This is a genomic window from Nocardia altamirensis NBRC 108246, assembly GCF_001612685.1.
GTDB classification, from domain to species: Bacteria; Actinomycetota; Actinomycetes; order Mycobacteriales; family Mycobacteriaceae; genus Nocardia; species Nocardia altamirensis.
Genome location: NZ_BDAY01000026.1, coordinates 1 through 56,437, shown reverse-complemented (window position 1 = coordinate 56,437; position 56,437 = coordinate 1). Strand labels below are relative to the sequence as shown.

49 protein-coding genes are annotated in these 56,437 nt (G+C 67.1%); 28 read left to right on the top strand and 21 right to left on the bottom strand.

Features of this window, described 5'->3' with window-relative positions; translation table 11 throughout:
• The 3 genes from NA11_RS16465 to NA11_RS16455 form a co-directional block, all read right to left on the bottom strand.
• The coding region (locus tag NA11_RS16465; protein ID WP_218023325.1) for a hypothetical protein at positions 1-3,293 on the bottom strand (3,293 nt) is incomplete at its 3' end.
• A gap of 235 nt (positions 3,294-3,528) precedes the next feature.
• A complete protein-coding gene (locus NA11_RS16460) occupies positions 3,529-5,775 on the bottom strand; it encodes a serine/threonine-protein kinase (protein ID WP_069162773.1) in 2,247 nt (748 codons plus the stop codon).
• 142 nt (positions 5,776-5,917) lie between these two features.
• The gene (locus tag NA11_RS16455) at positions 5,918-6,247 is read right to left on the bottom strand and encodes a hypothetical protein (RefSeq protein ID WP_069162784.1); all 330 of its coding nucleotides are present in this window, start codon (positions 6,245-6,247) and stop codon (positions 5,918-5,920) included.
• Positions 6,248-6,427: 180 nt separating this feature from the next.
• Between NA11_RS16455 and NA11_RS16450 the strand changes: the two genes are divergently transcribed.
• The 3 genes from NA11_RS16450 to NA11_RS16440 all read left to right on the top strand — a co-directional run bounded on the left by NA11_RS16450 (position 6,428) and on the right by NA11_RS16440 (position 8,906).
• On the top strand, positions 6,428-7,138 hold the full coding sequence (locus NA11_RS16450) for a lipase family alpha/beta hydrolase (protein ID WP_069162772.1): 711 nt from the start codon (positions 6,428-6,430) through the stop codon (positions 7,136-7,138).
• Positions 7,139-7,341: 203 nt separating this feature from the next.
• On the top strand, positions 7,342-8,421 hold the full coding sequence (locus NA11_RS16445; protein WP_069162771.1) for an NAD(P)H-dependent amine dehydrogenase family protein: 1,080 nt from the start codon (positions 7,342-7,344) through the stop codon (positions 8,419-8,421).
• Positions 8,418-8,906, top strand: a complete 489-nt coding sequence (locus tag NA11_RS16440; RefSeq protein ID WP_069162770.1) for a carboxymuconolactone decarboxylase family protein — start codon at positions 8,418-8,420, stop codon at positions 8,904-8,906. Before NA11_RS16445 ends, NA11_RS16440 begins: the two co-directional genes overlap by 4 nt.
• A 111-nt stretch (positions 8,907-9,017) precedes the next feature.
• Here the strand turns inward: NA11_RS16440 and NA11_RS16435 are convergent, their stop codons facing one another.
• From NA11_RS16435 to NA11_RS16425, 3 genes are all read right to left on the bottom strand, one after another.
• Positions 9,018-9,389: a hypothetical protein gene (locus tag NA11_RS16435; RefSeq protein ID WP_069162769.1), complete on the bottom strand. Its 372-nt coding sequence runs from the start codon at positions 9,387-9,389 to the stop codon at positions 9,018-9,020.
• Positions 9,390-9,444: 55 nt separating this feature from the next.
• The gene (locus tag NA11_RS16430; RefSeq protein ID WP_069162768.1) at positions 9,445-10,140 is read right to left on the bottom strand and encodes a hypothetical protein; all 696 of its coding nucleotides are present in this window, start codon (positions 10,138-10,140) and stop codon (positions 9,445-9,447) included.
• A 249-nt stretch (positions 10,141-10,389) separates the two neighbouring features.
• Complete coding sequence (locus NA11_RS16425) at positions 10,390-11,937, bottom strand: amino acid permease (protein WP_069162767.1); 1,548 nt, start codon at positions 11,935-11,937, stop codon at positions 10,390-10,392.
• Positions 11,938-12,098: 161 nt separating this feature from the next.
• Here NA11_RS16425 and NA11_RS16420 point away from each other — a divergent pair, with 161 nt between their 5' ends.
• Positions 12,099-13,469 carry an FAD-dependent oxidoreductase gene (locus NA11_RS16420; protein WP_245745906.1) on the top strand — a complete coding sequence of 457 codons (1,371 nt, stop codon included), beginning with the start codon at positions 12,099-12,101 and terminating at the stop codon, positions 13,467-13,469.
• Positions 13,470-13,475: 6 nt separating this feature from the next.
• On the opposite strand, the gene NA11_RS16415 is transcribed toward NA11_RS16420, so the two are convergent.
• Complete coding sequence (locus tag NA11_RS16415) at positions 13,476-13,868, bottom strand: ankyrin repeat domain-containing protein (protein ID WP_069162765.1); 393 nt, start codon at positions 13,866-13,868, stop codon at positions 13,476-13,478.
• Positions 13,869-14,030: 162 nt separating this feature from the next.
• Between NA11_RS16415 and NA11_RS16410 the strand changes: the two genes are divergently transcribed.
• The 3 genes from NA11_RS16410 to NA11_RS16400 all read left to right on the top strand — a co-directional run bounded on the left by NA11_RS16410 (position 14,031) and on the right by NA11_RS16400 (position 17,248).
• Entirely contained in the window at positions 14,031-15,308 is a 1,278-nt protein-coding gene (locus NA11_RS16410) for a glycosyltransferase 87 family protein (protein WP_069162764.1), read from the top strand.
• Positions 15,309-15,406: 98 nt separating this feature from the next.
• Positions 15,407-15,601, top strand: coding sequence for a con-10 family general stress protein (locus tag NA11_RS16405; RefSeq protein ID WP_069162763.1), 195 nt, complete (start codon positions 15,407-15,409; stop codon positions 15,599-15,601).
• Positions 15,602-15,712: 111 nt separating this feature from the next.
• Positions 15,713-17,248: an FAD-dependent monooxygenase gene (locus NA11_RS16400; RefSeq protein ID WP_141717621.1), complete on the top strand. Its 1,536-nt coding sequence runs from the start codon at positions 15,713-15,715 to the stop codon at positions 17,246-17,248.
• Positions 17,249-17,313: 65 nt separating this feature from the next.
• Here NA11_RS16400 and srmL read toward each other — a convergent pair whose 3' ends face one another.
• Positions 17,314-18,426 carry a PheS-related mystery ligase SrmL gene (gene srmL, locus NA11_RS16395; protein ID WP_069162762.1) on the bottom strand — a complete coding sequence of 371 codons (1,113 nt, stop codon included), beginning with the start codon at positions 18,424-18,426 and terminating at the stop codon, positions 17,314-17,316.
• Between the two features lie 151 nt (positions 18,427-18,577).
• A complete protein-coding gene (locus NA11_RS16390; protein ID WP_069162782.1) occupies positions 18,578-20,218 on the bottom strand; it encodes an ABC-F family ATP-binding cassette domain-containing protein in 1,641 nt (546 codons plus the stop codon).
• 277 nt (positions 20,219-20,495) lie between these two features.
• On the opposite strand from NA11_RS16390, the gene NA11_RS16385 reads away from it, so the two are divergent.
• Both NA11_RS16385 and NA11_RS16380 read left to right on the top strand, forming a co-directional pair.
• Complete coding sequence (locus NA11_RS16385; RefSeq protein ID WP_069162761.1) at positions 20,496-21,074, top strand: TetR/AcrR family transcriptional regulator; 579 nt, start codon at positions 20,496-20,498, stop codon at positions 21,072-21,074.
• An 85-nt stretch (positions 21,075-21,159) separates the two neighbouring features.
• Positions 21,160-22,098: an alpha/beta fold hydrolase gene (locus tag NA11_RS16380; protein WP_069162760.1), complete on the top strand. Its 939-nt coding sequence runs from the start codon at positions 21,160-21,162 to the stop codon at positions 22,096-22,098.
• A 2-nt stretch (positions 22,099-22,100) separates the two neighbouring features.
• Here NA11_RS16380 and NA11_RS16375 read toward each other — a convergent pair whose 3' ends face one another.
• The 3 genes from NA11_RS16375 to NA11_RS16365 form a co-directional block, all read right to left on the bottom strand.
• On the bottom strand, positions 22,101-22,850 hold the full coding sequence (locus tag NA11_RS16375; protein ID WP_069162759.1) for an SDR family NAD(P)-dependent oxidoreductase: 750 nt from the start codon (positions 22,848-22,850) through the stop codon (positions 22,101-22,103).
• Positions 22,851-22,977: 127 nt separating this feature from the next.
• Positions 22,978-25,704 carry a helix-turn-helix transcriptional regulator gene (locus NA11_RS47055; protein ID WP_069162758.1) on the bottom strand — a complete coding sequence of 909 codons (2,727 nt, stop codon included), beginning with the start codon at positions 25,702-25,704 and terminating at the stop codon, positions 22,978-22,980.
• 5 nt (positions 25,705-25,709) lie between these two features.
• Positions 25,710-26,357: a TetR/AcrR family transcriptional regulator gene (locus NA11_RS16365; protein ID WP_069162757.1), complete on the bottom strand. Its 648-nt coding sequence runs from the start codon at positions 26,355-26,357 to the stop codon at positions 25,710-25,712.
• Between the two features lie 101 nt (positions 26,358-26,458).
• Here NA11_RS16365 and NA11_RS16360 point away from each other — a divergent pair, with 101 nt between their 5' ends.
• The 5 genes from NA11_RS16360 to NA11_RS16340 all read left to right on the top strand — a co-directional run bounded on the left by NA11_RS16360 (position 26,459) and on the right by NA11_RS16340 (position 30,458).
• Positions 26,459-27,925, top strand: a complete 1,467-nt coding sequence (locus tag NA11_RS16360) for a cytochrome P450 (RefSeq protein ID WP_141717620.1) — start codon at positions 26,459-26,461, stop codon at positions 27,923-27,925.
• Complete coding sequence (locus NA11_RS16355; protein WP_084654668.1) at positions 27,925-28,113, top strand: ferredoxin; 189 nt, start codon at positions 27,925-27,927, stop codon at positions 28,111-28,113. Before NA11_RS16360 ends, NA11_RS16355 begins: the two co-directional genes overlap by 1 nt.
• 95 nt (positions 28,114-28,208) lie before the next feature.
• Positions 28,209-28,805, top strand: a complete 597-nt coding sequence (locus tag NA11_RS16350; protein WP_245745904.1) for a hypothetical protein — start codon at positions 28,209-28,211, stop codon at positions 28,803-28,805.
• Positions 28,802-29,557: a hypothetical protein gene (locus tag NA11_RS16345; protein ID WP_069162755.1), complete on the top strand. Its 756-nt coding sequence runs from the start codon at positions 28,802-28,804 to the stop codon at positions 29,555-29,557. The genes NA11_RS16350 and NA11_RS16345 overlap by 4 nt, the downstream gene beginning before the upstream one ends.
• Positions 29,558-29,582: 25 nt before the next feature.
• The gene (locus NA11_RS16340) at positions 29,583-30,458 is read left to right on the top strand and encodes a lysophospholipid acyltransferase family protein (RefSeq protein WP_069162754.1); all 876 of its coding nucleotides are present in this window, start codon (positions 29,583-29,585) and stop codon (positions 30,456-30,458) included.
• 1 nt (position 30,459) lies between these two features.
• Here NA11_RS16340 and NA11_RS16335 read toward each other — a convergent pair whose 3' ends face one another.
• Positions 30,460-30,906: a nuclear transport factor 2 family protein gene (locus tag NA11_RS16335; RefSeq protein WP_069162753.1), complete on the bottom strand. Its 447-nt coding sequence runs from the start codon at positions 30,904-30,906 to the stop codon at positions 30,460-30,462.
• 75 nt (positions 30,907-30,981) lie between these two features.
• Positions 30,982-31,179: a hypothetical protein gene (locus NA11_RS43875; protein ID WP_084654672.1), complete on the bottom strand. Its 198-nt coding sequence runs from the start codon at positions 31,177-31,179 to the stop codon at positions 30,982-30,984.
• A 170-nt stretch (positions 31,180-31,349) separates the two neighbouring features.
• Here NA11_RS43875 and NA11_RS16330 point away from each other — a divergent pair, with 170 nt between their 5' ends.
• The 4 genes from NA11_RS16330 (at position 31,350) to NA11_RS16315 (ending at position 35,365) form a co-directional block, all read left to right on the top strand.
• Complete coding sequence (locus NA11_RS16330) at positions 31,350-32,363, top strand: FecCD family ABC transporter permease (protein ID WP_069162752.1); 1,014 nt, start codon at positions 31,350-31,352, stop codon at positions 32,361-32,363.
• Complete coding sequence (locus NA11_RS16325; RefSeq protein ID WP_084654667.1) at positions 32,360-33,448, top strand: FecCD family ABC transporter permease; 1,089 nt, start codon at positions 32,360-32,362, stop codon at positions 33,446-33,448. Before NA11_RS16330 ends, NA11_RS16325 begins: the two co-directional genes overlap by 4 nt.
• Positions 33,445-34,293 (top strand): ABC transporter ATP-binding protein, encoded by an 849-nt coding sequence (locus NA11_RS16320; RefSeq protein WP_069162751.1) that lies wholly within the window; start codon positions 33,445-33,447, stop codon positions 34,291-34,293. The genes NA11_RS16325 and NA11_RS16320 overlap by 4 nt, the downstream gene beginning before the upstream one ends.
• A 67-nt stretch (positions 34,294-34,360) precedes the next feature.
• Positions 34,361-35,365 (top strand): ABC transporter substrate-binding protein, encoded by a 1,005-nt coding sequence (locus NA11_RS16315; protein WP_069162750.1) that lies wholly within the window; start codon positions 34,361-34,363, stop codon positions 35,363-35,365.
• A gap of 56 nt (positions 35,366-35,421) precedes the next feature.
• Here the strand turns inward: NA11_RS16315 and NA11_RS16310 are convergent, their stop codons facing one another.
• From NA11_RS16310 to NA11_RS16300, 3 genes are all read right to left on the bottom strand, one after another.
• A complete protein-coding gene (locus NA11_RS16310) occupies positions 35,422-36,789 on the bottom strand; it encodes a M14 family zinc carboxypeptidase (protein ID WP_069162749.1) in 1,368 nt (455 codons plus the stop codon).
• A 117-nt stretch (positions 36,790-36,906) separates the two neighbouring features.
• Positions 36,907-39,246 (bottom strand): GH92 family glycosyl hydrolase, encoded by a 2,340-nt coding sequence (locus tag NA11_RS16305; RefSeq protein WP_069162748.1) that lies wholly within the window; start codon positions 39,244-39,246, stop codon positions 36,907-36,909.
• A 126-nt stretch (positions 39,247-39,372) separates the two neighbouring features.
• The gene (locus NA11_RS16300; RefSeq protein WP_069162747.1) at positions 39,373-39,882 is read right to left on the bottom strand and encodes a hypothetical protein; all 510 of its coding nucleotides are present in this window, start codon (positions 39,880-39,882) and stop codon (positions 39,373-39,375) included.
• A gap of 232 nt (positions 39,883-40,114) precedes the next feature.
• Between NA11_RS16300 and NA11_RS16295 the strand changes: the two genes are divergently transcribed.
• On the top strand, positions 40,115-41,833 hold the full coding sequence (locus tag NA11_RS16295; protein ID WP_245745903.1) for a hypothetical protein: 1,719 nt from the start codon (positions 40,115-40,117) through the stop codon (positions 41,831-41,833).
• A gap of 4 nt (positions 41,834-41,837) precedes the next feature.
• On the opposite strand, the gene NA11_RS45650 is transcribed toward NA11_RS16295, so the two are convergent.
• From NA11_RS45650 to NA11_RS16280, 4 genes are all read right to left on the bottom strand, one after another.
• Entirely contained in the window at positions 41,838-42,005 is a 168-nt protein-coding gene (locus NA11_RS45650) for a hypothetical protein (protein WP_167837651.1), read from the bottom strand.
• 133 nt (positions 42,006-42,138) lie between these two features.
• The gene (locus NA11_RS16290) at positions 42,139-43,074 is read right to left on the bottom strand and encodes an NAD-dependent epimerase/dehydratase family protein (RefSeq protein ID WP_069162777.1); all 936 of its coding nucleotides are present in this window, start codon (positions 43,072-43,074) and stop codon (positions 42,139-42,141) included.
• Between the two features lie 186 nt (positions 43,075-43,260).
• Positions 43,261-43,593 carry a hypothetical protein gene (locus NA11_RS16285; protein ID WP_069162746.1) on the bottom strand — a complete coding sequence of 111 codons (333 nt, stop codon included), beginning with the start codon at positions 43,591-43,593 and terminating at the stop codon, positions 43,261-43,263.
• Complete coding sequence (locus NA11_RS16280) at positions 43,593-43,871, bottom strand: hypothetical protein (protein WP_069162776.1); 279 nt, start codon at positions 43,869-43,871, stop codon at positions 43,593-43,595. Before NA11_RS16280 ends, NA11_RS16285 begins: the two co-directional genes overlap by 1 nt.
• A 264-nt stretch (positions 43,872-44,135) precedes the next feature.
• Between NA11_RS16280 and NA11_RS16275 the strand changes: the two genes are divergently transcribed.
• From NA11_RS16275 to NA11_RS16235, 9 genes are all read left to right on the top strand, one after another.
• Positions 44,136-51,047, top strand: a complete 6,912-nt coding sequence (locus NA11_RS16275) for a non-ribosomal peptide synthetase/MFS transporter (protein WP_069162745.1) — start codon at positions 44,136-44,138, stop codon at positions 51,045-51,047.
• Between the two features lie 10 nt (positions 51,048-51,057).
• Positions 51,058-51,969 carry a pyridoxal-phosphate dependent enzyme gene (locus NA11_RS16270; RefSeq protein ID WP_218023324.1) on the top strand — a complete coding sequence of 304 codons (912 nt, stop codon included), beginning with the start codon at positions 51,058-51,060 and terminating at the stop codon, positions 51,967-51,969.
• Positions 51,970-51,988: 19 nt separating this feature from the next.
• Complete coding sequence (locus NA11_RS16265) at positions 51,989-52,912, top strand: fatty acid desaturase family protein (RefSeq protein WP_069162744.1); 924 nt, start codon at positions 51,989-51,991, stop codon at positions 52,910-52,912.
• A 161-nt stretch (positions 52,913-53,073) separates the two neighbouring features.
• Positions 53,074-53,319 carry a DUF2283 domain-containing protein gene (locus NA11_RS16260; RefSeq protein ID WP_141717619.1) on the top strand — a complete coding sequence of 82 codons (246 nt, stop codon included), beginning with the start codon at positions 53,074-53,076 and terminating at the stop codon, positions 53,317-53,319.
• A 173-nt stretch (positions 53,320-53,492) separates the two neighbouring features.
• A complete protein-coding gene (locus tag NA11_RS16255) occupies positions 53,493-53,858 on the top strand; it encodes a DUF4258 domain-containing protein (protein ID WP_141717618.1) in 366 nt (121 codons plus the stop codon).
• Positions 53,859-53,896: 38 nt separating this feature from the next.
• The gene (locus tag NA11_RS16250) at positions 53,897-54,352 is read left to right on the top strand and encodes a toxin C-terminal domain-containing protein (RefSeq protein WP_141717617.1); all 456 of its coding nucleotides are present in this window, start codon (positions 53,897-53,899) and stop codon (positions 54,350-54,352) included.
• Positions 54,353-54,386: 34 nt separating this feature from the next.
• Positions 54,387-54,764 (top strand): hypothetical protein, encoded by a 378-nt coding sequence (locus tag NA11_RS16245; protein WP_141717616.1) that lies wholly within the window; start codon positions 54,387-54,389, stop codon positions 54,762-54,764.
• Positions 54,757-55,053: a hypothetical protein gene (locus tag NA11_RS16240; RefSeq protein ID WP_069162739.1), complete on the top strand. Its 297-nt coding sequence runs from the start codon at positions 54,757-54,759 to the stop codon at positions 55,051-55,053. Before NA11_RS16245 ends, NA11_RS16240 begins: the two co-directional genes overlap by 8 nt.
• Before the next feature lie 18 nt (positions 55,054-55,071).
• Entirely contained in the window at positions 55,072-56,415 is a 1,344-nt protein-coding gene (locus tag NA11_RS16235; protein WP_084654665.1) for a hypothetical protein, read from the top strand.
• Positions 56,416-56,437: the final 22 nt, after the last annotated feature.

The window sequence follows — 56,437 nt, the reverse complement described above, 5'->3', positions numbered from 1 at the left end:
CGATTGGGCTCGGCATGGGAGTTCGGTCCTCGGCCGGGTTGGTCGGCGCGGTTGGAATCGAACTGCGATCCCGAGCTGGGTTCGGTATCGAAGTGTGGCACTCGACCGGTCTGGGCGGCGCGGTCCGAGCCGAACTGTGTTTCCGGAATGGGCTCGGTGCTGCGATCGGTATCGCGGTGCGGTCCTCGGCCGGGCTGGGCACCGTGGTTGGCATCGAACTGCGATTCCGGGCCGGGCCGGGTGGTGCGATCGGGTTCGAAGTGTGGTGTTCGACCGGGTTGAGCCGCGCGGTTGGAGCCGGGGTGCGGTGCCGGATCGAACTGAGCGTGTTCGGTACCCGGATGCGGCGCTCGATCGAACTGCCCGTTGCCATTGGTATCCAAATGCGGTGCCCGACTGGACTGTGTGGTGCGGTCGGGGTCGAACTGCGCTTCCGGATTGGGCGCGATGCTGCGATCAGCATCGAAGTGTGGTGCTCGACCGGGTTGGCCGGCGTGGTTGGCGCCGAACTGCGATTCCGGGCCGGGCTCGGTATCGAAGTGTGGTGCTCGACCCGGTTGGGCGGTGTGGTTGGAATCGAACTGCGCTTCCGGATTGGGCGCGAAGGTGCGATCGGCATCGAAGTGTGGCGCTCGACCGGGTTGAGCCGCGCGGTTGGAGCCGGGGTGCGGTGCCGGATCGAACTGTGCGCTGCGGTCGGTGTCCGGATGCGGTGCTCGACTGGACTGGGCACCGTGGTTGGCGTCGAACTGCGATTCCGGGCTGGGCGCGATGCTGAGATCGGGTTCGAGGTGTGGTGCTCGACCGGGCTGGGTGGAGCCGGGGTGCGGTGCCGGATCGAGCTGAGCAGCGTGCTCAGAACCGGGATACATCGCTGGATCGAACTCGGCGCTGCGATCGGTGCCTGGATTCGTCCCTCGACCGGGCCGGGTGGCGTGGTCGGAACCGGAGTGTGGTGCCGGATCGAATTGTGCGCTGCGGTCGGTGTCCGGATGCGGTGCCCGACCGAACGGCGTGGCGTGGTCGGGACCAGAGGGTGGTGCCGAATTAGGTTGGATGGCGCGGTCCGACGCGATGTGTGGTGCCGAATTGGGTTGGGCGGCGCGGTCCGACGCGATGTGCGGTGCCGAGTTGGCGTTGGCGGTGTCGTCGGAGCCGGGTTGTGGTGTGGCGCTTGGCTGGACGGTGCGGTCGGCACCAGGCCGGGCGGCGGCATTGCGCGCGGTGCGACCGGAACCGAGGTACGAGGCCAAGCCGCCCCTGGTAGGCCGATCAGAACCGGGGCGTGCTGCCGGACCGGATTGGGCAGGGCGATCGGCGTCCGGCGTCGCGGTCGGATCGGCCTGGGAGTCGAGTTCGGAACCCGGGTACGGAGCCAGACGGGGTTGCACGGTCCGATCAGCAGCGAGTTGCGGTGGCGCACTTGGGCTTGCCGGTTGATCGGCACCAGGGTGCGTCGCCGGACCGAACTCGGGAACACGATCGGATCCGGAGTTCGCCCTCGAATCGAACTGGCCGACACCATCGGCACCGTAGTGTGCTGCCGGATCGAACGGGGCTGCGTCACCGGAATCGTGTTGTGCTGCCCGATCGAACGGGGCTGCGCCGCCGGAACTGTGCTGTGCTGTCGGCTCGAACGGAGCAGCGTACTCAGTCCCGGGATGCATCCCCGGATCGAACTGCGCGCCGCGGTCGAAACCAGCATGCGTCGCCGGACCGAACCCGGAGACACGATCGGATCCGGAGTGCGTTCCCGAATCGAACTGGCCGAAACCACCGACACCGAAGGGCGGCGCCGGATCGAACTGGCCGGCACCATCGGCACCGAAGTGCGCTGCCGGATCGAACGGGGTTGTGCCACCGGTGCCGTGTTGTGTTGTCGGATCGAACGGGGTTGTGCCACCGGTGCCGTGTTGTGTTGTCGGATCGAACGGGGCTGTGCCACCAGAACCGTGCTGTGCTGTCGGCTCGAACGGAGCAGCGTGCTCAGTCCCGGGATGTATCGCCGGATCGAACTGCGCGCCGCGATCGGCATCCGGATGCGGTGCTCGACTCGACTTGGTGGCGCGGTCGGAATCGATGTGCGATGCCGAATTGGCGTTGGCGGCGCGGTCGAACCCAGAATCCGTCGCAGCTCCGAACCCGGGAAAGCGATCGGGTCCGGAGTGCGCTGCCGGATCGAATTGGCCAGCGCGGTCGGATCCGGGGTATGCCATCGGTTCGAACTCGGTGAGGCGGTCGGATCCAGGGGGTGCTGTCGGATCGAATTGGCCGGCGCGGTCGGATCCGGGGTCTGCCATCGGCTCAAACTCAGCGACGCGATCGGATCCGGGGTGCGTTGGCGGACTGAACTGGCCAGCGCGATCGGATCCTGTCGGTTGGAACTCGGTGAGGCGGTCGGATCCAGAGTGTGTTGTCGGATCGAACTGGCCAGCGCGATCGGATCCTGTCGGTTCGAGCTCGGAGATGCGATCAGAACCGGGATGCGTCGCCGGATCGAAGTGGGCGGGATCGTCGGAGCTGGGTGCTCGGGTGGGATCGAACTGGGCTCGGCGGTCGGGGCCGGGGTGGGTGCGATTCGAGCGCAGGCCCGGATGCGGTTGTGCGTCAGGGGAGTACGCACCGGGTCCGGCGCCGGGGTGCGGGGGCTGGCCGGGTGGGTGCTGCTGGATCGCAGGGTGTCCGCCGGTCACGCTGGCAGGCAGGCTCGGTGTGGAACGGAGGGGCTGGGTGTGGGCGGCGTCGAGGGCGGGGTGTTGGCCGCTGGCCGGGTCCGTGTCGTTGGCGGTCGGTGCGGTGCGCACGTCGACGACGAGGTTCGCGAAGTTGGCGGGACCTTCGCCGATGCTGCACCACAAGACGATTCGCCCGTCCGGGGTGTTCTCGATGACGATGCCGTAGTTGCCGACCCACGACTTCTGCTCGCCGTAGCCGTCGACCCAGACCGGCGTCAGTGTGACCAGCGTGCCGGGCGCGCTGCTGACGATGTCGAAGCGGATGCCGCCGACCAGTGCGTCGGACCAGACGTCGACCCCGGCCAGGCGCCTGCCGTTGAGCTCGACGTATCCGTTCACCACCGACAGCCCCATGCCGAGCCCGCGCAGACCAGCAGGCGGGGCGGCCGAGAGCAGGGTCACCGTGACGGTCGTCGGCACGGGCCCGACCTGCTCGGTGTACATCGGATAGATCTTGCTGCCACGCAGAACGATCGGTTCGGCACTCTGATAGCGGGCTGCGAGCGGTAGCTCTTCCTGCGAATTCCGCGCACCCCATGACGAATACCGCTCGTTCATGTAGTGCCCGCCTTTCCGGCCGAAAGTGTCTCGCCGTCCCTGCGCTGTGCGGCGGGATATACCGTACTCGCCGAAGCTAGAAATGGCCCAGCAATACGGCGGGCCACCACTGGGAGCTCCGAGTACCGGATACCGATCAGTTCATCGGTTTTACGGCTGCCGGAGCCGAACGTTCGGCCGGGCCGCCACCGCGTCCACCGGACGTCGAGAGCGCGGTTTCGCAGGCCGATCGAGCTCATCGCGTGACGACACGTTCCAGCGCGGCCAGGTCCTGCTCCAACATCCGGAACAGCCAATACACCCCGATGAAGGCGAGCGCGCTGCCGACGCACAGCACCCGGAGCGCCACGATGACCTGCGGAATGTCTTCGGCTGGGATGAACGTCGCGCCCGCGACACCGAGCAGCGGGACCGCGGCGGCGATGGCCAGGAAATAGGTGCTGCGCCGGTCGAGCTCGGCGAGCCGAAGCGCGTCTTTCCCGCCGAGTCCACCGTGCGGAAGGAACATCGGGTACAGCGAGCGCACCGCATAGAAATTGACCATGAAGTACGGATACGCCATCGCGATCGCGCCGCACACGATCTGCGTGATGAAGAAATGCACGTAGGACTCGGCGCTGAGGTGGTTGCCCGAGGCCCGCACGGACAACGGCACGATGATGCCCGCGATGACCCAGAGTGCGAAGCAGGTCAGCACATTTCGTTTACCGAGCAGTAAGGTGTCCGACCGTGCCCGCGCGAGCGTGTCGGTGTCGTAGGACTTGCCCTTGCGCAATCCGCTCGACACCGACCACAGATTGGCGAGCAGCACATTCGTCGCAATGAAGCCGATGAGGAAACACAACCCGTAGGTGAGGGTCGCGATCTGGTCGAATCGGTGCTGCGCCTGCGCATCCAGCTTGCCGATGATCAGCGTCCGGTTGTGGTTGTAGCTGTACCAGATGGCCAGCGCGTTCGGCACCGCGATGGCGAGCGCCATGACCGGGTGCATGAGCCGCCGGGCCCGCAGCCGCCAGCTGCTCGGCGGCGGGTCGACCAGGTCGCGGGCCCTGGCGTCCAGGCACACCTCCAACTGCTGTGCCATGTCCGCGCCGCAGCGCCATCGTTTGTCCGGGTCGGGGTCGAGCGCCCGGACCAGCGCGCGTTGCAGCGCGGCGGGGCAGTCGGCGGGAAGGTCTTGGTATGGCAGCGCTTTCGGGCTGCCTGACCGGCGCTCCAGCATGCCGTCGAGTGCCGTGCGATCGCCACCGGTCACCGAGTCGTCGTCGAAAGGCTTTCGCCCGGTGAGCAATTCCCACAGCACCACGGCGAGCCCGTAGAGATCGCTTCGGGTGTCGAGGTCTTCAGCCGTGCCTGGCCGGTCCGGGTGCACTGCGGCCAGTTGTTCGGGCGACATGTAGGCGAGCGAGCCGCCGAAGTAGGCGACCGGACTGTCGCCGGAGACGTTGCCGCTGAAGCTGATGTTGAAGTCCGCGAGTTTGGGCACGCCGTCTGCGGTGAGCAGCACGTTCGCCGGCTTGATATCCCGGTGCAGCACACCGGCATTGCCCGCGTAGTCGAGTGCCTCGGCCAGCCTGCGGCCGAGCCAGGCGATGGTTTCCGGCCAGGACAGCGCCGCGAGTTGGGCGCGCAACGACGATTCACTCGGCCGGATCTCGCCCTTGCCGGTCAGCACGGAGTCGATGACGTCGAGCAGCAGTAGGCCGGATCGCTGCTCCGGTGGCGTCGTCCTGACTCGTTCCAGCACGGTGAACAGCGTCCCGCCCGGCACGTACTGCATGTAGAGCAGCCGGAGCTTGCGGCTCGCCAGCACCCGCTGGTCGAAGACCCGCACGATGTAGTCGTGGTCCAACTGCGCCAGCGTCTGCGGTTCAGTGCCCTTGTCCCTGGAGATCTTCACCGCGACGAGCCGCTGCATCGACCGCTGCCTGGCCAGGAACACCCTGGCGAACGCGCCGCGTCCGAGCCCGGTCATCAGGTCGAAGTCGTCGATCTTCTGCCCGACCTCGATCTCGTCGAGGTTGACCGGTTCGGCGGCCGACATCATCGTGCTGTGATAGTCGTCGGTGGCCAGCATTTCCGAAAGCTGTTCGGCTTGTTCGGGATAGGCCGCGGTGTATTCGGCGACCTGCACCGAGCTGTCGGCCCGCCGCCGTAGATGGAACTCTTCGTAGATCAGGTCGGGCGGCAGCGGCCAGGTGCGCAACTCCGGCAGGTCCGCCACGTATTCCGCGAGCCGCTTGGGCTCGGTGTTGCGTCCCCACCGGTTGGCCAGATCGACCTTGATCAATTCGATCAGCGAGACCCGGCGGATCGCGGGCGAGTCGGGCAGATAGGCCCGCAGATCGGGTGGGGTGTGCGCGGTGCGCCACGCGTCGGCGAAGCGCTCGACCACGTCGGCGACGCTGTTGCCGCGGGAGTCGACGGGCGAACGGTCGGATGCGACCGTCGCTCCCGAAACCGGCGGGGCGGGGTGCGCCATCTGCGCATCGTATCTCCGCGGTCGCCGCGAAACCGAACGTTTGCCCGGAAATATCCGGACTACCAATCCGCACGGCATGATCGAAGGCCTATGGCGGACGGTGAGAGTGTTTCCTCAGCAGCGCCGGATTCGGCGGCGAGAGTTACTTGTCCATCCCTGCGTGGGGTGTGAAAGCCCAGCGAGCGTAAGTGTTTTCGGGGCGAACCGTGATCACATCGCAGGTCGAGACGACCGCATCCGCGGTGCCGTCGAGGTGTTCGAGGTTCGGTGTGATCACCGCTTCGGCATCGAAGTGATGGACCGCGCCCAATAGCTCGATGAGGCGGTCCTCGGTGGCATCGACTACGACAGTTTTGGTGAGATCGTAGCCGAGTCTCCTTGCGAGACTACGCATCTGCCGCTCATCCCAAACCTGCTGCGCGCCCGACACGTCGCGCCGCACATAGCCGAGTGCGGTTGGTTTCACTGCCATCACCACCTCCTCGTCACCCAAGTCAACTCTGACATCGGCGTTTACGCCACCCCGGCGTGCAGGACATCGCGGTATGCCGCGCGCCTGTCGTGTCGACAGTAGCTGAGTCGCGTACCCCTCAGGCTATAGGCAGTAGGGTTTCTACGGAAACGAACCGTTTCCGAAAGTAGGTCGACATTCATGCGCGTGCGAATCATTCGCTCGACCGTTGTGCTGTGTTGCGTGATTTTCGGGTTCGCGCTCTTGCCTGCCGCCGCGCATGCCGTCGGCCCGAATCCGGTTCTGGTAATTGGCGGATTCGACGCGAATCAGACCAAATTGGACACTTTGCGCGCTTGGCTGGGGTCGCGCGGTTACCCGGCCTATTCGATGCAGTTGCTCGGGACCCCCACTGGCACTGCGGCGATTCCCGAGTCGGCGAAGGCGGTTGCCGACCGGGTCGCCGCGATCCGGCACGAGACCGGTGCGGCGCGGGTCGACCTGGTCGGTCATTCGATGGGCGGTTTGGCGCAGCGGCACTTCGTGAAGTTCCTTGGCGGGCTTGGTCAGGTCGGCACCTACGTCGACTTCGGGACGCCGGAGGAGGGGGAGCCGCTCGCGGTGGCGTGTGCGCTGTTCGCGCAGGGCTGTCGTGATCTGCTGCCCGGTTCTGCGTTCCTCGCCGAGCTCAATGCGCCGCCTGCGGTTCCGGCCGGGCTGTCCGCGTTTCACCTTTTCTCCGACACCGAGGGTGGCGAAACGAAGCTGCTGCCCGGTGCCGTCAATGCCAGCGTTCAATCGTTCTGCCCTGGGCGCAAGGTCGGCCACGCCGACGAGCCGACCGATCGGGCGGTGCAGCAGTTGATCGACTCCGCGTTGCGCGGTGGACCGCTGGCCACGGCCTGCCCGTAGCGGCAAAGTATGTGTAACCGACGGTAACTGTTACCGCCGGTTACACATACTTTGAAGGGATTTCGAAGATGTGGGCGCGGATCGCAGCTCGCAGATCTTCAGACGAGGGACAGCGTACCTTGTGCGGCCCGTTGTTGTCACAGGACCCCCAAGGTTCGCGAATACCCCAAATAACCGACCAAGCGCTTGCTACGCTCGGCCGCATGATCTCCACGGCGGTGTGGGGCACCGGCAATGTCGGCCGGGCGGCCATTCGGGCCGTCGAGGCGCATCCGGCGCTCGAACTCACGGGTGTGCTCGTGCACAATCCCGGCAAAGTCGGCCGCGACGCGGGGGAGTTGAGCGGTCTCGACTATCGCGTCGGCGTCGCCGCGAGCGATGACATCGAGGCGATGCTGGCCGCGGCACCGCAGGCGATCGTGTATGCGGCGTCCGGCGATATCCGGCCCGACGACGCGCTCGCCGATATCGTGCGGGCGATCCGGGCTGGCGCGGTGGTCGTCACGCCCGCGCTCTATGCGCTGTACGACCCGCGCAATGCGCCTGCGGAGGTACGTGATCCGGTGCTGGCCGCGATCGGGGAAGGCGGCGGTTCGCTGTTCGTCTCCGGCGTGGATCCCGGGTGGGGCAACGATGTGCTGCCACTGCTGGTGAGCGGCCTCGGCGGCACCGTGGATGTCGTGCGCTGCCAAGAGATCTTCGACTACGCCACCTACGACCAACCGGACTCGGTCCGCTATCTGGTCGGCATGGGCCAGCCGATGGACTATCAGCCGCCGATGCTGGCGGCGTCCGTGCCGACCATGGTGTGGGGCGGGCAGATTCGGCTGATGGCGCGGGCACTCGGCGTCGAACTCGACGAGATTCGCGAGACGCTGGACCGGCGGGCGCTCGACACGACCATCACCACCGCGTCGATGGGGGACTTCGAGGCGGGCACGCAGGGCGCGGTGCGATTCGAGGTGCAAGGCATCGTCGCGGGCGTGCCGCGCATCGTCATCGAACACGTGACCCGCATTCATGCGTCCTGCGCGCCGGACTGGCCCGCGCCCGCCGACGGCGACGGCGCGCACCGGGTGATCATCGAGGGCCGCCCGCGCATCGAGGTCACCATCGAGGCGACCGACGAGGGCGGCAACCGGGCCGCGGGCGGAAACGCCACTGCCGTAGGGCGTTTGGTGAGCGCCATCGATTGGCTCGTCGACGCCGAGCCCGGGCTCTACGACGCCCTCGACATCCCACTGCGTCCGGCGGTCGGCAAACTCGGAAGGAAGCACCCATGATCATCGACATTCCCGCGGGCAAGGATCCGATCGGCTACGTCTGGGGCGAAATGGTGCCGGGCATCGGCCTGGCCGCGTCGCAGTTCTCGCTGTCGGTGTACTCGCACAGCACGTTGGGTCTGCGCGAATTCGAGGCCGCCCGGCTGCGCATCGCACAGATCAACGGGTGCCTCTTCTGTCAGGACTGGCGCACCGAGCGCGACGGGAAGAAGGTGGAACCCGAGTTCGCCGACGCCGTCACCGAATGGCGCACCACCGACGCATTCGACGAACGCACCAGGCTCGCTGCCGAATACGCCGAACTGTACGCACTCGACCACCACAGCATCGACGACGATTTCTGGACTCGCATGCTGGCCCACTACACCCAGACCGAGGTCGTCGAACTCAGCATGAGCATCGGCTCCTGGCTGGCCTTCGGCCGCCTCAACCGCGTCCTCGGCCTCGACACCGCCTGCGTCCTCCCCGGCCACTCCGCGGCCTGACCCGGTCGAAATCCGCACTCCTTCTTGGGATCCGCACCCCTCAGGGCCCCCGCAGTGGGTGCGGATCCCTAGAACGGGTGCGGATTTCGAGGAGCGCTCAATGCGCGGCGATCATTCGGAACGTTTCGGCGGCCACAAACTGTCGTCGGCCGCGTCGTAGAGCTGGTACTCCAATCCCAGGATGAGGCCTTCGATCAAGCGGCGGATCGCTGTTGCCGCGCTGTCGACGGCAGAACTGCGATGTCGGCGGCGGTCGGCGCGATCGGCGGCGGTCACGCGCACGGAATGGCCTGCGGCTTCCACATTGAGCAAGGCGTGGCGGTAGGCGGCGGGGACGCGGGTATTCCAGCCATGCAGCGCGACAACGACGAATCGGTGCAGCTGCTCATCGACAGGTTGTCCGTACTGGGTCCGGACATAGTCGCGAACCTGTGCGGGCGAGTCGACGGCCCCCATCGGCAGCACAACGAACTCGTAATTCATCTGTCCAACGGTAGCGCGATTCACCGAAAACAGGCTGGGACAACAACTCTGCGAATTACCGTTTAGGCACCCATGCTGGTTGTCCGTCCACGAGGCCCGTCTCGAACAATTCCGGCGCGTCCAGCACCGCCCTGAGCAGGTCGTGCGCCTCGACCGGTGACAGCGTGGCCGGGTAGCGGATGTATTCGAGCGCGGCGGTATTGCGGACCAGGAATCGGTGCCGGAATTCGGTGTCGTCGACGTAGGTGAGGGCGATGCGGCCGGACCAGTCGATGTCGTGCGTGCCGTCTGGGCGCCTGGTGAAAACCACCTCCTGGTCGGCGACCGAATCATGGCCGAGCAGGTAGATGTTGAAGGCGAGAAATTCGAGTTGATCGGCATCGACGAGCGGTAGCGGGTCCGCGGTTAAACGTTGTGGTGTCAACGATTTCAATTGAAACATTTTCCCCGGGGTGGCGGCGAGGAATCCGGTGCCGTCGTCCTCACCCCAGTATGTCGAGGACAACGTGCAGCGCCCGTAGTTCTGCCACACCACCGGCGATGCCCAATCCTCCTCGTCCCCTGTGCCTTTCGGTGCACCGTCGGCGCAGTAGTCGGCCGACCGGAGATGCAGGTCGAACCAGAGATTGCCGTTCTCGTCGATCCGCCCGGTCCACGCGAACTCCTCGATCGCGTGCCCGGCAGGCCATGGGTTTCCCGGGAAGGCAATCCGCCCCACCGTCGGTCTGCCTTCCAGGTCGATCCTTTCCATCCCTCGAACCTAGCGACCACCACCGACATACCGCGCGGCACCCGTCATTCTCGGCAGATAGCGGCTATCGCCTTGTCCAACTCGGCACTGATCAACGGCCACGAGGTGCGGCCGAAATGAGCGTGACTGCCGTCAACTGCCAGGAAATCGAAATGTCGGGTTTCGCCTGATCCGAGTTAACGACCAGGGAGCACGCGGCGACCGTGCGTGACATCAGGGAAACCCGACGATTCGACAATCCCGCGACGATCAGGCCTTCACCGCCGTCTCGTCGCCTGCCTCGTCCACGGTGCGCTTCGGCCCGGTGAACCAGGTGCGGGCCGAGACCACCCACCAGATGCCGATCGCGCCGACGACGCCGATCAGCGCGATCGGCGCGTAATTGACTGTCGTCCACGTGAACTCGCTGTTCCATGGATAGCCGCGATCATCCATCGGCAGGATGAACAGGAGGCTGATCAGCACGATCCAGATCAGCGCGACCACGCCGATCGGGCGATACCAGCGGCCGAGTTGCCAAGGGCCGGTCTGGAATCGGGCACCGTGCCACTGCCGAAGCAGGATCGGAATGCCGTAGGCGATGTACAGCCCGATGGTGGCCACCGAGGTGGCGGCCGCGTAGGCGGTCGGCGCGTTCGCCGCGGGCACCAGCATGGACGGAATCAGCAGCAGGAATGCAAAGAACGAGATGAACAGCACCGCGTTGACCGGCACCTTGCGCGCCGAAAGTTTCGACCAGAGCGGCGATCCCGGCACCGCGCCGTCGCGGGCGAACGCGAAAAGCATGCGCGAGGCCGAGGTGACCGAGGCGTAGCCGCAGAACAATTGCGCACTCGCGGCAATGACGAGCAGCAGCCCCGACCAGAACGAGTTCAGCGAATTCTCCAGGATGTAGATCACCGGGTAGCCGCTGTTCTTCGTCGGATCAAGGGCGTCATCGAGATTCGGGATCGCGAAGGTGACCGCCATGATGAGCAGATAGCCCGCGATCGCCGAGACCACAATGGTGTTGATGATGCCCTTCGCCGCCATCCGCGAGGCGTCGTGCGTTTCCTCGGACATGTGCGCGGACGCGTCGTACCCGGTGAACGTGTACTGGGCGTGCAGCAGGCCGAGCAGGAAGCTGAACGCCACCCCACCGAACCCGACCGCGCTGTTGTCCACGGTTTCGGTGAACACGAACTCGATGCTCTGATGCTGTTTCGCGCCGAACGCGAGGACGAGCACGAAGATCGCCACGCCACCGACGTGCCACCACGCGGAAATGTTGTTGATCACCGCGGACAGGTGCGGTCCGATCGCGTTGAGCACGGCGTGCAGCACCAGGATCGCGATGAAGACCAGGAAAATCGCGGTGCGGTCGGTGCCGATATCGATGCCGATCACGTTCAGCACGACCGTCGTGAAGATCGCCGCCCCGTAGTCGATGGCCGCGGTCACCGCGATCTGGCCGATCAGGTTGAACCATCCGGTGAACCAGCCCCAGACCGGCCCGCCGAGCTGCGAAGCCCACCAATACAACCCGCCCGAGGTCGGATAGGCCGACGCCAATTCCGCCATCGCCAGGCCGACGAACAACACCATGATCGAGACGAGCGGCCAGCCCCATGCCATGGTGATCGGCCCACCATTGGCCAAACCTATTCCGTAACTGGCCAATCCGCCCGTCAGGATGGAGACGATGGTGAAACTGATGGCGAAATTGGAGAAGCCGGACCACGATCTGGCCAGTTCTTGTTTGTAGCCGAGTTCGGCGAGTCGACGTTCGTCGTCGGAGGGGGATGTGGTGTCGGTCATTACTGCTCCCGGGGGTAAACACTGCCCTCACACAGTGTTTGCGAAAGATCAGTGTGGAGTAAGCGCGGGTCAAACCGCATGGCAACCAGAAATCCCGGCCGAAATCGCCGTGACCTGGCCCGTGCGCAGCGCTATCGATGCTGGGTCGTAGCGTGAGGAGTATGGAACGACTGGTGGTCATCGGCGGGGACGCGGCGGGCATGTCGGCGGCCTCGCAGGCGCGCAGGCTCAAGGACGCGAGCGAGCTGGCGATCGTCGTCTTCGAGCGCGGCCGGTTCACCTCGTTCTCCGCCTGCGGCATCCCGTACTGGGTTGGCGGGGATGTGACCGACCGGGACGCGTTGATCGCCCGCACCCCCGAGGAGCACCGCGCCCGCGGCATCGATCTGCGGCTGCGCACCGAGGTGACCGAGATCGACGTCGCCGGTCGCCGAGTACGCGCAGGCGACCTCGAGTCCGGCGCCGAAACCTGGACGGAGTACGACAAACTCGTCATCGCCACCGGCGCGCGCCCGATCCGGCCGCCGCTGCCTGGCATCGACGCGGCAGGCGTGCACGGCGTGCAGACCCTCGACGACGGGCAGGCGCTGATCGACACCCTCGAGCGCACCGAGGGCAAGCGTGCCGTCGTGGTCGGCGCGGGCTATATCGGGGTCGAGATGGCCGAGGCGTTCATCAATCGCGGCTATGAGGTCACCATGGTCAACCGCGGCTCCGAGCCGATGGCGACCCTGGATCCGGACATGGGCGCACTGGTTCGCGCCGCCATGCAGGGCATGGGCATCACCGTTGTCGACGATGCCGAGGTGACCGAGCTGCGCACCGACGCGCAGGGACGGGTCAGCGCCGTGGTCACCGCCGGCGCCGAATACCCCGCGGACGTGGTGGTGCTCGGCATCGGCGTGCGCCCGGACACGGACCTGGCCCGCGCCGCAGGGCTGCCGCTGGGGGAGCACGGCGGGCTGCTCACCGACCTCGCGATGCGGGTGCGTGGCCACGAAAACATCTGGGCGGGCGGCGATTGCGTGGAGGTGCTGGATCTGGTCTCGGGCCGGGACCGCCATATCGCGCTCGGCACTCACGCCAACAAGCACGGTCAGATCATCGGCGCCAACGTCGGCGGCGACTACGCCACGTTTCCCGGCGTGGTCGGCACCGCGGTCAGCAAGGTGTGTGACCTCGAGGTCGCGCGAACGGGCCTGCGGGAGAAGGACGCTCGGGCGGCGGGCCTGCAGTACGTCACCGTCACCATCGAATCGACCAGTCGCGCGGGCTATTACCCGGACGCGGCGGGGATGACGGTGAAGATGCTGGCCGAACGCCGCACCGGGCGGCTGCTCGGCGTGCAGATCGTCGGCAGAGAGGGCGCGGGCAAACGGGTCGATATCGCGGCTGTCGCGCTCACCGCGCGCATGACGGTCGAGCAGATGACCGCGCTCGATCTCGGGTACGCGCCGCCGTTTTCGCCGGTGTGGGACCCCGTGCTGGTGGCGGCGCGCAAGGCGGTGGCCGCGGTCCGCAAGCGCGGGTAGCCGGGATCAGTAGTCGCTGAACAACTTCAGCAGATCCTCTTTGCCGAACATGAGCGCGGCATCGCGGGCCGACGGAGTGCCCTGGTCGGGGTCGGCGCCCGATTCGAGCAGCAGCCGCACGATCTCGGTTTCGCCCTTGAAGACCGCACCCGCCAACGGAGTTTGGCCCTTGTCGTTCGCGATCGTCGGATCGGCGTCGCGGTCGAGCAGCGCGGCGACCGCATCGCGATGGCCGTGATAGGTGGCGAGCATGAGCAAGGTGTCGCCCGCCTCGTTCCGCAGGTCCGCCGAGACGCCGGCGTCCAGGTAGGTGGCGAGCGAGGCGGCGTCGCCCTGCCTGGCGAAACCGAAGATCTTGGTGGCCAGCTCGAGCAGTTCCGGATCCATGTCAGCGCCCATTCGCTCATTCCTACCAGGTGCGCGACCCGGCCGACCCTCGGTGGCCCGTGAGCCGTCCTGTGCTGGGGAAATGCCCGCAATGTCCGGGGAGCGGCGTGGTGGGCGGCCGCGGTAACGCCCACGTGGTGTATCAGCCGCGGTGAGTCGGTATAGTCGCCGCGGATGAGTAGTGTCACCACCGCCGATGAGCCGGAGACCCAGCACCGTCGACTCGGGGTCGTGGTGTGGCTGGCACCGGTGCTCTCCGTCGCGTTCTCCGCGTTCTGTCTGCTGCTGCCGGTCTGGCCCTTCCAGAAGATCACCGGTGGGTTCATCGACCTGCAGGTGTATCGCCTCGGTGTCGATGCTTTACGCCACGGCGCGGACATGTACGGACAGCTGCCGCAGACCACCATCGGCGCCGGGCTGCCGTTCATCTACCCGCCGTTCGCCGCGCTCGCGCTGAGCCCGTTCGCGCTGCTGCCATGGGGGGTGGCCGCGTTCAGCTTCTTCGTCTCCTCGGTGGCCGCGCTCGCCCTCACGCTGTACCTGGTCGCGCGCCGGATCTGGCCCGCCGAGCAGCAGCGCACGCTCGCGCTGTTCGCGACCGCGTGCGCGACCCCGCTCGGCCTGCTGTTGGAACCGGTCCATTCGACGCTTGGCTTCGGGCAGGTGAACCTGCTGCTGATGGCGTTGGTCGCCGCCGACTGCCTCACGCACAAGCCACGCTGGAAGCGCGGCATGCTGATCGGCATCGCCGCCGCGATCAAGCTGACCCCGGCCGCGTTCGTGCTGTATTTCCTGGTGCGCAAGGACTACAAGTCGGCGGCGACGGCCGCGGCCACCGGCGTGGGCGCCACGCTGCTCGGCTTCGCCATCCTGCCGCACGATTCCGCGAAGTACTGGTTCGGCGGGCTCGGCAACGTGTCCGGTTTGAGCGGTTCCGCGTTCCATACCAATCAGTCGATTCAAGCGGTCATGGCTCGGCTGCGGGTGCCGGAGCCGCTGTTCACCGGCCTGTGGGTGGTGCTCGGCCTCGCGCTGCTCGTGCTGGTGGTCGCGGCCATGCGGCGCGCGGTCGACTTCCCGCCGCTCGCGCTCGGCATCAACGCGGTCTTCACGCTGCTGCTCTCGCCGATCTCCTGGTCGCACCACTGGGTGTGGATCGCCCCCGCGCTGCTCGGCGCCGTCGGGTACGCCACGCTGCTGCCGCGCAAGCAGGCCATCGGGTGGTCGGTGACCATCGTGGTCATCACCGCGGTGTTCGTCTACGGCCCGCAGAACTGGCTGCCCGCCGCGGAGAATCGCGAAACCGCGTGGACGCCTTGGCAACACGTCATCGGCAACACCTATGTCTGGTTCAGCGTGCTGCTCGTCGCGCTGTATCTGGTCTCGGGCAGGCGCAAGCGCACGCCTGCGCCGGAACCGGTGCCTGCGCTGGTGCCGCAACACCAGTCCTGACCTCCGCAGTGTTTGCCGCCGCAATCCTCGGGTAGCGCGTCAGGGACGGGCCGAACGGCCGTCGCCGACAGCAGTACTCGAGGCAAGGAGGGATGCACATGGCCGCCCCACGTGGCTTCGCCGCCATGGATGCAGAACGGCAACGCGAGATCGCCAGCCAAGGTGGCAAGGCGAGCAGCGGCAGCTTCGACAACGACCCCAAGCGCGCCAGCGAGGCGGGCAAGAAGGGAGCGGCGGCACAGCCGGTCGAGGCCAAGCGCCTCGGCGGCGCGCGCAGCCACCGGAACCGCTGACACTAAGACGGATTCGAGGGGCGAGGTCGTTCGGCCTCGCCCCTCGTGCTGTCGCGGGGGTGCAAGGGCGATGCAAGAGTCCCGCAATCGGTGCTGGGCACAGTCGAAGTCATGGACGAGACATTCGATGTGGTGGTGGCGGGCGCAGGACCCGTCGGTTTGATGCTGGCGTGCGAATTGCGGCTTGCCGGGGTGGACGTGCTGGTGGTCGAGCGGCTGACCGAGCCGGATCTGACGATCAAGGCCGGTGCGATCAATGTGCCTACCGCGCAAGCGTTTTATCACCGTGGGCTGTTGCCGGAGCTGATCGAGGAGCAGCGGAAGGCGATCAGCGCCATGCGGGCGGGATGGGGAATGGTCGACGAGGGGGCCGAGCCGGGCGCGCCGCAGCGGCCGCCCTTCGCCGGTCACTTCGGTGGCCTCATGCTCGATCTCGACGATATCGACTTCGAGGATCCGGCCTTCGCCGAGCTCGGCCCGGCGGCGACGGTATTCATGGTGACCCAGCAGCGGATCGAGGCGGTCCTCGGTGCCAGGGCCGCCGAGTTGGGTGTGCCGGTTCGGCGCGGCGTCGCGCTGACCGACTTTTCCGACGACGGCAGCGGTGTCACCGTGCGCGTCGGCGACGACGTGGTTCGCGCGGACTGGCTGGTCGGTTGCGACGGCGGTCGCAGCACGGTGCGCAAACTGGCCGCGTTCGACTTTCCCGGACTCGGTCCGGAGATCACCGGGCATCAGGCGATCGTCGACATGACCGGTGCCGAAGGGCTGCAACCGGGTTGGGTGACGACCGAGCACGGCATCTACGTCATCAACGGGATGACGACAGGCCGCGTCCTCACCGTCGAGCTCGACGGCCCGCCCGCCGACCGGAACGCGCCGATCACCGTGGCCGAACTGGAGAACAGCCTGCGCGCGGTATCCGGCGCGGAGATCACCATCAGCGCGGTGCATTCGGCCACCCGATTCACCGACAACACCAGGCAGGCCACCGACTATCGCATGGGCCGGGTGCTGCTGGCAGGCGATGCGGCCCATGTGCATTCGCCGTTCGGCGGTCAGGGTCTCAATCTCGGCGTCGGCGACGCCGTCAACCTCGGCTGGAAACTCGCCGCTGTCGTACAGGGCTGGGCGCCCGCGAATCTGCTGGATACCTATACCGCCGAACGGCATCCGATCGGTGCGTGGGTGCTGGATTGGACCAGGGCGCAGGTCGCGCTGATGCGACTGGACCAGCGCAGCAAGCAGCTTCGCGCGGTGATGGCCGAACTGCTGGCCACCCGCGAGGGCGCGACCATGGTCTTCAAGAAGATCTCCGGCGTGCTGCATCGATACGACCTCGGTGGGGGACATGAACGGGTCGGTGCGGCGCCGCCCGATCTCGAATTGTCCGACGGAACCAGGCTCGGCGAGCATTTCAGCGCGGGCGGGGCGGTGCTGTTCGACTTCGCCGACTCGGCCGAAGTGCGTGCGGCGGCGGCGAATTGGGCGTCCCGCGTGCGCGTGGTCACGGCCAAGCCCGCCGAACCCGCCGAGCTGACCGGCCTGCTTGTCCGCCCCGACGGCATCGTGGCCTGGGCCGCCGACGCAGGCAGCCGGGACGGGCTGACCGAGGCGTTGGCCCGCTGGTTCGGCGAGCCCGCCTGAGTCGGACTGTTGCCAGCGCGGGCCGCAATACGGTTGTTCCTGAACGGCATTGCGGCCCGCGTCGATCAGGCGAGTTCCCAGGTCGGACCGAGATGGATGGCGCGATAGACCTCGTTGCGGATGGCGTTGGCCTGATCGTCGGTCAGGGTGCTGGCCAGCGGGCGCAGGGTCAGGCGGACAAGGGCATTCGTCTGGCCCGGCACGAGCTGGAGTCGTTCCCTTGCCTTTTCGGGGAGATCGGCCCACGGGGTGCGCGCGATGACGAGGACCGATTCGATGTCGTCGAGGCGGTCGTGCAGGACCGCGCGGACGGTGTCGCCGAGGGTTTCGTCGTCGGTGTCGTCGGTGATCACCACCGAGAGGTCGCGGCGGATCGGCGGCAGCATGGAGACCGGACGCCACGGCGCCAAGTCGCGCATCTGCTCGGCGATGCGCGGGTGATCGGACCGCAAGTAGCGGATGTCGGGAATTCCCTTGCGCAGCATGAGGGCTCGGTCCAGGCCCATGCCTAGCGCGAGGCCCGACCAGTGGGCGGGATCGAGGCCTGCGCAGGCAAGGACGTGGTCGGCGATGAGGCCGCACTCGGCCAGCTCGAGCCAGGTGTCGCCGAGCCGGACATCCACCTGTCTGCCGAGGGCGGTGTACGGATGTTCGGCCGGGGTCGTGCGCCAGGCGGCGCCGGGCAGCACCGCGTCGACGAGGTGGGCGATCATGGTCTGCATGTCCGCGTCGCCGGTATCGGGTCGTGAGCGCAGCCGCCACAGATCGACCTGATGTGGTTCACCGACATGGATCCGATCGACGACGTCTCTGCGGTAGGTCAGGCCTGGCACGACGATCAGTTCATCGATGGCGCTCTTGCCGACGTATTCCGTTAGCGCCGTGGGGATGTCGGCGGTGGTGTGGCTGCGCAGCATCGCGGTCGGGCTGAGGTAGCGGGTGTAGCGAGCGTCGCGGGTGACGTCGGCCGGGTCGTAGCCGAGCTTGTCGTAGTTGTCGGCGACGGCCACGATCGGCGAGTTGCGGACAACCCGCACCGTGGCCGTCCACGCCCGAGCCAGCGCGTTGACCGTTCCGTTCAGCAGCGTCTGCATGGCGTGCGCCCCCTGAGCGGTGTCGCTCAGGTCGCGCACGGCCAGTGCGGCGGACAGATCTAGGGGAGTGAGATAGGTAGGCATCGGTAATTCCTTGGTAGCCGGTCGGATTCGGTGAAACCCCCGAACCGGCGCCGGCCACAGGAACTACGTGAGCGTGCGCACGCAGCAACCCCCGCGGCCGACCATCGGCCCGGGGCACAGAAATCGCGTGCACGTGTACATGTCACAAATCCTAAGCGGGAACCGACCGTAAGGCCAGCTCGAGCGTCGGCCACGCCGCGACATCGCGCCGTAGCTGCCGGTCGTGCGTGGCGACGACGATGGCTGCCTCGGTGGCCTGCAAAGCCTCGGTCAGCTCGTCGACGAGCGCGATCGAGAGGTGGTTGGTCGGCTCGTCCAGCAGCAGCACGTGCGGACGAGCGGCCAGGGCGCAGGCGAGATCGAGTCGTCGCTGCTGGCCCATCGACAGTTCGCCGATCCGCTTGTTCGCATCACGCGAAGACAACAGGCCGAGCGACGCCAACCCGGCGGCCTCGCCGTCGGCAAGGCGCCCCGCCGTCACCAGATTCGCGAGGTACTCGGTGAACACGTCGCGGGCGCGACGGTGCAGCGAACGTGCCGATTCCTGCTGTAGCAGATGCACCCGCGCTTTGCGGGCGTGGTGCACGGTCCCGTCCGTCGGCTCGAGCAACCCCGCCAGCACGGCGAGCAGCGTGGACTTACCGGCGCCGTTGGCTCCGGTGACGACCAGTCGATCACCGGATTCCAGCGTCATGTCGACCGGCTGCGGCAAGCGCTGCGCCACCGTGACGTTCTCCGCCCTGACGAGCGAAACCCCTTGCCTCGCAGGCAGTTCAGGCATGCTGAAGCGTTGCGGTGGCACCGGCGCGGTGATCCGGTGTTTCTCGAGCTCGTCCTGGCGACGGTGCACCGCGCGAGTCCGCGCTCCGGCTCGCGTCGCGCGCCCGTGCTTCGGCGAGCCCTTCTCCGGACGCCAGCTCGTGACGAGTCGGTTCTGTGCCTCCGACAGGTCGCGCGCCAGCCGGGTGTGTTCGGACTGCTGCTGGTCGTATTCGGCTTCCCAGCGCGCCAATTCGGCCTCGCGCCCCTCGCGGTACCCGCCGTAACCGTTGCCGTATGTGCGGGGCAGGCCGTCGTGCGTCGGGTCGAGGTCGAGGATGGTGTCCGCGACATCGGCGAGCAGGGCACGGTCGTGGCTCACCACGACCACACCGCCGGGGAAGGCCCGCAATCGCTCGGTCAGGAATTCCAGTGCGGCCAGGTCCAAATGGTTCGTCGGCTCGTCCAGCAGCAGGAAATCGTCTCCGGCGGCGAGCAATACGGCCAACCGCACCCGATACCGTTGCCCCACCGACAGTGTCGACAACCGGTGATCCCGATCGGTGTCGGCACCGAGTCCCGCCAGCGCGACATCGACGCGGCGGTCGGCGTCCCACGCATCGAGCAACTGCACCAATTCCAGTGCCGCACTATATTCCTCGTCGGAGCCGGGGGATTCCTCGACCAGTGCCGCGGTGGCCTCGTCGAGCCGGTGTATCGCCGCACGAGTGGCGGCGAGCTGTTCGTCGATCACATCGCCGACGGTGCGGTCGTCGTGATCGGGCAGCTCCTGTGTGGCCAATGCCAGCGTGCCGGTGCACTGCGTACTGCCCTCGTCCGGGGTGAGTGTGCCGGCGAGCACGTGGAGCAGGGTGGATTTGCCGCGGCCGTTCTCGCCGACGATCCCCCACCGCGATCGTGGCGACACCGTCATGCTGACCCCTGCCAGCACCGTGCGATCGCCGAACTCCACACGAATGTTCGAGCACGTCAATTGAGCCCGCTCGCGAGCAGGCTGAGTCCAGATAGCCATGAATTCTTCCTCCGGGCACGTCTCATCCACGGTCGCGTGCAGGAGATGTGCCTCTAGTCGATGGGCGCGCGACAACGCGCGGGTCACCGATGTGGGGTCATGAGGCGCGCTCGAAGCGCAGCCGACCCTGACCTATCAGAGGAAGTAGAGGTATTGCATGGGTGACACGGTAGCAAGATCGGTTGGCGGAGGTAAAGCCGATTAATTCTCGTGACAGGAGGCAGCAGGGGGCCGCTTTTGTTGAACGATCGGTCCACATAAGGTAGGTTTCTCGATCGTGGGCAGAACGAAGGAATTCGATCCGGATGTGGCGCTGCGGACGGCGATGGAGCTGTTCTGGCGGCAGGGGTACGAAGCCACCTCGATGCAAGATCTGGTCGACCATCTTCGGCTCGGCCGCGGCAGCATCTACGGCGCGTTCGGCGGCAAGCGGGAGCTGTATCTCAAGGCGGTCGAGCGCTACAACGAAGACGCAAGGGCAGGCTTGCTCGGTCAGCTCTCCGTGCCGGGGTCCGCGCTCGACGCGGTGCGCGCCGTGGTGCGCTGGTACGCCGAGACCGCGTTGGCCGACGACACGCGAAAAGGCTGTCTGATGACCAACACTGCAGTCGAGCTGCCCGGCGACGAGGGCGCGGGGCGGCTGGTGACCTCGGGGCTCGAAACCATGGAGACGGTGCTCACGAGCGCACTCATGCGGGCCCGTGCCGAGGGCGAGCTCGCGGCGGATCGCGATCCCGTCGCGCTGGCCAGATTCCTGGTGACCCTGCTCCAGGGCATCCGGGTGGTCGGCAAGACACCGCTGCGGCAACGGTTCCTCGACGACGCCGTCGATCAAGCGCTCGCCATGCTCGGCTGACCCTTCGGCCCACAAACTCTCGCATGACTCGTTTCGCAGTGTCATGTCCATTTTCTGGACTGATCGTTAAAGAAAAGGATGTTCTGTGGTTTCCACTGTTCCGACCGACGCCGAGCTCGCCGCCTCCCTGGCCAGCGATTTCACCAGTGCCTACGCGGAGGTCAACGGCATTCGCCTGCACCATGTCACCGGCGGGACCGGCGAGCCGGTGATCCTGCTCGGCGGGTGGCCGCAAACCTGGTGGCAGTTCCGAAAGATCATGCCGGAGTTGGCCCTTCGTCATGAGGTGACCGCCGTTGACCTGCGCGGCATGGGCGGCTCGGCCAAGCCGGAATCCGGCTACGACAAGAAGACGATGGCCCGCGATATCCACGAGCTGATCCGGCACCTCGGCCACGAGTCCGCGTTCGTCGTCGGGCACGACATCGGCGCCTCGCTCGGCTATCACCTCGCCGCGAACTTCCCGCAGTCGGTGCGGCGGCTGATCACCGTGGACATGGGGGTGCCGGACGCGGCGTGGCAGGCGATTTCGATGTTGCCCGGCAGTGACGAACAAGTCGAGGCGCTCGCGCACGGGCTCGGCGGCTACCCGTGGTGGTTCGCCTTCAATCAGCTGCGCGGGCTGCCGGAAGCGCTGCTCGCCGACCGCTTTCGGCTGGTGATCGACTGGCTCTACCGGCACATGCTGCTCGAGCAGGACGCCGTCGACGAGCAGGCGCGGCGCATCTACGCGCACGCCTACGATTCCCCCGACGCCATCCGAGCCGGAAACGGTTGGTACCAGACGATGCGCCAGGACATCGCCGACCTCGACACCTACCCACCGGTGACCCTGCCGATCCTGACCCTGTCGGGGGAGCAGTCGTATCCGCAACTGCGCGAACAGATGTCGGCGGACAAGGGTACCGACATCCGCGTCGTCGAGATCAAGGGCAGCGGGCACTACCTCCCCGAAGAACAGCCGGAACAACTCCTGCGCGAGCTGTTCTCGTTCTTCGCGCCGAGCGCGACGGCGAGCTCGTAGGGTCAGTCGCAGAAGGTGCCGCAGGAGATGTTGAGTTGAGTGTCGGTGATGGCGGCCGCGTGATCCGAGGCGGCGAATGCCGCGACGTGGCCGACATCGGCGCGCGTGGCAGCTCGTTTGAGCAGTGACGTGTCGATGATCGCCTGTTTGGCGGCGTCCATTTCCGGGATGTTCGGGAAGGTTTCGGCGATGCCGCCGGAAAGCAGGGTGATCAATCGGATGTTGTGCGGGCCGAGTTCGCAGGCCCATTGCCTGCGCAAGCCCTCGATGGCGTCGAACTGGATCTGGACGTTGCCGAGGCCGGGCATCTTGTTCGAGTAGTCGGAGCCGCCGAAGAACAGGATCACGCCGGACTCCTGCTCCACCATGTGCCGTGCGGCGGCCTTGGTGGTGATCAGCTGGGAGGTGAGGGTTTTGGCGACGGCTTGGGCGAAGTCGGTGACCGCGATATCGGCGAGCGGTGCGAAGTGAGTTTCCTGGCTGGTGACGTTCACCGAAATGTCCAGGCTGCCGCCCTTCTCGACGACGGTGGCCGCGTGATCGTCCACCGCGGCCGCATCGTAGACATCGACGACGGCGGTCTCGGCCCGGCCGCCCGCGGCACGGATCTTGCCTGCGACCGTGTCGAGGGTGGCGGCGGTGCGGCCGACGAGGAAGCAGTTCGCGCCTTCGGCGGCAAAGGCTTCGGCGATGGCAGAGCCGATCTCACCTGCGGCGCCGTAGATCACTGCGGTCCTGTTCTCGAGGAGCATGGTGTTCTCTTTCCGATGGGGTGTATCCCGATGGGGAAGACGCTAATTCGGCGGTATGCCCGGCCGAATCGGCCGAATTACCGGTGTCGGGCGGCGACGATGACGCTCGGATCAGTCATCCGGTGGTTCACAGCCGGAACTGCGCCAGTTCGGTCCGCCGGGTCACGCCGAGCTTGGGATAGGCCCGGTACAGGTGGTGGCCGATGGTGCGTGGGCTGAGGAACAGCTTGGCGCCGATCTCCTTGTTGCTGAATCCGGCCGCGGCCAGGCGGACAACCTGACTCTCCTGCGGCGTCAGCTGCGCCAGCGGATCGGTGCGGGCCTGCACCACCGATTGCTCACCCAGCGCGGCCAATTCGGTGCGGACGCGCGCGCCCCATGCGCCTGCGCCGAGGCGGTCGAAGGTGGCCATGGCCTCGACCAGCTGAGTGCGGGCGTCGGAACGGCGCCGCCGCCTGCGCAACCACTCGCCGAAGACGAGCTGGGTCCGCGCGCGATCGTAGGGGTTTGGCTGCTGCTCGTGCAGCGCGAGCGCGGCGCGATAGTGCGTCTCCGCGTCGTCGCCCTCGTCGAGCAGTGCGCGGCAGCGGCGGAAAAGCGCGGTCGCTGACGGGTTTTCGACGTGCTCGGACCAGTTCTCGAAGGCGGGAAGATGATTGGCCGCCCGGTCGCGGACGCCGCCGCGGATCGCGGCTTCGACATGGTCCGGCACCGCGCGGATCAGGAAGTCGCGTGCGGCGGGGCCGGTGCAGATCTCGTCGAGCCGGTCGATGGCGATGTCGTAGCGGCCAGCGGCCAGGTCGGCGATGGCGAGTCCCCAGGAGGCCAGCGCAGTGTTGGTCCGGTGCCTGGTCGACAGTTCCGGAAGGACCTCGGCGGCCAAGCTGGTGGCTTGCGCTTCGTCGCCGCCGACCGCCGTCAGCCAGATCTCGATCGCTCGCAGCGTGTCGACCTGGATACCCATGCCGAGTTCCGTGCTGAGCGAAATCCCTTCGGCCACTGTGCTTCGCGCGTGCTGGAGCCTGCCGCTGAGCGCCTCGGCCAGTGCGCGGAGCTCGAGCGCGTAGGGAATCCATTGCAGCGCACCGATGGCGCGAGTGCCATCGATCAGCTCGTCCATCATGTCGATGGTGCCCGCGTCGTCCGCCAGCATCACTCCGCTGAACGCCGCGACCATCTTGTGCAGGTACTCGATCGAATCCCCAGTGGCGGACCGGATCTGGGCTGCCATCGCCGCCACCGCGCGCTCCGGATGCCCGGTCAGCATGTCGCCCCACGCGATCTGCGCCGTGAGATGGATCTGCAAGCCGGAATCCGCAGGCAGCCGAACGGCATTCATGAGTTCGACACCCTGCCGGAGCAGCTCGGGAACACCGGCGTCGCGCGCGGCGCACACCGCCTCGGCGAGCATGGACACCGCGCGTTCCGGATCGCTGTCGAGGACCAGCGTCGCGGCCTGCATAGCGAGTTCGGCGTCGGCGGCCGGTCCGGTGCGCTCGTACTCAACCTGCGCTCTGATATGGGTCGCCTCGGCGACGATGCTGCGGTTCCCGGTGAGCGCAGCGGCTTCGACGGCGAGGCGGATCGCCCGGTCCGGTTTACCCGCGTCGTAGGCGGCGCGCGCGGCCATCAGGAAGCGGTGGGCCTTGCGTTCGACGTCAACGCTGAGCCGGCCCGCGCGGTCGTACGCCGACGACACGGCCATGGCGCCACCGCGACGTTGCGCGCGCACCGCGGTCTGTTCGAGCACCGCCGCGACCTGCTCGTCGGGTTCGGTGGTCGCCGCCGCGAGATGCCAGGCGCGGCGGTCGGCATCCTTGGCAGCGGTCAGCACCAGCGCAAAGGACCGGTGCACGGTGATGCGCTGGTGATGTGGCGCGTTGCGGTAGACCGCCGCTCGGATGAGCGGGTGCCGGAACCCGAGTCGATCAGTGGAGACCGTGACCAGATCGACCTGCTCGGCCGGGGCGAGGTCGGCATCGGAAAGGCCGAGTACGGCGGCGACGGCACGGATGGCGTCGAGTTCGGCGCCGGTATCCGCGGCCGCGACCAGCAGCATCGTCCTGGTGCGCTCCGGCAGCGCGGCGATCTGTGCGCGAAAACGCTCCTGTACCAGGCGGGTAACCGGGAGCGGGCCGACTTCGTGCACGGGGTCGGTGTGCCCGGTGGTCTCGGCGGTGCGGCGCGCGGCACCGAGTTCGATCAAGGCAAGAGGGTTTCCGGCCGACTCGGCGAGCACCCGCGCCCGGCCGGGAACCGTCAGTCCAGGCGCGCGCCGATCGAGCAGATCGGCGGCGGCCGTCTGCGGCAGACCCGCAAGCTGCATGGTCTCGAGGCCGGGCGTCGGGAACGGTTGGGCGCCGTCGCGCACCGCGAAGATCACCGCGATGGCATCGCTGCCGAACCTGCGGGCTGCGAAAAGTAATGCGTCCGAGGAACTTTGATCGATCCACTGCGCGTCGTCGATCAGCAGCAGCATCGGTGTTTCCGCGGCGAGTTCGGCGAGCAGCGTCAATGCTCCTGCGCCGACCAGGAATCGGCTCGCCTCCGCTGCCGCCGACTCGCCGAAGGCGGCCCGCAACGCCGCCGCCTGTGGACCTGGCAACCCATCGATGCGATCCAGGTACGGATAGCACAGCATGTGCAGCACGCCGAAAGCCAGCTCGGCCTCGGATTCGATGCCGATACCGCGCAGCACCCGCATGCCTGTCGACGCGGCAGCGGCATGCTCGACCAACGCCGACTTACCGATCCCGGCAGGCCCCCGGATGGCCAGGGCGCCACCGTGTCCCGCGACCGCGGCGGCAAGCAGCCGATCGATCTCGGCTAGCTCAGCAGCCCGTCCAACCAGCATGTCGGTCAGCGTAGGCGTTGGGCGACCTCGGGGAGGCGAGCAACCATGGCGATGGCGAAATCGGCGAGCAGGTCGATGAGGCCGTCGCGGTCGACGTCCAGTCCGCCGTCCAGCCACACCAGGACGAGTTCCGCGGCGCCGCCGGTGATCAGCTGTGACGTCGTGGTGACGGCGGTGTCGTGGCCCTCGGGGAGGTCGAGGACGAGGCGGGTCTGTTCGATGATGACGTCGGCGACCCGGCGCATGCCGGTGAAACGGCTGCGCATCATCGATTCGTTGCCGTAGGCCTGGGCGAAGACGACCTTGGCGCGGCGCGGGTCGTCGGTGAGTTCGACGATGAGCGCGGCGACCCCGGCGCGGATCTTGTCGGCGGGATCGCCGACCGTGTCGGCGACGGCCGTGCGTGCGCGTTCGAGCGCCGACTCCTGGATTTCCAGCAGCAATGCCGCGGCGAGGGCATCGAGGTCGGGGAACGCTTCGTAGAAGAAGCGCGGGCCGACGCGGGCCTGTTCGCAGAGGCCGCGCACGGTCAGCGCGGACAATCCCTGGGTGCCGACGATGTCGAGGGCCGCGTCCAGCAGCCGCCTGCGCCGGTCTTCCCTGCGCTCGGCGGTCGACGTACCTCGGTAGGTGCCGCTGAATGCTCGGGTCACCCGAGCAGCCTTGCACACCAGAAGTCGGGAAACAACTGTTTACGGAAACGTGCGTTTCCGGTATGGTCGAGAGGTCGCAGTGTCGCGAAGGGACGGCCGTTATGAGTCTTCTTGTGCCCCAGAGGATCACCGATGTTTCCGGTGATGTCCGACAGCTGCGCGCGCGCATCGCCATCCGTGCCCAACAGTTCGGCGCTCGTGTCGTCGATCATTACCCGTCCGCCGAGCGCCCATTGGCGGAGCCGCCGCCCGGCAGCGGCTTGCGGCCGGTCCTCGGCAACTTCGGTGCGCCAGGCATCGGCTACACCCTGCATGCGTTGAGCGATCCGGTCGAGCTGGCGCGCAAGCGGTTCCAGCGCTACGGGCCGGTGAACTGGATGGGTGTGCTCGGGCGCCCGGTGGTCGGTGTCTACAGCCCGGCCGCCATCGAGGCGGTGCTGATGGACCGGGACAAGGTGTTCTCGGCGCAGCGTGGCTGGGAATTCATGATCGGCCCGTTCTTTCACGGCGGTTTGCTCCTCCGCGATTTCGACGAGCATCTGTTCCATCGCCGGATCATGCAGCAGGCCTTCACCAGGCCGAGGCTCGTCGGCTACCTCGACCTGACCACGCCGCGCATCACCCGCGGGGTCGGCGGCTGGCAGCCCGCCCGAGACTTCCTGCTCTACGACGCGATCAAGGAGATTCTGCTCGAACAAGCCACCGAGGTTTTCGCAGGCGCCGAGCTCGGGCCCGAAAGCAGAGTGCTGGCGCGGGCTTTCGAGGACGCGGTGCACGGTGGGGCCGCACTGATCCGCACCAACGTGCCGGGGGGCGTATGGTCGCGCGGTCTGCGTGGCAGGCGGATCCTCGCCGAGTACTTCCGGAAGGAGCTGGCCGCCAAGCGGGCAGGCGAGGGGAGCGACCTGTTCAGCGTGCTGTGTCGCGCCGAAACCGAGGAGGGCCATACCTTCTCGGATCAGGAGGTGATCGAGCACATGATCTTCGTGATGATGGCCGCGCACGACACCAGCACGATCGCCGCGTCGATGCTGGCCTACGAACTGGCCAGGCATCCCGACTGGCAGGACCGGCTGCGCGCGGAGGCCCGTGCCCTCGGTAAACCTGCCATCGAGTACGCGGATCTGGACCGACTACCCGGCCTCGACCTGGCGTTCAAAGAGACGCTTCGCCTGTACTCACCGGTGGCGCAACAGGTTCGCGAAACCATCAGGGACACCGAGATCCTCGGCGGCTACGTGCCGAAGGGGACCCTCGTCATGGTCGGCCCCTATCCGATGATGCGCATCGACGAGTACTGGCGCGACCCCGACGCGTTCGACCCGGAACGCTTCGCCGACGACCGCCGCGAAGACAAATCCCACCGGTTGGCCTGGGCCCCGTTCGGCGGCGGCGCGCACAAGTGCATCGGCCTGTACTTCGGCGGGATGACCGTGAAAGCCGTTCTGCACCAGATGCTCCTGCGCTACCGGTGGTCGGTGCGGCCCGGGTACCAGGTGCCGCTGGTCGCGGGGACCGGTCCCATGCCCGCCGATGGTCTGCCCATCCACCTGGAACGACTGCCGTGATGAGAATCATCGCCGATCGTTCTCGCTGTGAAGGACACGCGATGTGCGAAGCCATCGCGCCCAACCTCTTCCGCGTCGGCGACGACGCCCTCGCCAGCCCTCTTGTCGACATGATCGCCGAATCCGACCGGGAACTGGCCGAACTGGCCATCGACAGCTGCCCGGTGGCGGCACTGCGACTCGCCTGATCCCACTGGCTGACACCGGGGCTTGATCAACAGTTTGGATCTGCTCGAACGAGGCATTACCTGGTCGATACGACAGGCTCGGCGAGGAGGTTCAGGTGTCGACTGGAGTGTTGATCATAGTGATCGTTCTGGTGGTCGTCGTGGCGGCGGCGGTGATCGCCCTACTGGTGTGGCCGATGGTGCGCAGGCAGCGATTGCGCAGCCGGTTCGGTCCGGAATATGACAGGACCGTGCAGGAGCACGACGACCGGCGCACGGCCGAACGTGAACTCGCCCAACGGGAACGGCGCCACGCCGAACTGGAACTTCGTCCGCTGACCTCGGAGCAGAAGCAGCTCTACACCGCGCGGTGGGTGGAAGTGCAGGAGCAGTTCATCGACGATCCGCAGAAGGCGCTGCAGGCCGCGGACCGGCTGCTGACCACGGTAATGGGCCAACGCGGCTATCCCACCGAGAATTTCGATCAGCAGGTCGCCGACTTGTCGGTGGAACACGCGGAACCCCTCGGGCATTACCGCGCCGCACACGAGATCGCGACCAGGGCCGGCGGCAGCGAGGTGTCCACCGAGGACCGGCGCACCGCCATCGTGCACTACCGAGACCTGTTCCAGGACTTGCTGAACGGTGCGAACGGCGGACCGCAGACCGAACCATCCAAGCATGAGAAGCACGATAAGAAGGCACTGTCATGAGTACGGAATACGAACGCAGCGTGCATCCCGACAATTCTGCCGAGGAGCAGTCGTCGAGCTGGCGGGACCGCGAGCATGCCGAGAGCGGGTGGGTGGCAACAGAGTCGGAGCCCACCTCGCGCGCGGATGTCACCGAATCCGACGAGCCGACCGCCGCGGATGTCACCGGGCCTGCCAAGTCGGAGGTGGTCGAACACGACGGGGAGTCCCGCACGCCCGACCATGACGCGGGTCGAGCGGAAGAGAGGGATGGGACACCGCTGGGTTCGACGACCGACGACAGCTCGAGGACCGACGGCACACCCACCGACGACGGCATGCCGGACCAGATGTCCGCCGAGTCACACGACATCGAGGCGGACACCGCGACCACCCCGACCGATGAGCCCGACCCGTCCGCGGCAGTACTCGTCGCAGGCGAACCGGCTGGTGCAACGGACAGCGCTGCGCCGCAACGGGTGTCACTCGACGATGTCGGCAACCCACTGTTCACAGCGGCCGACGTTGACCAGCTTCGCATCCAGTGGCGCGAGGTACAAGGTGCCTTCGTCGACAACCCGCGCGACGCGGTCACCCAAGCCGACAAGATCGTCTCCGACATCATCTACCAGCTGACCACCACGTTGGCCGAACGCAAGCGGACACTCGAGGAACACTGCTCAGGCGTCGGCGATGCCGATACCGAGGAGCTGCGCCAGGCGATTCGCGGCTATCGCGGCTTCTTCCATCGACTGCTCGTGGTCGAGTCGTAAGCTGCGTCGGCGGGAGACATTGCCCATGAGCCTGTTTCGATTGCCGACCGATCGGATCGACGAGGTCACCGGCTGGATTTCCGAGCAGTTGACGGCCAGGGTGCCCGCGGCCGATCCGGCCGATCGGGATCCCGAATTCATCATCGACACAGTGGGTCCGGCCTGGTGGTTCGCCAGGGCGTACTTCCGAGCCGAGGTCCGCGGCATCGAACACATTCCTGCGGACGGCCCGGTGCTGTTGGTCGGCAATCACTCCGGCGGCAATGTCTCTCCCGAAGTCTTGGTGACCTCGCTCGCGTTCGTGCGTCGCTTCGGCCCGCATCGGCCGTTCTATCAACTCGCCCACGACATGGTGATGGCCTACCCGCTGATCGGCACGCTGTTGCGCCGGTTCGGCACGGTCGGTGCGAACCAGGACAGCGCGCGGCAGGTGTTGCGCGAGGGCGCGGTGGTGCTCGTCTATCCCGGCGGCGACTGGGAGGTGCATCGCCCGACGTGGGAGGAGGATAAGATCGACTTCGCCGGCCGCACCGGGTTCCTCCAATTGGCTTGGGACGAAAAGGTTCCCATCGTGCCGTTCGTCAATGCCGGTGCGCAGCAGACCGCGTTGATGCTGACCAGAGGCGATCGGCTCGCCCGGCTGCTTCGGTTGGATCGGATGATGCGCCTGAAGGTGTTTCCGATTTCGATCGCGCTGCCGTGGGGCCTGAACATCGGTGACCTCGCCGGGCACATCCCGCTGCCGAGCAAGGTGACCGTCGAATTCCTCCCGCCGATCGATCTGCACGCGGCACTCGGCCCCGAGCTGGATCGAGAAGCGGCCTACGAATACGTCACCGGCATCATGCAAGACAAGCTGACAGAGCTCTGTGAGGAACGGGGATTACCGGTCATCGGCTGAGTCAGCTGGTGCCGGGGAGTGGCTGCGCGACGAACATGTAGCTCTTCTCTTCGATCCGCTGGGCGATCCGCCACTGGCCGTCGATGCGGGCGAAGGTGTCGTGGTACCAGAGCCCGCACAGCATCAGGCTGCGCGGACCGTCGCCGCCGGACAGCAGCATCGGGTTGTGGCACATGGTGCGTGCGGTGGCGGTGTCGCCGTCGACGACGATCGAAGAGTTGCTGATCAGGTGTTGGAACGCGGGGAAGTGGGGCAGCATGGCGGCGAGGAATTGTTTCGTCGCCGCCACGTCGCCCTCGGCTCCGCCCATCGCCGTGTAATCGATGTGCGCGTCCTCGGTGAAGATGTCGTCGAGCAGGTCCCACTGCCTGGTGTCGACCGCGTGGGAATAGCGGACCATGAGGTCCTGGATTTCCAGGCGGTCCGATATTTCTTGTAGGGACAGCATGTTTGCCTCCGATTGCGCAGAACCCGTGGCGCAATGGCACCAGGGCCGCGCCGGGGAATCAAGAGGCGGCAGGCGTTATGCCTTGTGCGGGAGGATGTTCAGTACGAGGGCGAGTCCGGCCGCGATGCTCAGGCACGCGAGGACCGTGGTGACAGCAGACTGCGTCAGGAAGCCGATGCCGATCGAAAAGGCAAGGCACGTAGCGAATGCCAAAACCGCGGTCCCCGACTCCACGCCCGCGATCCGGGTTGGTCGGTGATCCGTCGATGTCATGTTCTTGTGATACCCATTAGCTGTCGTTACGAAACCGTGACGGACGAATCGATCGGTTGCGGAGGTGTTGCCGGTGGTCACGGCGTTGGTCGGGGCTCGAACGAGGTGGGCGTCACACTGCAGCCCTCGCTTTGACAAACTTAGGTCCCGCTAACTTAAGCTTTCGTCCCATGGTCACTGTCGACACGACCCGCACAGCTGTGCCTGCGCGCCGAATCCCGATGCTGCTGCTCGGGGTTGCCGCGCTGCTGCTGTGCATCGTGTTGAGCCTGGCTCTCGGCGCGCGTTCGGTCCCGATCGGCACCGTCGTGCAGGCGCTGTTCGGCGCTGACGACAGCCGCGATGCGCTCGTGGTCACCGGCATGCGCCTGCCGCGCACGGTGGTCGGGCTCGCGGTCGGTGCTGCGCTCGGTCTTGCGGGCGCGGTGGTGCAGGGCATCACCCGCAACCCGCTGGCCTCGCCGACCACGTTGGGCATCAATCACGGCGCTGGCCTCGCGGTGGTGGTTGCCATCTACGCGCTGCAGCTGAGTCGTCCGATCGAGTACGTGTGGTTCGCCTTCGCCGGTGCGGCCTGTGCCGCGCTGTTCACGCTGACGCTCGGTCGCCGAGCCGGCGATCTGGATCCGGTCCGGCTCGTCCTCGGCGGCACGGTACTGCAACTGGTGCTGGTGTCGTGGACCTCGGCGGTGCTGCTGTTCAGCGAACGCACGCTGGACGAGGCCCGCTTCTGGCTGGCCGGTTCGATCGCCGAACGCGACCTCGGCACGCTGCTGCCCATGCTGCCGACGCTGCTGATCGGTGCGGTGCTCGGTCTCGTGCTCGCGCCTGCGCTCAACACCCTCGCGCTCGGCGACGAAGCCGCGACCGCACTCGGCATGCCGGTCGGCCGGATTCGCATGGCCGGGATGGCGGCGGTGGTGTTGCTGGCAGGCTCCGCGGTGGCGGTGGCCGGGCCGATCGCGTTCATCGGGTTGGCCGCGCCGCATCTGGTTCGACTGGTGCTCGGCAACGACCACCGGGTCATGGTGCCCGGCTGCTTGATCGCGGGACCGCTGCTGTTGCTGGCTGCCGACATTCTCGGCCGGATCGTCGCGCGGCCTTCCGAGCTCGAGGTCGGCATCGTCACCGCGTTCCTCGGCGCGCCCCTGCTTGCCGTGCTGGCCAGGCGGTCGGCGCGATGATCGACGACACCGCGCTGCGGAACGGGTCGGCGCGTCCCAAACGACTCGCCAAGCGCCCTGCCTCGGGTAGCAATGTTCTTGCGCGCCAACGCAGGCGCGCGCTCCTGATCGGCGCGGTGTGCGCCGCCGCGATTGCTGTGCTGGCCGCCGTCGCCCTCACCGTCGGTGAGGTGGAGATGTCGGTGAGTACGGCCTTGCGTGCCGCGGTCGGCCTCGGCGACCAGGGCGAGGTGTACATCGTCCAGGAGTTCCGTGCGCCGCGGCTGGTGGCCGCGCTGCTCGCGGGCGCGGGCCTCGCGGTGGCGGGCGCGGTGTTGCAGCGGCTGTTCCGCAACCCGCTGGCCTCGCCCGATGTCATGGGCGTGACCGGCGGCGCCTCGTTCGGTTCGGTGCTCGTGCTCGCCCTCGGCGCCAGCCAGTCGATCATTCCGCTCGGCGCGCTCGGCGGCGGCATGCTCGCCGCGGTGCTGCTCGGCGCGCTCGGCTGGCGCTCGGGACTGCCGGTCACCCGGCTGGTGCTGGTCGGCCTCGCGGTGCAGGCCGGGTTGGCGGCCGCGGTGAATCTGATGGTGGTGCGTTTCCCGAGGGAACTCGCCGGTTCGGCCGTGCAGTGGACCACCGGATCCCTCTACGGACGCACCTGGCCGGAAATCGAGGGCGCCGCGGTCGCCTGCCTGCTGGTGCTCGTGGCGCTGGCCGTGCAGTACCGGACGCTCTCGGTGCTCGACCTCGGCGACGATTCGGCAGGCACACTCGGCGTGCGCGTTTCGCACGCCCGCCTCGCCCTGCTGGGCACCACGATCGCGCTCGCCTCGCTGGCCGCCGCGCTGACCGGGCCGATTTCCTTTGTGGCACTGGCTGTTCCGCATCTGGTGCGGCGACTCGCCGGTCCGCCCACCGCGATCACCCTCGCCGTCACCGGACTTGCCGGTGCGACACTGCTGCTCGGCTGCGACCTGATCGTGCAGCACGCACTGCCGATCGAAGGCCTGCCGGTCGGCGTCGTCACCGCCACCGTCGGCGCCCCTTGGCTGTTGATCCTGATGCTCCGCGAGAGCGCACCCGTTTCCCGGAGGACCGCATGAGTGAGCACAGCGAAACGCGCGCCGAGCAGGACCGGGCAGGCAACGAATTGGCCACCCGCGCAGTCGATCTGCGCTACGGCGACCGGGTGGTGATCGACGGGCTCGACCTGGTGCTGCCCGGTAGTTCGGTCACCGCCATCGTCGGCCCCAACGCCTGCGGCAAGTCGACGCTGCTGCGCGGGCTCACCCGGCTGCTTCGCCCGTCGGGCGGCACGGTCACCCTGGACGGCGCCGATATCCATCGAATGTCGGCCAGGGCGTTGGCCTTACGGATGGGCCTGCTGCCGCAGCAGCCGATCACCCCGGAGGCGATCACCGTCGAGGCGCTGGTCCGGCTCGGGCGCTATCCGCATCAGCGATTGCTGCGTCCGTGGTCGGCCACCGACCAGGCGGCTGTCGAGGATGCGTTGCGCCGCACCGGCACCGCCGAGCTGCGCGACCAGCAGGTCGACCAACTCTCCGGCGGGCAACGCCAGCGGGCCTGGATCGCGCTGGCGCTGGCGCAGGACACCGACCTGCTGCTGCTCGACGAGCCGACGACCTTCCTCGACCTGCGCCATCAACTCGACGTGCTCGACCTGGTCGCCGACCTGCACGAGGAGGCGGGCCGCACCGTCGTGATGGTGCTGCACGATCTCGGCCAGGCGGCCCGCTACGCCGATCACCTGGTGGTGCTGCACGATGGTCGCCTCGCGGCCGCGGGCCCGCCTGCCGAGGTGCTGGAAGCCGACCTGATCCGCACCGTTTTCGGTGTGGACTGCCTGGTGCTGCCGGATCCGGAAACCGGTACGCCACTGGTGGTTCCGCGCAGCAGAGCCACCAGATCCGCCGCCGCTCGCGTGTGAGCGGCCGACCCCATGGCATCGCCTCGTTCGAGATGATGCGTCACCACTGCAGAGATGAGAACTGATCATGTCGACACGGCGATTCCGCATGCGCGGACTCGGTCGCATCGGGATCGCGGCGCTGGTCGCGACGGTGAGCCTGTCCGGCCTCGCGGCCTGCGGAAAAGACTCCGCGACAACGGATGCCACGGTATCGGCCGCGGACGCGACGAGCTTTCCGCGCACCCTCGACACCGTGATGGGGCAGGTGACGATCCCGAAGGTGCCCAAGCGGGTGGTCGTGCTCGACACCGGTGAGCTGGATTCGGTCACCTTGGTCGGCATCAAGCCGGTCGGCGCGGTCATTCCGCACACCAAGACCAGGGGCGGGTTCCCTGCGTACCTGGCGGACAAGGTCGGCGGCGTCACCGATGTCGGTCCGCTGCTCGAGCCGAACCTCGAGCGGATCGCCTCGCTCAAGCCCGACCTGATCCTGTCCTCGAAGGTCCGCCACGACAAGATCTACGACAAGCTGAGCGGCATCGCGCCGACCGTGTTCACCGAAAACACCGGCGGCACTTGGAAAGCGAACCTCGCCGTGCACGGCAAGGCGCTCGGGCTGGAGAAGCAGGTCGCGGACGCGCTGAAGGCGTACGAGGATCGGGCCCGCGCGCTCGGCGACACGATCAAGGCCAAGAACAACGGGGTTTTGCCCACCGCCTCGGTGGTGCGCTTCCTCGCCGGACCGACCCGGCTGTACCAGACCAACTCCTTCAGCGGTGTCGTGCTCGCCGACATCGGCCTGCCGCGCCCGGCCTCCCAGGTCTCCACGGATCCGAAGAAGACCATGAAGGACGTCAGCCCCGAGCAGATCGATCAGGCCGACGCCGACCTCATCTTCGTCGCCACCATCGACGACCCGGGCAAGACGGAGAAGGGTGCGGTCACCACCAGCCCCGTCTGGCGTGATCTGCCCGCGGTGAAGAACGGCAAGGCCATCGATGTGCTCGACGAAACCTGGATGTCCGGCATCGGCGTCCAGGCCGCCGACACCATGCTCGCCGACGTGGCGAAGGCGACCGGCACGGCATAACGACTTGCCGAGCGGGGCATGGGCTGCGGCGAAGAGGGCCGCAGCCCATGCCCCGTTCAGACGGGGAGGCCGGCGTGCAGGCGGGCGGCGGCGGTGATGATGGCCGCGGCTTGGATGGTGACCAGCCGGTGGATCGGGACAGGGTTGCCCGGTGCGTTGGTTTCGATATCGGCGCACCACTTTTCGAAGATGGCGGCGAAGGCGGCGCGCTCGGCGTCGATCGCGGCGGTGCGCTGCAGGCGTGCCTGCTCGTCCAGCAGCCGGGTCAGCATGCCGCCCGCGCGGAGTCGTGCGACGCCCACCCAGACGTACTCTTCGATGAAGATATCGCCGAGGGCGGCCGAATGCTCCTTGGCCGCAGCGCGTTTGGACATGGCGCCGCCACGAAGGGCGCGCACCGTGTCGGTCAGCGCCCGCTCGAAGGGACTGCGGCCGTGCAGTGAGCCGGACAGCCGGTCGAGGATGCCGCTCACGATATCGGCGATCTCCTCGTAAGCGGTTGCGGTGGCGAACGATACGGTCGCCATTGACCGTGTGCTCGGTGTTTCGTCGGCGACCCTCGGATCGGTCCACAGCGGCAGCTCGCACACCAGCACCGCGGTGCCGTGGCTTGCGGCATAGTCGCGGATCCCGGCGCCGTACATCATCGCCAGCGGATCGATGCCGTTGCCCTCCAACGTTTTCGCGATCCGGTGGAACGACGGCAGCTCGAAAACACCGGGCGCGAAGGTTCGTGCGCCGGGCACGTCGGGCTCGCCCTCGTAGATCGGCACGCCCGCCGCGACGAGCTGGCTCGTCAGTCCGGACCAGTAGCTGGGATCGCCTCCGGTGGTATAGAAGAATCCGCCGCCGAAATCGGCATTGTGCAGCGAAACGATCAACGCGGGCCTGGTCCGATCGATCAACGTCATCAGCGCGTGGGTCTCCGGCATCGGCTGCCCGACCGCGGTGCCGCGCCACCTGGTCGGAAAGCACCATTCGGGCTGCTCGACGGCGGGCGGCCGATAGAAGCCACGCGCGACGACGGTCCGTGCTCGCGGTCCGGCGAACCAGCCCTCGTTGAGCCGGGTGCCGTCGGGATCGAGACACAGCAGGAAGTGCCAGGTGGCGTCGAAGTCCTGCATGCCCTCCATGGCCAGCCTGCCGAGCAGGTGCCGGATCGTCGCCATCCCGATCGGTTCGTTCGGATGCGGATTGCCGACCACCACGATGTGTCTGGTCCCCGCGCCGATCTGGACTTCCCTGATCGGGTCGCCGCCGCGTGATCGGCCGATCTCGGTGACGGTCACCCGATCCGGCGCCGCCTCGGCGAGTGCGTCGACAAAGGTGTTGAGCTCATCGACAGTCGGGAACGCGTCGATGTCCTCGACAACGCCGACTGTCGCGTTTACCGCATCTATAGCCGCCAACTCATCTATGCCCATAGTCAATAGTGAGCTCGTCAGAGTGCGTTTCGGGCCCAATTCGACCGCAGCGGAAGGGATCCCGGCCGGTCGGTCGTCATGACATCCGATGATGGCATGAATTGCGGGCGGGTGACCTCACGGCCCGGGTACGCCGAACGAGGGCGGTGTGTCGGAAGGCGCCGCGCCGAAACTCTTTTCGGGATCGGGGCCCATCACGAAGTCGAGGCGTCCGCCGTCGCGGGCGAACGACTCGGGCAACCACGCCTTCGTGGTCGCGCTGCCGTCGACCTGCAATGCCTGCACATACGGTGCCGCATCGCCCGCGTCGGGAGCGCTGATGGTGAACTGCTCGCCCGACGAGCGGCGGATCTCGGCGTGCGCGAAAGCCGGTCCGTGCACGAAGAGTTCGGCGCGGCCGGGGATCACCGGGAAGAGGCCGAGCGACGCCCAGACGTACCAGGACGACATGGTGCCGAGGTCGTCGTTGCCTGACAGGCCGTCCGCTGTCGGGCCGAACAGTTCGAAGCGGGCGCGGTCGATCACCTCCTGGGTGCGCCACGGCTGCCCCGCCCAGGCGTAGAGCCACGGTGTTTGCAGCGACGGCTCGTTGCCGAGATAGGCGTAGGGGGCGTGCGGACCGGCGTTCAGCTGTGCGAAGAACTCGTTGAGCCGCCTGATCACCGTGTCGTCGCGGGTGGTCCCGGTATTGGTGGCCATCCTGTTGGTGCCCGCCATCTTGTCGAAGAGGCCGCGCACATCCTGGAAGACCATCCAATGGTATTGCGCGCCATTGCCTTCCACGTATCCGTCGGTGGCGGCCGGATCGAACGGGTACCCGAAGACGCCTTCGGCGGAACGCGGCTGCAGCCAGCCCGTATCGGGGTTGTACAGGTGCTGCCAGCCGTGCGAGCGGCGCAGGAATTTCTCGTGCTGCTCCTGGTTGCCGAGGCGGTCCGCCAGCTGCGCGATGCCGAAATCGGCGAGGCAGTATTCGAGGGTGTCGGAGACCTGACCGGGCACCCAGCCGAGCCGCTGATACTGATCGTTGCCGGGGCGCTCGGTGTAGCCGGCCTTCTCGCCGACCCGCTCTGCACCCGCGACCATCGAATCCAGTGCGGCATCGGCGTCGAAGTCGTCGGCTCCGAATGCGTACGTACTAGCGATGATCGAGTGATACGGGTCGCCGTTCATCACGCCGGTGATGGTGTTCTGATGCGACCACCGATCCCACACGTCACCGAGGACGTGCGCGTTCTCGTACATCGACTGGGCGATATCGGCGGCGACGTCGGGCACCAGCCACGCGAGCAATTGCGTTTGGCTGCGGTAGATATCCCAGCCGGAGAAGGTGGCGTAATGGTGGTGGCCGCGGCGCACCTGGTGGGTCTTGCCGTCGAATCCGGTGTAGTTGCCGTCGACGTCGTCGAAGACGTACGGCTGCAGGAACACGTGGTAGAGCGCGGAATAGAAGGTGCGCAACCGATCTGGATCGCCGCCGGACACCTCGATCTGGTCGAGCCGCTGCCGCCAGGCCTCCCGCGCGTCGACCCGGACGGTGTCGAAGTCCTTCATCCCGATCTCGGCCTCGAGATTGCGTTGCGCGCCTTCGCCGCTGACGTAGGAGAGCCCGGTCCGCATCTGCACCGGCCGGTCGGAGTCGAACTGCAGGTAGATGCCGCTGCCACGGCCATTGCTCGCGATATCGCCCGAGTTCGTGCGCCTGCTCGGCGATGCACCGGAGACCACGGTGATGCCCGGCTGGACGACACCGTCCTTCCAGCTGCCCGCCGCGGTGATCGGGCGGTCGAAGGTGGCGTGGAAGTACACGCGGTATCGGCTTGCCGCGCCGCAGAATCCGCCGGTGTGCGCCCAGCCGGACACGGTGTTGCCGTCGATCGAGACCTCGGCATCGTCGACACCGTTGACCGAGCCGGTCACATCGAGCAGCACGGTGCCCGGCGTGCCCGCCGGAAAGGTGAAGCGGGCCACGCCTGCTCGCGTCGACGCGGTCAGTTCGGTCCGCACGCCGGAGTCGGTGGTGACGCGGTAATAGCCGGGGCTCGCCTGCTCATTCGCATGATCGAAGGTCTGGACATACCCCGGGCCGTCGACCGCGGGCGACCGGCCGATCACCCCGGATATCGGCAGCACCGGAAAGTCTTGCGCGCCAGTGCAACCGGGGCCGGAGATGTGCGTCATCGAGAACCCGTACAGCCGGTCGTCCTCGTACTTGTAGCCGCCGCCCGCGGTGCGCACCGTGTCCGGGCTCCACTGCATCATGCCGAACGGAGTCACCGCGCCGGGGAAGGTCATGCCTGCGCCGCCGCCGTGCCCGAAATCCGGGCCGCCGTCCGCCGTACCGACAAAGGGATTCACGTACTTGCTGGCATCGACCACAGTCTCAGCGTGCGCCGTGACGGGGATGAAGGGAAGCAGCAGGGGCACAACGATGCCGACAAGATGGCGACGCGACATACCTGCTCCTCGACGAGCGTCCGACAACGTTGCCCTGCTGTCAGCCATCCTGACATCGCCGGACCGTGCCTCCGCCGCCGACACGCCGCTGAACTGCGCATTTGTCGAAAAGCAGCCCCGCCTTCGCTACCTGGTCAGCATCGGGATCCGGCTCGGCTCGGAGACGTTCACCAGCACGACGACATCGCCGTACGGTGCCGTGCGGCGAGTCAGCCGATGCGCGAACCGCGCCATGGGAATTCGCCACCGGTATTTGGCCGAGATCTCCGACTGCACGTACGGAAGCAGCGTGCCCGCCGTCACCAACTGGGACTGCCCCTGCCGCTGATGGGAACCGAGCACGGGGGTGCCACGCCAGTCGGCGGGCTGGACCAGCACGCGGCCGTCGCGCACCAACTGCTGCGCTTCCGCGGATCGCGACGACACCCGGAAGGCGAGTTGGGTGTCACCGATCGGGATGACCAGCCGCGGCACCGCCGTCAGTTGTCGCGGTCCGGTGACCCTGGTCACCAAAACCGTAGTGGCATCCCGCCAGATGGTGGCCGTGTCGGGCTGCGTATGCGGTCCCTGCTCCGGTCGCGCGACGTGCTCATTGTCAACGGTGATATCGGTGATGTCGACGACGGTATCGGTCATCGTTCGCAGTTCCTTTCCCCTGCAGTGTCCACTGCTGGATGCGTGACGAGCTCCGGTGAAACGGGGCCCATCTCTCCGCGGTACCCCGGCAACTCCCACCCAACCACCGTTGATCACGTGTTCGGGGCCCGTGTAGCTGTTGTTAAGATCAGTCAAGTCCGATGGCAGAATTCGCGACGGTGCGAACGTTGTTGTGCCTCTGGCAATGTCGTTCGAACGCGGGATCTGGTGAATGGTTGAGGTAGAGACGGCGCGGTTGTCCGCTCCGGTCGAGGTACCCGAGGGTGCACGGCGACATCGTGATCGGTCGTGGTTGGCCCCGTTGGCAGCCGTGGTCGGCGGATTGGTGCTGATCGGCTGGCGGGCGAGCCGGTACGGCAGTTGGATGGTCGACGACGCAGGCATCACGTTCGCGTACGCGCGCAGCGTCGCGGAGGGCGCGGGCCCGGTGCTGCAGCCCGGTGTACCTGCGGTGGAAGGGTTCTCCAACCCCACCTGGCTTGCTGTGCTGGTACTCGGCGAATGGTTCGGACTCTTCGACCGCGGCACCGTCTTCGGTGTTCCCGACTATGTCCTCTATCCCAAGGCGATCGCGCTGCTGTGCTGTGCGGGCATCCTCGCTGCGTGTTATGTCGCCGCGCGCCGGGTCTCGCGGTGGCCTGCGCTGATCACCTTCGCGACCGGTGCGGCGCTTGCCGCGATTCCCTCGTTCGTGATCTGGTGCTTCTCCGGTCTGGAGAATCCGTTGTTCGCGTTGGCGGCGTGCGTGTTGGCCGTCTATCTCTTGCTCGCGGTGCTCGACGGGCGGTTGTGGACGCCGACCGTGGCGGTCACCGCCGGCGCTATCGCGGCATTCGCGGCGTTGACCAGGCCCGACGGTCTGATCTATCTGGTCGCGTATCCGCTGGTTTCGGTGATCCTGGTCCGGCGCGCGACGTTGCTCGTTGCCGTCCGATCCGCGCTGTACTCGGGGCTCGCGTTCGCTGTTCCGTACGGTGCCTATCTGGTGTGGCGGATCAGCGAGTTCGGCAGGCTCGTGCCGAACACCGCGGTCGCCAAGGACCAAGCGCTGCCGACGGTGCAGGACCTGACCAGGGCCGGGGATCTGGTGCAGTACGCGGGCGCGCCCGCGGTGATCGCCGCCGTCGGCGTGGTCGGGCTCGCGCTGGCCGTGCCGAGTCGGTGGCGCGACGGTGTTGTCGCGGTGGTGGTGCCGTTGGCGCTCGCCCTGGTCGCCTATTGCGTTTTGGAGCCGGACTGGATGGGGCAGTTCCGGTTCGCCACCCCCGTGTGGGTGCTCGCGGTGTTCCTCGTGGTGGTCTCGGTAGGGGAGTTGGTGGCACGGCTGCGCACGCGCGGGCGGGTGCTGGTCGCGCTGACGCTGGTCGGGGTGTTGATTCCGTCCGGCAGCGCGTTCGCCAGCGCTTCCGAGTCGTATCGTGCGACGTCGGATGTGCCGCTGTGCTGGATCGTCGAACGGTTCGGGTATGTCTTCAACGGCTATGCGGACATCATCGGTCTGCAGCAGGGCAGTCTGTTCTCTCCCGATATGGGCGGCACGTCGCTGACATCGCGGTTGCGGTTGATCGACATGGCCGGGCTGACCGAAGCGAAGATCGCGGACATGTACGCGGGCAAGGATCCCACGGACCTGAGCGACTACGTGTTCGAGCAGGTCAAACCCACCTTCGTACACACGCACGGCGCGTGGATGCAGAACCAGGTCACCATCGATCCACGCATGGATCGCGACTACTACCGGATCCACCGATCCCCGAATCTCGACATGTCGGACGAGGATTGGGTGCGCAAAGAAGTGGTCCGCGACGAAGCCCAACTCGAGGAGTTGCGCCAGTACGCCGGGCGGGTCCTGCCACCCCTGTGGCCGGGGTTCCGGAATTCAGGTTCCTGCGGGCCGGTGCTGCGGCCGGGTCAGACCCTCGCGAGCTGAGCGCTTACTTCCAGGTGGCCGGGCACTGACCCGTGCACGCGGGTAGCAGTTCTACCCGCCACTGCGGCGACCCTGGCTCGCTGGCGTTCGAGAATGCCGTCAACCCGCCGATGACCAGCGCCAGTGCCGCCACCGAGCCGACCAAAGGTCGCACCAGACGTAATTCGCCCATCCCACTATCCCGTCATTGCCCCCGCAACGAATGAATCGTGTGGGCGGCCATCGTGTTACACGCTCGCAGGAGATCGATCGGCGGCGATCCGCACGGTGTTCCGATGGCGTGGCACGGGCTCTCGTCGACTGGTTCAGCGACGGTCGCCGAGTTCGATTTCGTTGTCGTGCAAGGTGTCCCTGACATCGGCGAGGGTGAGGAGCTGGTGGATCCAGGTGGGGTCGGTGGGGTGGTGGTTCAGGACGGCGTGCACCGTGGCTGCTGTGACGACCGCGGTCGCCTTGGATTGGCCGCGGCCGTAGGCCCAGCGCGCGGAACCGTCGGTGGCGCGGGCGAGGAGGATCCAACGGTCGCTGCCTGGCATGCGCGGCGGGATCAGGGAGCGGAGGGCGGGTGCTCGGGTGAGGAGGGCGAGTCCGGCGGTGCCGATGCGGGAGTCGGTGCGCAGGTAGGCGCGGACCGGGACGCCGAATTCGCGGGTGAGGCGGTGCTGGTCGGCGAAGTCGGCGCGCAGGGCGCGGCCGGACCGGTAGCCCGACTGCGCGGGGACGTCGAAGCGGGCAGGTTTGGTGAAGTTGCGGACGGCGGTGCCGTCGGGGTCGGGGAAGTGTTGGCCGAGTAGGCCGTACGTCCATGCGGTCGCGGCGGGGCCGTGGTGTTCGCCGGCGCCGAGGCCGATCAGGATGTCGACAGGGCCGGGCTGGGCGGACAGGACATCGACCGCGAGCAGTGTGGTCAGACCCGGCGCCAACCCGACGCCGAGCACCACCGGGCCGCCGATCTTCTCCAGCGCGGCAACATAATCGGTGGTCGCGGAGATGTCGAGGAAGGGGATGCCGCGGCCTGCGCAGGTTTCGGCGAGCCGGATATCCTCGGCGCCTGCGCAATTGACGACCGCTGTCACGCTGTCCAGTGCGGCTTCGAAGCTGCCTATGTCGGACAGATCGACGACTCGATCCGCGCGCGTCGCATTCCGCCCGGCCGTCAGCGCCGGTGTTTCGGCCGCCCGCAGCAACGACATGAGATGGGTACCGACAGCACCGTATCCACCCAAAACCAGCACGCTCATCGTGGCCATCCCCTTCGCTCAGCCATTGCCGCAGATAGTACTGACTGGAGCGAGGCTCGAGTGGCGGCGACGGAGCTGCCCTGGACCGCAGACTCGGCGCCGGTCGGATCGCCGACATGAATAACTGGCACTGCCGTCCCAGTGCCGCGGCCGGTCAGTCGACCGGCACGACCTGGTCTTGTCGAGTCAACTGGCCCTTGGGTGGATCGGGCGGACGCCTGCCAGGGCGCGTAATGCGTCGGCGCGGGAGATGGGTTGGTCGTCGGCCAGGGCGGCCAGTTCGACGGCGAGCCAGTCGCGAATGAGCTCGCTCATGGTGAGGCCGCGGGCCTGGGCTTCGGCCTTGATGGACTGGTCCATCGCGAGGGGGAGGCGCAGCGAGCGCACCACCATGATGTCTTCGCCGGGCGCCAGCGGGGCCGGTAAGTCGGCGTCGCGTACCGGTTCGTCGTCGAAGACGAGGCTGTTCATCAACTCCTCCACCCCCTGCGGGGTGGACGGAAAGTCCTTGTCGCCCATCACGGGTTCTCCTGTTCCCACTTTTCGAACTCGGTCACCTGCTCCTGGCTCATCGGTCGCGCGGCAACGATCTGCCACTGCCAGGGCTCCGCCTGCCGCAACCCCACGATCAAGGGGCGGCCCGCCGCGGTACGACCCCAGATCGTCAACATCTGGAGGCCCGCACCGCCACGGCCACGTCGCGGCCACCGTCGCTGCCTGGTCAACACCTGCATCACCTCGTCCGGCGTGATCCCGATGAGCATGTCCAGCGCCCAATCAGGCCACTCGAAACCCACCACCACATAATACGCGCGTAATACGCCGGGGCGCTATTGCCCGTTTCGGGCGGGTTGCCTGATCCATCATCAAAGGATCATCGCTGCTGCGCCACGGCACACCAAGGGACGTACGCGTCGCGATCGGCTCACCTGCCTCGACACCTGCTGCTCGGGCGCGTGCATCGCATCATCAAAAAATCATCGATACGTCCGCTCGATCGGCCCTCAGATCAGTTGAGCCATAACCTCTCCCGTGGTTATCAACAAGCGCGAGGAGACCTGGTGAGTTCGGCCACCGAGGAATATCGACCCGACGTGGCAGACGGGATCTGGCAGTCGATTTCACGTCAGGTCGGCCATCGGCCGAGCGCCACCGCGCTGGTCGACGCGGACGGCAGCGTGACCTATGCCGAGCTCGCGGACCTGGTCGACGAGGTCGCGGCGCGGCTGGTCGCGGCAGGCGTGCAGGCGGGGGATCTCGTCGGAATTCGGTTGCCGCGCAGTCGGAGTGCCGTCGTCGCGATCCTGGCGACGCTGCGGATCGGTGCCGGATACGTGCCGCTGGATCCGGCGTATCCCGCCGCGCGACTGGACATGATGATCGATGATGCGCGGCCGCGGGCGCTCGTCACCGAGCACGGTGTCGATGCGGTGGACGGCGGTGTGCCGCAACCGGATGCCGCGTACGTCATCTTCACGTCAGGGACGACCGGGCGGCCGAAGGGCGTGGTGGTTTCGCGGCGCGCACTCGGTGAGTTCTGTGCGGCCGCGGTCGATCGATACGAGCTCGGCGTCGACGATCGGGTGTTGCAGTTCGCGTCGTTGAGCTTCGACGCCAGCGTCGAAGAGCTGTTCCCTGCGCTGAGTTGTGGTGCGGCGGTGGTGCTTCGCGACGAGGACGTGATCAGTCGGCCGGATCTGTTCCTCGATCGGTGCGCGGCGTTGGGGGTGACCGTGCTGGATCTGCCGACCGCGTACTGGCACGAACTGGTCGCGGCGCTCGACCGCGGGACCGCCGTGCTGCCCGCCGCGGTGCGGTTGGTCATCATCGGCGGCGAGGCGGCCACCCCCGATACGGTGCGCCGGTGGCAGGCGGCGGTCGGCCGGACGCCACGGCTGCTCAATACCTACGGCCCGACCGAAACCACGGTGGTCGCCACCGTCGCCGACCTGACCGAGTGGACCGGCGACACGGTGCCGATCGGTACCCCGCTGACCCGCGTGACCTGTCGGGTTGTCGATGCGGACGGGCGCGCCGCGCAGACCGGTGAGCTGCTGATCGGCGGTCGCATGGTCGCCGAGGGATATCTGAACCAGCCCGAGCTGACCGCCGAGCGGTTCCGTCCCGGCCAGGACGGCGTGGAGTATCGCACCGGCGATCTGGTGCGGTGGGCCGACGGCGCGCTCGAGTACCTCGGTCGACTCGACGATCAGGTGAAGATTCGTGGCTTCCGAGTCGAGCCCGCGGACATCGAGACGGCGCTGCGGGCGGATCCGCGGATCGACGACGCGGTGGTCGCGGTCGATCGGCGGGGTGCGCAGCCTCGGCTCGTCGGTCATGTGGTGGCCGGTGCCGACGTCGACCTGGTCGCGGTCATGGCGGGACTGCGTGCGACCATGCCCGCTTACCTTGTTCCCGCCACTCTTGTTCGGCACCAACGATTCCCGGTCACGCCGCAAGGAAAGATCGACCGAGTCGCGCTGGCCGCGACGGATATTCGGCAGGAACCGATCGGCAGTCCGTGGACGGGCACCCCGAACCAAGCGCGGATCACCGCGTTGTGGGAGTCGGTGCTCGGCGTTCGGGTGCACGGACCGGACGACGACTATCTCGCACTCGGCGGTGACTCGCTCACCGCGATGCGCATGATCGTTGCCCTGCGGCACGCACACGGCGTCGAACTCACACTGAGCCAACTGTATTCAGCACCCACCGTCGCCGCGGTCGCCGCACTGCTCGGGGAGGATGCGCCCGTCGGTCGCGGTGACCTCGTCGACGGCTTGCCGGAGAACGTGGCGCTGCCACTGAGTCCGTTGCAGCGTGATTTCTGGGTGGCCGAACAGGTGTGCGTCGGGCTGCCCGCGCACACCCTCGGCGTTCGGTATCAGTGGAACGGCCGGATCGACGCGGCGGCACTCGTCGCAAGCCTTGCCGAGCTGGCTCGCCGCCATCCGTTGCTCAGGTCCCGTTTCCCGGACGACGGCACGGAACCGAGTCTGGTGATCGAGCAGGACGCGACGATCCCGCTCGTCGAATCCGCGCCGGACACCAGCGCGATCGACCCGAAGCACGGGCCGATTGCGGTGGCGCACCTGCTCCGTGGTGAGGACGCGGACGAATTGGTGTTCGTCGTCCACCATCTCGCGTTCGACGGCTGGTCGGTCGGCATCGTCGGCGACGAACTCGCACAGCTGTATCGCGCGGTTCGTGTGGGCAAGAACAGTGAATTGCCCTGCCCGGCACCGCTGCCCGACCTGGCCGCGCTCGCCGCCGCCGCGAAGGCCGACCCGGCGTTGACCACCTATTGGCGAGATCGATTCGACGGCGCCGATCTCGACTGGGAACTGCCCGCCGATCGGCCGCGTCCGGCCGCGCGCTCCTTTACCGCCGCACGTATCAGCACTCGCGTCGATCCGGCACTGCTCGACCGCTTGCGTAGCTACGCGCAGACGCGGCGAGCCAGCCTGTTCATGGTCGTGCTCGCCGGTGTGCAGACGGTGCTGGCGCGCTACACCGGCCGGACCGACCTCACCGTCCTGGCCCCGGTCGCCGGGCGCACCGCGGCCGAGCTGGAACCACTGGTCGGGCCGCTGTTGAACATCCTGCCGCTGCGCGGCGACGTTTCGGGCGAGCCGTCGTTCGCGGAGCTGCTCGACCGCGTCCGCGCCGCGGTCGTGCGTGATCTGGACCATCAGAACCTGGCACTGCCTGATCTGGTCGATGCGCTGGCTCGGCCTGGCAACGGGAACCGCAACCGGATCAGTCCGGTGACGCTGACCGTGCACAACAACCCGGCCCCTGCCGACCCGGATATTCGGTACGCGGGTGAAATCGCCCCTGCCGCAACGATGGTCGATCTCGCCATCGGTCTGGACTTTCCGCTCGATCACGCGACGCTGAGCATCGATTACGCGACCGAATTGTTCGACGCGCCACGGATCGAGGGCTTGCTCGGTCACCTGCTTACCGTGTTGACCGCCGCCTGCGCCGACCCGACGACCCCGGTGACCAGGCTGCCAATCCTCACTGCCATTGAACGGCAGCGAATCGTCGACGAGTGGAACGACAGCGCAACACCCCTGCTGGACGCGACAACCATCCATCAGTTGTTCGAAGGTTGTGCCGCAACAACTCCCGACGCCCCAGCGCTGACCTTCCGGGACGCCACGATCAGCTACGGCGACCTGAACCGCCGAGCCAACCGGCTGGCCCGTCGGCTCCGCGCCGAAGGCGTGCAGTCGGGAGCGCGCGTGGCGATCTGCCTCGATCGAGGTTTCGACCTGTTCACCGCGATGTGGGCGGTGCTCAAGGCCGGTGCGGCCTACGTGCCGCTCGACCCGACTTATCCGCGGGACCGCCTCGACTACATGCTCGCCGACTGCCGCGCGCAGGTAGTCATCGATGACGCCTACCTGAGCGCCGAAACCCCTTCCGACGATACTGATCTGCCGTCGGTCAACACCGCACACGACCCGGCCTACCTGATCTACACGTCTGGTTCCACCGGCAAGCCCAAGGGCGTCGTGGTGACCCACGGCAACCTGGTGCACGCGGCCGGAATGTGGCAGCACGCCTACGATCTGCGCGCCGAATGGACCTATCAGCAGGCCGCTAGCTTCTCCTTCGACATGTTCGTCGGCGAGACCCTGCGCGCACTGACCACCGGCGGCCGCCTGGTGATCGTGCCGAGGGAGACCCTGCTCGATCCCGCCGAGCTGTTCACGCTGATGCGCACGGAGGGCGTCCAGTGCACCGAGTTGGTGCCCGCCGTGCTGCGCACCTTGCTCGCCCACGTCGAACAGTCCGGGGAGACACTCGAATTCGTCCGCCTGCTGATCGGCGGTGGCGAGGAATGGCGGGTCAGGGAGTTCGACCTGGCCCGTCGCCTGGTCGGCCCGGCAAACCGAGTTGTCAACGCGTACGGCGTCACCGAGGTCTCCGTCGACAACGTGTGGTTCGAGGGTTCGGTGGACCACCTGCCCGCGACCGCGCCGCTGCCGATCGGTAAACCCTTCCCGAACAACCGGGTCTACGTGCTCGACGCGTACCGCCAGCCGGTCCCCGCGGGCATCATCGGCGAGTTGTACCTCGGCGGCGTCGGTGTCGCGGACCGCTATCACGATCGGCCCGAGCTCACCGCCACCCGGTTCGTCCCCGACCCGTTTGCCCCCGAGCCCGGCGCCAGGATGTATCGCACCGGCGATGCCGCCCGCTGGCGGCTCGACGGTGAGGTCGACTTCCTCGGCCGTCTCGACGGTCAGGTGAAGGTCAACGGCTACCGGATCGAAACCGGTGAGGTCGAGGCCGCGCTCGGCGCGCTGCCCGGCGTAATCGGTTGTGCGGTAACGGTGCAGACCCTGTCGACCGGGCTGGCCCGACTGGTCGGCTACGTCGTGCCGCAGGCGGGCGCGGAGCTCGACGAGGCCGCGATGCGCGACGCGCTCGGAGCCGGGCTGCCGACCCACCTGGTTCCGGCCCGAATCCTCACGCTCCCACAGCTTCCGCTGACACCCAACGGCAAACTCGATCGCAAGCAGCTGCCCGAGCCGCCGGAAAGTGCCGGAGCGGGTACGGAATCCGCGCCGCGCACCCCGACCGAGCAGCGGATCGCGGCGATGTGGGCCGAGGTGCTCGGCGTCGCGGAGTTCGGCATCGACGACACCTTCTTCGCGTTGGGCGGCGACTCGTTCGCCGCATTGAAGGTGATCCGGCGCATCGAACCGGCACCGGCACTGATCGAGCTCTACCAGCACCCGACGATCCGCAGGCTCGCCGCACTGCTCGACGGCCGCACTACCGACCGACCCGCCGAGCGTCGAATGCTGCACCGACTCACCGACTCCGACGCCGAACCCGACGGCGTCACGGTCGTCGCGGTGCCGTACTCCGGCGGCAGCGCGGTCGCTTACCAGCCGCTCGCCGACGCGCTGCCCGCGACGTGGGCGCTGTATGCGGCCGAACTGCCGGGGCACGACCGCGCCCGCCCCGACGAGGAACTGCTCCCTGCCGCGGCGGTCGCCGAGCTCATCCTCGCCGAAATGCCCGCGATCGCCGGGCCGATCCTGCTGTACGGACACTGCCTCGGCGTCGCGGTGACCGTCGAACTCGCCAGACAAGCCGAGGCCGCGGGCATTCCGCTGGTCGGCGTCGGGCTCGGTGCGGGGTTCCCGACGGCGCGACTGCCAGGGCGGTTCTTCGACTGGTTCTATCGGCTCGTTCCGACCGACCGGCTCACCTCGGATCGCGAATACCTCACCTATCTGCGTGGGCGCGGCGGCTTCACCGACGTCGACGACGCGGAACAGCAGGCGTTCGTGCTGCGCAACGTGCGCCACGATGCGCGCGACGCCGAGGAGTACTTCACCGCCGCCTACACCGATCCGCGTGCGCCGCTGCGGACTCCGGTGTTGACGGTCGTCGGCGCGAAGGACCGGGTCACCGAGCACTACACCGAACGTCAGCGGGAATGGGAGCATTTCAGCGACGGCCCTATCGAATTGGCGGTGCTGCCGCGCGCGGGTCACTTCTTCGTGAAGACACACGCGGAGCCGCTGGCCGAAGCGCTGGTCGGGTTCGTCGACCGCGAGGCCGAAACTCCGGTCGAGCCGGTGGCTGCGCCCGCCGCCGGACCGCCGCCGAGCCTCGCGAAATTCGCGCTGGTCGCGCTCGGCCAGTTCGTGTCGATGATCGGCAGCGGGCTCAGCGCGCTCGTGCTGAGCATCTGGGTGTTCCAGCAGACCGGCTCGATCACCGACTTCGCCGTCGTCAACGCGATCGGCCTGCTGCCGGGCATCCTGGTGAGCCCGATCGCCGGTGCCGTCGCCGACCGCTGGGACCGGCGCAGGGTGATGCTGGTCAGCGACGGCGCCGCCGCGCTCGCGATGAGCGTGCTCGGAATTCTGGTGTGGACCGGCGGTATTCAGCAGTGGCACGTCTATCTCACCGTGTCGGTCACCTCGATCGCCGGCGCGTTCCAGCGGCCCGCCCATCTGGCCGCCGTTGCGCAGCTGGTGCCCAAGCGGTACTTGGGGCACGCCAACGGCATCAGCCAGCTCGGCGTCGGTGTCGGGCTGGTGTTCGCGCCGATGCTCGGCGCGGGCCTGATCGGTTTGATTGGCATTTCCGGCGTGATCCTGCTCGACATGCTGACTTTCAGCATCGGCGTGCTCACCCTGCTGCTGGTGCGGTTCCCGAACCTGCTGTTCCACCGCCGCGAGGAGACCTTCCGCAGCGAGATCGTCAACGGCTGGCGCTACATCGTCCGCAGGCCCGGAATGCGGGCCGCACTCCGGTTTTTCGTCATCGACCACGCGTTCTACACACTCGGCTTCGCCGTCGTCACCCCGATGTTGCTGCTCGAACAGTCACCGGCGGTGCTCGGCGTCGCCCTCGGCGCAGGCGGATTGGGCGGCCTGGCAGGCAGTCTCGTGATGGGGCTGTGGGGTGGCACGCCGCGGCGCACCACCGGACTGATCGCGTTCATGGGCGTCGGCAGCCTCGGCATGGCCGTGGTCGGCCTCGGTAGTGCACCCGCCTTCGTTGTCGCAGGCATGTTCCTGCTGACCTTCGGCGAGTCACTGGCCGAAGGACATTGGATCGCGGTGGTGCAGAGCAAGGTCGGCTTCGAGCTGCAGGGTCGGGTGCTGTCGATCTTCATCACCGTGATGATGCTGACCATGCCGCTCGGCTACCTGGTGGTCGGTCCGCTCGCCGAACGCTACGTACAGCCGTTGCTCGAACCAGGCGGACCGCTCGCAGGCACGGTGGGCCAGCTCATCGGCGTCGGACCGGGCCGCGGCCTCGCCATGCTGGTAATCCTCAGCGGCCTACTGCAATTGGGCTGGGCGTTGCGCGGCTGGCTCGACACCGAGCTGCGCATGCTGGAAGACCGCCTGCCGGATGCCCTGCCGCCCAACGAGATCGATTCCCGAGACGACCTACAACGCCATGCCGACGCTCAACTTTCCCGCTGAAAGGCCGACCTTGTCCCGCTCACCCCTGTCCACCGCGCCGACCGACGCGTATGCCACCCCGCTCATCGACGCGGGGGAGCTAGTGCCCGGCGCCCGGGTTTTGATCAAGGATGAAACCCGTTATGCCTCAGGTAGTCACAAGGAACCGGCGGCACGCGCCGTTGTGCTGCGCGCTGCAGCCGAGGGCTATCAGCGGGTCGTCATCGCGACCTGCGGCAACTACGGCCGGGCGATGGCGATGGCCTGCGCGGCCGCGGGCATGGCGTGCACCGTCGTCTTGCCAGAAGGCTGGAGCGACGGTGGCGCGTTCATGCGGGAGGCGGGCGCGGACGTGCACCTGGTGCCCGGCAGTTACGAGGACGCGGTCGACCAATCGCGGGTGCTCGCCGAGACCGACGGCTGGATCGACGGCAATGTCGACGGTCCGTTCGTCGACTCGGTATTCGAAGGCCACGGCGTCGTAGTGCACGCGCTGCATGCGGCACTCGTCGAACCGCCTGCCGCACTGTGGATTCCGGTCGGCAACGGCACCACCATCATCGCGATCCACCGGCAGCTGGCTGCGGTGGGCTGGACCGTGCCGATCCACGGCGTCGGCTCTGCCGCCAACAACCCCGTCGTGACCAGCTGGCCCGGCGCGTACGAGATGCTGCCGCCCGAGGGTGTCGTGACCACCGATCACAATCAGCCGCTGGTCAATTGGCATGCGCTGCAGGGGCCGGAGGCGATGGCCGCGGTGGCGGAGACCGGCGGTTGGGTGCACGGCGCCGACGACGATCAGCTGCTTGCGGCCAGAGAAGTGCTTGCCGAGCACGGGGCGTGGCCGACGCCGTCCGGCGCGGTCGCGCTGGCCGGACTGCTCCGCCACGCCGAGCACACGCCGCTCACCGGAACCCACGTCGTTCTGCTCAGCGGCCGCTGACCCGACTCGAGAAGAACACATGACCCACTCTGCCTCCGGGCTGCTGTTCGCCCGTGCCAGGACCAGTGCCGCCGACGAACGCGTCTACCTGGCCAAACTGGCCTTGCTCGCGGTGCTTACCGCACTCGGCGTCGTGCTCGCGCTGCGACCGGAGCCGCTCGCGCTGATCGTCGGCGTGCTGCTGCTCGCGGCGATGTACACCCACGCCGTCGAGTTGCAACATCAAGCGTTGCACCACTCGGCTTTTCGGGCGTCCTGGCCGCACCGGTTGGTCGGCGTGCCGCTCGGGCTGCCGATGTTGGTGGTGTACACCCACTATCGGATCCGGCACCTGCAGCACCACCGCCACCTCGGCACCGCGCAGGACACCGAGTTCTTCGGCTTCGACACCCGCAAGCCGTTGACCGTCGGGCTGCTGCTGCGCGGCATGTTCGACTATGCGCGAGTGTATTTCGTGCTGCGCGACGTGGTGCGCGCGGTGACAGGTCGCTGGCGCTACGAGTACGGCGAACTCAGCCCGGCGATGCGGCGCCGCGCCGTCACCGAGTACCTGATCCTCGGCGCGCTCCTCTGCGGCGCGTTCGCTCTGGTCGCAATCGGCCACTACGACATCGTCATTCGCCTCTGGCTGCTCCCGCTGCTGTTCGCGGTCCCGATGCACTTCCTCGTCGAACTGCCCGAGCACATCCTCTGTGACACCGAAAGCACCGACGTCCTGCGCAACACCCGCTCCATCCGCGGCAGCAGGCTGAGCACCTGGTTCACCAACGGCAACAACCTGCACATCGAACACCATGCGGCGATGGCGGTTCCGATCAACCAGCTGCCTGCCAGGCACGAGGAGACCCGCAGCCGCGCGGTGCACGTCGAACGCACATACCCGGACTTCTATCGCACGCTGTGGCGGGCGATCAAGAGTTCAGCGGCACCGTCTGCCCACTGACGCAGTACATTTCGCGATCAGGGTGCGTACAGCGGCACGACGGTGGTGCGCGGTACTCTCACCCGCTACCTCGAGGCGCACGCGTAGGTGTGCTCCGGCGGTGCCGGGCATGGCAGTCGGATCTCCTGTGTTGTGGCGACTCGCGATGCGAGGATGTGGCCATGCAATCCAACTTCGTCGACTACCTGACCTGGGACGAGCAGAACAATGTCGCCTATCTCGCGCTCCCGCAGAACAACAGGGGAGAGCGACGCGCGCTGCGCACTATCCCCGTGCACGATGAGAGCGGCGAGCAGGTCGTTGCCGTCCTCGATTTCGGCGAGGACGGCGAGTTGATCGGCATCGAGTTGCTCAACGCGCGAGTTCAACTGAGCGCGGCGATGAAGGCTGCGGCCCGCAAGGAGTAGTCGCCTGGCTGCCACGCGTCTGCCACGTGGGTGCCAAAGACGGCGTGAGCCAAGGAAATTCGGGGGGCCGCGAGGCACGATGGACTCGCTGTTGGTCCGTATCCGAATTCGAATACGGACCTGATTCGAATATCGGGTCTCAGTCGACTCGGTGCTATTCAGGAGGGGAACCTTTGCGATCCATCATGCGTCTCGCGGCCGCGCCATTGGCGACGTTTGCGATTCTGGTATCGGGACTGTCGTTTGCCGGGGCGGCTTCCGCGGCGGGGCCTGCGTACGCAACGACCGATCCAGCCATTTCGGTGCTCGACACCGGATTCGATGCGGTGCAGGGTCGTCGGCCGCACTACATTGCCGGGTATACCGACCATGCGCTGACCCGCATGGCGCAGCGGGGAATCAGCAAGGACCAGGTCGAGACTGCTATCTCCAGCCGCTACGAGGGGCAGTGGCAGCCCGACCATCGGACCTGGAAGGTGACCTGGGGCGGAGTTTCGGTGGCGATCAACGAGGACGCCTACATCGTCACGGTCTTCTGAGGCCGGCTACTCGCCGAAGCAGTCGGGTTCGCGCGTCCATGCCGGTGCGCGAACCCGATTTACCGCCACATCTTTTGAACTGGGGATCCATCATGAAAATAATCCGCACTGGCTTCGCCATGGCACTGATCACCGCGTTTCCGCTCCTCGTCAGCGTCGAGGCGGCAGCCACGCCACTCGCGCAATCGCCCGCTGTGGTGGTTGCCGACGGCACTCAGGATCTGCCGTTCGAGTTCGAGGCCGTAGCAGGCAAGCGATTCAACGATGGCGAGGATCGGGCCGCCGCACAGTCGCTCGGTTACGCTGAGGCCAAAGTGGGCAGAAGCCACGGGTGCTTGATCTTCAAGCACAGCAAGAAGAACCTGTACATTTCGCAGGATCTCGACGGGCACAACGGGGGGCGTTGGAAGATGGCGAGTTCGCCGGAGCGACTCGCGTCCAAGGACACCCGGATGGGCACCTATGACGAGAACCTCAACCGGATTGGTGACTGATTTGGATCGTCCGACCGCCAGTGCGCCCGATAGCGTGCCCGATTCGAGATCGTGGCAGATCGTTTTCGATCCCGGCATCACCAAGGAGCAAGTCGAGCTGATCGCGGATTTCGCTGTCGCGGACGGCATTGCGGACGCCGACGCCGCGGAATTCCTCCGCTCGGGTCGCGATCCTCGCTTCTGGTTGTCGGGTGCACTGGATCGGTCGGAGGTCGACGCCCATCGGCGGGCGTTCCGCGCGGTCGTCGAGGGAACGCCCTTGACCGACGCGGACCGCGCGCTCATCACCGGGATGATCCATCGATTCGACGAATGGCTGGCGCACCTTGCGTATCCGCGCGATCAGATCTACGACGCGGACGACGCCTTTTTCGACTTCGACTGCACGGAGAGGACCGGAAACGATGGATGAGCCAGGTGCACGGTTGTGGCAGATTCTGTTTCTGGACGGGCTGACGAGGGCGCAGGTCGATCGCGTCGCCGACTTCGCTGCGGCATCCGGAATCGAGGAACGGGCCAGCGGCGTCGATGAGCGTTCGGTGTTCAGCTACAGCTACGACCGTTCGACCGTCGAGTTGTATCGCCACGTATTTCAGAAGGCCGTCGACGGCGCCGAGCTCAGTCAGAGCGATCGGCTCACGCTGACAGATCATCTCGACGAACTCGACAGATGGTCCGAGTCGACAGGCCGTATCGAGTAGCACCACGGAGGGGTGGGGATGGTGGTGATCACGCATGCCGAACCGGACACGGTTCGGCGCGATGATCCGGTGGTCGGCGCGTGGAATCCGTTGACTCGGATCGTCTTCCGATTCTGCGTCGTCTACTTCGGGCTCTACAGTGTGCTCACCCAGCTGGCGAGCACACTGCTCGGGTTGCTGAGCAAGCCTTCGTCGGGCGTCAGCGGCGCGGCGCTGGCGACACCGCTCGTGGAGTGGACCGCGAAGCACGTCTTCGGCGTCACCGAGCCACTGGTCACGATCGAAACCGCAAGCAGCGACCGGACTTACGACTGGGTGATGCTGTTCTGCCTGGTGGTGATCTCGGTTGTCGGCACCCTCGTGTGGTCGGTGCTCGACCGTCGCCGGACGCACTACTCGACCTTGCTCGTCTGGTTTCGAGTGTTCCTCAGGTTCGGGTTGGCGGGCCAGCTCCTGCTGTACGGGGTGGCCAAGATTCTGTTGACCCAGATGCCGTCACCGCCGCTGACCACCTTGGTGACACCGTTCGGCGAACTGACGCCGATGGGCCTGCTGTGGTCCTCGGTCGGGGCCGCGCCGAGCTACGAGATCATGATCGGCACCTTCGAAGCCGTCGGCGGCCTGCTGCTCATCCTGCCGCGCACGGTCACGCTCGGCGCGGTGGTCAGCACTGTTGGACTGACCCAGGTCTTCGTGCTGAACCTGAGCTACGACGTGCCGGTCAAGACGATGTCGCTGCACCTGCTGCTGTTGAGCATCTTCCTGTTGGCGCCGGAACTCGGACGTCTGGTGGATGTGCTGCTGTCGCGGCGGCCGGTCGGACTTTCGACACAACCTCCGCTGTTCCGGTCGCATCGCGCGAACCGTCTCGCCGCCGTCGCCCAGGTCATGCTCGGGGTGTGGATCGCGATCCCGATCGTCCTCGATTGCGTCGGCGCCTGGCAAGAACATGGCGAAGGCCGAACGAAACCGCCCATGTACGGGGTGTGGAATGTGGATCGGCTGGTGTCGGACGGTCAGGAAGTGCCGCCACTCCTGTCCGATGAAAACCGTTGGCGACGAGTCTTTTTCGAGTACCCCGACGAGTTCAAGTTTCAGCGTATGGACGACTCGATCGGCTTCTATCGAGCCGTCGTCGACGTCGAGAACCATCGGCTCGAACTGACCCGTTACGACGGAGCGGGGGAGACCTCCACCCTCGTGCTGGACACCAACACATCGGACACCGCGACGATGTCGGGGATACTCAACGGCCATCGAGTAGAGATCAACCTGCGTCGGATCGCGCTCGAATCCATGCCGCTGCTCGGCCGAGGATTCCATCTCGTGCAGGACTATCCCTACAACCCGAACAGCAGATAGCTCGGGCAAGATAGGCATCTCG

Bases quoted from the DNA above. Each gene is read 5' to 3' on its own strand.
- NA11_RS16460 (WP_069162773.1), bottom strand. From the start codon at position 5,775: ATGGCGCACCCCGCCCCGCCGGTTTCGGGAGCGACGGTCGCATCCGAC.
- NA11_RS16455 (WP_069162784.1), bottom strand. From the start codon at position 6,247: ATGGCAGTGAAACCAACCGCACTCGGCTATGTGCGGCGCGACGTGTCG.
- NA11_RS16450 (WP_069162772.1), top strand. From the start codon at position 6,428: ATGCGCGTGCGAATCATTCGCTCGACCGTTGTGCTGTGTTGCGTGATT.
- NA11_RS16445 (WP_069162771.1), top strand. From the start codon at position 7,342: ATGATCTCCACGGCGGTGTGGGGCACCGGCAATGTCGGCCGGGCGGCC.
- NA11_RS16440 (WP_069162770.1), top strand. From the start codon at position 8,418: ATGATCATCGACATTCCCGCGGGCAAGGATCCGATCGGCTACGTCTGG.
- NA11_RS16435 (WP_069162769.1), bottom strand. From the start codon at position 9,389: ATGAATTACGAGTTCGTTGTGCTGCCGATGGGGGCCGTCGACTCGCCC.
- NA11_RS16430 (WP_069162768.1), bottom strand. From the start codon at position 10,140: ATGGAAAGGATCGACCTGGAAGGCAGACCGACGGTGGGGCGGATTGCC.
- NA11_RS16425 (WP_069162767.1), bottom strand. From the start codon at position 11,937: ATGACCGACACCACATCCCCCTCCGACGACGAACGTCGACTCGCCGAA.
- NA11_RS16420 (WP_245745906.1), top strand. From the start codon at position 12,099: ATGGAACGACTGGTGGTCATCGGCGGGGACGCGGCGGGCATGTCGGCG.
- NA11_RS16415 (WP_069162765.1), bottom strand. From the start codon at position 13,868: ATGGGCGCTGACATGGATCCGGAACTGCTCGAGCTGGCCACCAAGATC.
- NA11_RS16410 (WP_069162764.1), top strand. From the start codon at position 14,031: ATGAGTAGTGTCACCACCGCCGATGAGCCGGAGACCCAGCACCGTCGA.
- NA11_RS16405 (WP_069162763.1), top strand. From the start codon at position 15,407: ATGGCCGCCCCACGTGGCTTCGCCGCCATGGATGCAGAACGGCAACGC.
- NA11_RS16400 (WP_141717621.1), top strand. From the start codon at position 15,713: ATGGACGAGACATTCGATGTGGTGGTGGCGGGCGCAGGACCCGTCGGT.
- srmL (WP_069162762.1), bottom strand. From the start codon at position 18,426: ATGCCTACCTATCTCACTCCCCTAGATCTGTCCGCCGCACTGGCCGTG.
- NA11_RS16390 (WP_069162782.1), bottom strand. From the start codon at position 20,218: ATGGCTATCTGGACTCAGCCTGCTCGCGAGCGGGCTCAATTGACGTGC.
- NA11_RS16375 (WP_069162759.1), bottom strand. From the start codon at position 22,850: ATGCTCCTCGAGAACAGGACCGCAGTGATCTACGGCGCCGCAGGTGAG.
- NA11_RS47055 (WP_069162758.1), bottom strand. From the start codon at position 25,704: ATGCTGGTTGGACGGGCTGCTGAGCTAGCCGAGATCGATCGGCTGCTT.
- NA11_RS16360 (WP_141717620.1), top strand. From the start codon at position 26,459: ATGAGTCTTCTTGTGCCCCAGAGGATCACCGATGTTTCCGGTGATGTC.
- NA11_RS16355 (WP_084654668.1), top strand. From the start codon at position 27,925: ATGAGAATCATCGCCGATCGTTCTCGCTGTGAAGGACACGCGATGTGC.
- NA11_RS16345 (WP_069162755.1), top strand. From the start codon at position 28,802: ATGAGTACGGAATACGAACGCAGCGTGCATCCCGACAATTCTGCCGAG.
- NA11_RS16340 (WP_069162754.1), top strand. From the start codon at position 29,583: ATGAGCCTGTTTCGATTGCCGACCGATCGGATCGACGAGGTCACCGGC.
- NA11_RS16335 (WP_069162753.1), bottom strand. From the start codon at position 30,906: ATGCTGTCCCTACAAGAAATATCGGACCGCCTGGAAATCCAGGACCTC.
- NA11_RS43875 (WP_084654672.1), bottom strand. From the start codon at position 31,179: ATGACATCGACGGATCACCGACCAACCCGGATCGCGGGCGTGGAGTCG.
- NA11_RS16330 (WP_069162752.1), top strand. From the start codon at position 31,350: ATGGTCACTGTCGACACGACCCGCACAGCTGTGCCTGCGCGCCGAATC.
- NA11_RS16325 (WP_084654667.1), top strand. From the start codon at position 32,360: ATGATCGACGACACCGCGCTGCGGAACGGGTCGGCGCGTCCCAAACGA.
- NA11_RS16320 (WP_069162751.1), top strand. From the start codon at position 33,445: ATGAGTGAGCACAGCGAAACGCGCGCCGAGCAGGACCGGGCAGGCAAC.
- NA11_RS16315 (WP_069162750.1), top strand. From the start codon at position 34,361: ATGTCGACACGGCGATTCCGCATGCGCGGACTCGGTCGCATCGGGATC.
- NA11_RS16310 (WP_069162749.1), bottom strand. From the start codon at position 36,789: ATGGGCATAGATGAGTTGGCGGCTATAGATGCGGTAAACGCGACAGTC.
- NA11_RS16305 (WP_069162748.1), bottom strand. From the start codon at position 39,246: ATGTCGCGTCGCCATCTTGTCGGCATCGTTGTGCCCCTGCTGCTTCCC.
- NA11_RS16300 (WP_069162747.1), bottom strand. From the start codon at position 39,882: ATGACCGATACCGTCGTCGACATCACCGATATCACCGTTGACAATGAG.
- NA11_RS16295 (WP_245745903.1), top strand. From the start codon at position 40,115: ATGGTTGAGGTAGAGACGGCGCGGTTGTCCGCTCCGGTCGAGGTACCC.
- NA11_RS45650 (WP_167837651.1), bottom strand. From the start codon at position 42,005: ATGGGCGAATTACGTCTGGTGCGACCTTTGGTCGGCTCGGTGGCGGCA.
- NA11_RS16290 (WP_069162777.1), bottom strand. From the start codon at position 43,074: ATGAGCGTGCTGGTTTTGGGTGGATACGGTGCTGTCGGTACCCATCTC.
- NA11_RS16285 (WP_069162746.1), bottom strand. From the start codon at position 43,593: ATGGGCGACAAGGACTTTCCGTCCACCCCGCAGGGGGTGGAGGAGTTG.
- NA11_RS16265 (WP_069162744.1), top strand. From the start codon at position 51,989: ATGACCCACTCTGCCTCCGGGCTGCTGTTCGCCCGTGCCAGGACCAGT.
- NA11_RS16260 (WP_141717619.1), top strand. From the start codon at position 53,074: ATGCAATCCAACTTCGTCGACTACCTGACCTGGGACGAGCAGAACAAT.
- NA11_RS16250 (WP_141717617.1), top strand. From the start codon at position 53,897: ATGCCGGTGCGCGAACCCGATTTACCGCCACATCTTTTGAACTGGGGA.
- NA11_RS16240 (WP_069162739.1), top strand. From the start codon at position 54,757: ATGGATGAGCCAGGTGCACGGTTGTGGCAGATTCTGTTTCTGGACGGG.
- NA11_RS16235 (WP_084654665.1), top strand. From the start codon at position 55,072: ATGGTGGTGATCACGCATGCCGAACCGGACACGGTTCGGCGCGATGAT.